General features: G+C 65.8%; 54 protein-coding genes and 2 pseudogenes (2 of these 56 only partly in view). 35 read left to right on the top strand and 21 right to left on the bottom strand.

The window, feature by feature from the left end; translation table 11 throughout:
* Together ACZ5BO_RS15115 and msrA are read left to right on the top strand one after the other, a co-directional pair.
* Positions 1–65, top strand: the final stretch of a protein-coding gene (locus ACZ5BO_RS15115) for an ABC transporter substrate-binding protein (RefSeq protein WP_464700744.1). Its footprint begins 991 nt before the window's first position; the window shows 65 of its 1,056 coding nt (coding positions 992–1,056); its start codon lies beyond the left edge, outside the window; it ends in the stop codon at positions 63–65.
* Complete coding sequence (gene msrA, locus ACZ5BO_RS15120; protein ID WP_464700746.1) at positions 62–511, top strand: peptide-methionine (S)-S-oxide reductase MsrA; 450 nt, start codon at positions 62–64, stop codon at positions 509–511. Before ACZ5BO_RS15115 ends, msrA begins: the two co-directional genes overlap by 4 nt.
* A gap of 22 nt (positions 512–533) precedes the next feature.
* Here the strand turns inward: msrA and ACZ5BO_RS15125 are convergent, their stop codons facing one another.
* From ACZ5BO_RS15125 to ACZ5BO_RS15140, 4 genes are all read right to left on the bottom strand, one after another.
* Positions 534–806 (bottom strand): hypothetical protein, encoded by a 273-nt coding sequence (locus tag ACZ5BO_RS15125; RefSeq protein WP_161758162.1) that lies wholly within the window; start codon positions 804–806, stop codon positions 534–536.
* 1,143 nt (positions 807–1,949) lie between these two features.
* Positions 1,950–3,368, bottom strand: a complete 1,419-nt coding sequence (locus ACZ5BO_RS15130) for an efflux transporter outer membrane subunit (protein WP_464700749.1) — start codon at positions 3,366–3,368, stop codon at positions 1,950–1,952.
* Positions 3,352–4,518, bottom strand: coding sequence for an efflux RND transporter periplasmic adaptor subunit (locus ACZ5BO_RS15135; protein WP_025128120.1), 1,167 nt, complete (start codon positions 4,516–4,518; stop codon positions 3,352–3,354). Before ACZ5BO_RS15135 ends, ACZ5BO_RS15130 begins: the two co-directional genes overlap by 17 nt.
* On the bottom strand, positions 4,508–7,729 hold the full coding sequence (locus ACZ5BO_RS15140) for an efflux RND transporter permease subunit (protein WP_464700752.1): 3,222 nt from the start codon (positions 7,727–7,729) through the stop codon (positions 4,508–4,510). The genes ACZ5BO_RS15135 and ACZ5BO_RS15140 overlap by 11 nt, the downstream gene beginning before the upstream one ends.
* Before the next feature lie 229 nt (positions 7,730–7,958).
* Here ACZ5BO_RS15140 and ACZ5BO_RS15145 point away from each other — a divergent pair, with 229 nt between their 5' ends.
* From ACZ5BO_RS15145 to ACZ5BO_RS15155, 3 genes are all read left to right on the top strand, one after another.
* Positions 7,959–8,363: a PA0061/PA0062 family lipoprotein gene (locus ACZ5BO_RS15145; RefSeq protein ID WP_025128122.1), complete on the top strand. Its 405-nt coding sequence runs from the start codon at positions 7,959–7,961 to the stop codon at positions 8,361–8,363.
* Positions 8,364–8,393: 30 nt separating this feature from the next.
* Positions 8,394–8,804, top strand: coding sequence for a PA0061/PA0062 family lipoprotein (locus tag ACZ5BO_RS15150; protein WP_025128123.1), 411 nt, complete (start codon positions 8,394–8,396; stop codon positions 8,802–8,804).
* A gap of 123 nt (positions 8,805–8,927) precedes the next feature.
* On the top strand, positions 8,928–9,944 hold the full coding sequence (locus ACZ5BO_RS15155) for a PDDEXK nuclease domain-containing protein (RefSeq protein WP_464700755.1): 1,017 nt from the start codon (positions 8,928–8,930) through the stop codon (positions 9,942–9,944).
* Between the two features lie 93 nt (positions 9,945–10,037).
* Here ACZ5BO_RS15155 and ACZ5BO_RS15160 read toward each other — a convergent pair whose 3' ends face one another.
* The 6 genes from ACZ5BO_RS15160 to ACZ5BO_RS15185 form a co-directional block, all read right to left on the bottom strand.
* On the bottom strand, positions 10,038–10,376 hold the full coding sequence (locus tag ACZ5BO_RS15160; protein WP_464700757.1) for a YkvA family protein: 339 nt from the start codon (positions 10,374–10,376) through the stop codon (positions 10,038–10,040).
* A gap of 225 nt (positions 10,377–10,601) precedes the next feature.
* On the bottom strand, positions 10,602–11,021 hold the full coding sequence (locus ACZ5BO_RS15165; RefSeq protein ID WP_025128126.1) for a DUF6691 family protein: 420 nt from the start codon (positions 11,019–11,021) through the stop codon (positions 10,602–10,604).
* Positions 11,018–11,458, bottom strand: coding sequence for a YeeE/YedE family protein (locus ACZ5BO_RS15170; protein ID WP_025128127.1), 441 nt, complete (start codon positions 11,456–11,458; stop codon positions 11,018–11,020). Before ACZ5BO_RS15170 ends, ACZ5BO_RS15165 begins: the two co-directional genes overlap by 4 nt.
* 543 nt (positions 11,459–12,001) lie before the next feature.
* Positions 12,002–12,829 carry a sulfite exporter TauE/SafE family protein gene (locus ACZ5BO_RS15175; protein WP_025128128.1) on the bottom strand — a complete coding sequence of 276 codons (828 nt, stop codon included), beginning with the start codon at positions 12,827–12,829 and terminating at the stop codon, positions 12,002–12,004.
* Positions 12,826–14,103 (bottom strand): NAD(P)/FAD-dependent oxidoreductase, encoded by a 1,278-nt coding sequence (locus ACZ5BO_RS15180; RefSeq protein ID WP_464700760.1) that lies wholly within the window; start codon positions 14,101–14,103, stop codon positions 12,826–12,828. The genes ACZ5BO_RS15175 and ACZ5BO_RS15180 overlap by 4 nt, the downstream gene beginning before the upstream one ends.
* 26 nt (positions 14,104–14,129) lie before the next feature.
* Positions 14,130–15,014 (bottom strand): MBL fold metallo-hydrolase, encoded by an 885-nt coding sequence (locus ACZ5BO_RS15185; protein WP_025128130.1) that lies wholly within the window; start codon positions 15,012–15,014, stop codon positions 14,130–14,132.
* 251 nt (positions 15,015–15,265) lie between these two features.
* Between ACZ5BO_RS15185 and ACZ5BO_RS15190 the strand changes: the two genes are divergently transcribed.
* The gene (locus tag ACZ5BO_RS15190; RefSeq protein WP_025128131.1) at positions 15,266–16,579 is read left to right on the top strand and encodes a sigma-54 interaction domain-containing protein; all 1,314 of its coding nucleotides are present in this window, start codon (positions 15,266–15,268) and stop codon (positions 16,577–16,579) included.
* Between the two features lie 13 nt (positions 16,580–16,592).
* Here ACZ5BO_RS15190 and ACZ5BO_RS15195 read toward each other — a convergent pair whose 3' ends face one another.
* From ACZ5BO_RS15195 to ACZ5BO_RS15210, 4 genes and pseudogenes are all read right to left on the bottom strand, one after another.
* Positions 16,593–16,937 carry a tyrosine-protein phosphatase gene (locus ACZ5BO_RS15195; RefSeq protein WP_464701278.1) on the bottom strand — a complete coding sequence of 115 codons (345 nt, stop codon included), beginning with the start codon at positions 16,935–16,937 and terminating at the stop codon, positions 16,593–16,595.
* Positions 16,865–17,041 (bottom strand): annotated as a pseudogene (locus ACZ5BO_RS15200) (tyrosine-protein phosphatase); the annotation flags it as partial. The gene ACZ5BO_RS15195 and the pseudogene ACZ5BO_RS15200, both read right to left, overlap by 73 nt.
* Positions 16,962–17,282 (bottom strand): hypothetical protein, encoded by a 321-nt coding sequence (locus ACZ5BO_RS15205; RefSeq protein WP_464700763.1) that lies wholly within the window; start codon positions 17,280–17,282, stop codon positions 16,962–16,964. The gene ACZ5BO_RS15205 and the pseudogene ACZ5BO_RS15200, both read right to left, overlap by 80 nt.
* 218 nt (positions 17,283–17,500) lie before the next feature.
* On the bottom strand, positions 17,501–18,040 hold the full coding sequence (locus tag ACZ5BO_RS15210; RefSeq protein ID WP_464700765.1) for an N-acetyltransferase family protein: 540 nt from the start codon (positions 18,038–18,040) through the stop codon (positions 17,501–17,503).
* Positions 18,041–18,236: 196 nt separating this feature from the next.
* Here ACZ5BO_RS15210 and ACZ5BO_RS15215 point away from each other — a divergent pair.
* From ACZ5BO_RS15215 to ACZ5BO_RS15230, 4 genes and pseudogenes are all read left to right on the top strand, one after another.
* Positions 18,237–19,726, top strand: a pseudogene (locus ACZ5BO_RS15215) (PAS domain S-box protein).
* Between the two features lie 135 nt (positions 19,727–19,861).
* Entirely contained in the window at positions 19,862–20,113 is a 252-nt protein-coding gene (locus ACZ5BO_RS15220) for a CsbD family protein (protein ID WP_025128134.1), read from the top strand.
* Between the two features lies 1 nt (position 20,114).
* A complete protein-coding gene (locus ACZ5BO_RS15225; protein ID WP_043274504.1) occupies positions 20,115–20,375 on the top strand; it encodes a DUF1652 domain-containing protein in 261 nt (86 codons plus the stop codon).
* Between the two features lie 189 nt (positions 20,376–20,564).
* Positions 20,565–21,203 carry a trimeric intracellular cation channel family protein gene (locus tag ACZ5BO_RS15230; protein WP_464700768.1) on the top strand — a complete coding sequence of 213 codons (639 nt, stop codon included), beginning with the start codon at positions 20,565–20,567 and terminating at the stop codon, positions 21,201–21,203.
* 75 nt (positions 21,204–21,278) lie between these two features.
* On the opposite strand, the gene ACZ5BO_RS15235 is transcribed toward ACZ5BO_RS15230, so the two are convergent.
* Both ACZ5BO_RS15235 and ACZ5BO_RS15240 read right to left on the bottom strand, forming a co-directional pair.
* Complete coding sequence (locus tag ACZ5BO_RS15235; RefSeq protein WP_025128137.1) at positions 21,279–22,673, bottom strand: sensor histidine kinase; 1,395 nt, start codon at positions 22,671–22,673, stop codon at positions 21,279–21,281.
* The gene (locus ACZ5BO_RS15240) at positions 22,651–23,334 is read right to left on the bottom strand and encodes a response regulator transcription factor (protein WP_025128138.1); all 684 of its coding nucleotides are present in this window, start codon (positions 23,332–23,334) and stop codon (positions 22,651–22,653) included. The genes ACZ5BO_RS15235 and ACZ5BO_RS15240 overlap by 23 nt, the downstream gene beginning before the upstream one ends.
* A gap of 255 nt (positions 23,335–23,589) precedes the next feature.
* On the opposite strand from ACZ5BO_RS15240, the gene ACZ5BO_RS15245 reads away from it, so the two are divergent.
* The 6 genes from ACZ5BO_RS15245 to hcnC all read left to right on the top strand — a co-directional run bounded on the left by ACZ5BO_RS15245 (position 23,590) and on the right by hcnC (position 28,828).
* Positions 23,590–23,931, top strand: a complete 342-nt coding sequence (locus ACZ5BO_RS15245; RefSeq protein WP_464700771.1) for a YdcA family protein — start codon at positions 23,590–23,592, stop codon at positions 23,929–23,931.
* A 39-nt stretch (positions 23,932–23,970) separates the two neighbouring features.
* The gene (locus tag ACZ5BO_RS15250; RefSeq protein WP_025128140.1) at positions 23,971–24,357 is read left to right on the top strand and encodes a hypothetical protein; all 387 of its coding nucleotides are present in this window, start codon (positions 23,971–23,973) and stop codon (positions 24,355–24,357) included.
* A 190-nt stretch (positions 24,358–24,547) separates the two neighbouring features.
* On the top strand, positions 24,548–25,489 hold the full coding sequence (locus ACZ5BO_RS15255) for a membrane protein (protein ID WP_025128141.1): 942 nt from the start codon (positions 24,548–24,550) through the stop codon (positions 25,487–25,489).
* A gap of 369 nt (positions 25,490–25,858) precedes the next feature.
* Complete coding sequence (gene hcnA, locus ACZ5BO_RS15260; protein WP_025128142.1) at positions 25,859–26,176, top strand: cyanide-forming glycine dehydrogenase subunit HcnA; 318 nt, start codon at positions 25,859–25,861, stop codon at positions 26,174–26,176.
* Positions 26,173–27,582, top strand: a complete 1,410-nt coding sequence (hcnB, locus tag ACZ5BO_RS15265) for a cyanide-forming glycine dehydrogenase subunit HcnB (RefSeq protein WP_025128143.1) — start codon at positions 26,173–26,175, stop codon at positions 27,580–27,582. The genes hcnA and hcnB overlap by 4 nt, the downstream gene beginning before the upstream one ends.
* A complete protein-coding gene (gene hcnC / locus ACZ5BO_RS15270) occupies positions 27,575–28,828 on the top strand; it encodes a cyanide-forming glycine dehydrogenase subunit HcnC (protein WP_025128144.1) in 1,254 nt (417 codons plus the stop codon). Before hcnB ends, hcnC begins: the two co-directional genes overlap by 8 nt.
* Positions 28,829–29,554: 726 nt before the next feature.
* Here hcnC and ACZ5BO_RS15275 read toward each other — a convergent pair.
* Both ACZ5BO_RS15275 and ACZ5BO_RS15280 read right to left on the bottom strand, forming a co-directional pair.
* Positions 29,555–30,166: a glutathione S-transferase gene (locus ACZ5BO_RS15275; RefSeq protein ID WP_464700775.1), complete on the bottom strand. Its 612-nt coding sequence runs from the start codon at positions 30,164–30,166 to the stop codon at positions 29,555–29,557.
* A 128-nt stretch (positions 30,167–30,294) separates the two neighbouring features.
* Positions 30,295–31,518 carry a multidrug effflux MFS transporter gene (locus ACZ5BO_RS15280; RefSeq protein WP_464700777.1) on the bottom strand — a complete coding sequence of 408 codons (1,224 nt, stop codon included), beginning with the start codon at positions 31,516–31,518 and terminating at the stop codon, positions 30,295–30,297.
* A 92-nt stretch (positions 31,519–31,610) separates the two neighbouring features.
* On the opposite strand from ACZ5BO_RS15280, the gene pdxR reads away from it, so the two are divergent.
* From pdxR to ACZ5BO_RS15295, 3 genes are all read left to right on the top strand, one after another.
* A complete protein-coding gene (gene pdxR, locus ACZ5BO_RS15285; RefSeq protein ID WP_464700779.1) occupies positions 31,611–33,080 on the top strand; it encodes a MocR-like pyridoxine biosynthesis transcription factor PdxR in 1,470 nt (489 codons plus the stop codon).
* A gap of 75 nt (positions 33,081–33,155) precedes the next feature.
* A complete protein-coding gene (locus ACZ5BO_RS15290) occupies positions 33,156–34,076 on the top strand; it encodes a DHH family phosphoesterase (RefSeq protein WP_464700781.1) in 921 nt (306 codons plus the stop codon).
* A 14-nt stretch (positions 34,077–34,090) separates the two neighbouring features.
* Positions 34,091–34,360 carry a DUF7660 family protein gene (locus ACZ5BO_RS15295; RefSeq protein ID WP_464700783.1) on the top strand — a complete coding sequence of 90 codons (270 nt, stop codon included), beginning with the start codon at positions 34,091–34,093 and terminating at the stop codon, positions 34,358–34,360.
* Between the two features lie 169 nt (positions 34,361–34,529).
* Here ACZ5BO_RS15295 and ACZ5BO_RS15300 read toward each other — a convergent pair whose 3' ends face one another.
* A complete protein-coding gene (locus ACZ5BO_RS15300; RefSeq protein ID WP_025128150.1) occupies positions 34,530–35,450 on the bottom strand; it encodes a MurR/RpiR family transcriptional regulator in 921 nt (306 codons plus the stop codon).
* A 314-nt stretch (positions 35,451–35,764) separates the two neighbouring features.
* On the opposite strand from ACZ5BO_RS15300, the gene ACZ5BO_RS15305 reads away from it, so the two are divergent.
* The 13 genes from ACZ5BO_RS15305 to ACZ5BO_RS15365 all read left to right on the top strand — a co-directional run bounded on the left by ACZ5BO_RS15305 (position 35,765) and on the right by ACZ5BO_RS15365 (position 51,935).
* Positions 35,765–37,708, top strand: a complete 1,944-nt coding sequence (locus ACZ5BO_RS15305) for a bifunctional 5-dehydro-2-deoxygluconokinase/5-dehydro-2-deoxyphosphogluconate aldolase (protein ID WP_464700785.1) — start codon at positions 35,765–35,767, stop codon at positions 37,706–37,708.
* A gap of 293 nt (positions 37,709–38,001) precedes the next feature.
* Positions 38,002–38,907: a myo-inosose-2 dehydratase gene (gene iolE / locus ACZ5BO_RS15310; protein ID WP_464700787.1), complete on the top strand. Its 906-nt coding sequence runs from the start codon at positions 38,002–38,004 to the stop codon at positions 38,905–38,907.
* Positions 38,904–39,713: a 5-deoxy-glucuronate isomerase gene (gene iolB / locus ACZ5BO_RS15315; RefSeq protein ID WP_464700789.1), complete on the top strand. Its 810-nt coding sequence runs from the start codon at positions 38,904–38,906 to the stop codon at positions 39,711–39,713. The genes iolE and iolB overlap by 4 nt, the downstream gene beginning before the upstream one ends.
* A gap of 40 nt (positions 39,714–39,753) precedes the next feature.
* Positions 39,754–40,599 (top strand): TIM barrel protein, encoded by an 846-nt coding sequence (locus tag ACZ5BO_RS15320; protein ID WP_464700791.1) that lies wholly within the window; start codon positions 39,754–39,756, stop codon positions 40,597–40,599.
* A gap of 67 nt (positions 40,600–40,666) precedes the next feature.
* Complete coding sequence (iolD, locus tag ACZ5BO_RS15325) at positions 40,667–42,604, top strand: 3D-(3,5/4)-trihydroxycyclohexane-1,2-dione acylhydrolase (decyclizing) (protein ID WP_464700793.1); 1,938 nt, start codon at positions 40,667–40,669, stop codon at positions 42,602–42,604.
* A gap of 34 nt (positions 42,605–42,638) precedes the next feature.
* Complete coding sequence (gene iolG / locus ACZ5BO_RS15330; protein WP_464700795.1) at positions 42,639–43,649, top strand: bifunctional inositol 2-dehydrogenase/D-chiro-inositol 1-dehydrogenase; 1,011 nt, start codon at positions 42,639–42,641, stop codon at positions 43,647–43,649.
* A 103-nt stretch (positions 43,650–43,752) separates the two neighbouring features.
* Positions 43,753–44,805 carry a Gfo/Idh/MocA family protein gene (locus ACZ5BO_RS15335; protein WP_025128157.1) on the top strand — a complete coding sequence of 351 codons (1,053 nt, stop codon included), beginning with the start codon at positions 43,753–43,755 and terminating at the stop codon, positions 44,803–44,805.
* A 376-nt stretch (positions 44,806–45,181) separates the two neighbouring features.
* Positions 45,182–46,108 (top strand): sugar ABC transporter substrate-binding protein, encoded by a 927-nt coding sequence (locus tag ACZ5BO_RS15340; protein WP_025128159.1) that lies wholly within the window; start codon positions 45,182–45,184, stop codon positions 46,106–46,108.
* A 70-nt stretch (positions 46,109–46,178) separates the two neighbouring features.
* A complete protein-coding gene (locus ACZ5BO_RS15345; protein WP_464700797.1) occupies positions 46,179–47,732 on the top strand; it encodes a sugar ABC transporter ATP-binding protein in 1,554 nt (517 codons plus the stop codon).
* Between the two features lie 70 nt (positions 47,733–47,802).
* Positions 47,803–48,825, top strand: a complete 1,023-nt coding sequence (locus ACZ5BO_RS15350; RefSeq protein ID WP_464700799.1) for an ABC transporter permease — start codon at positions 47,803–47,805, stop codon at positions 48,823–48,825.
* Between the two features lie 364 nt (positions 48,826–49,189).
* The gene (locus ACZ5BO_RS15355) at positions 49,190–49,594 is read left to right on the top strand and encodes a TraR/DksA family transcriptional regulator (protein WP_011060892.1); all 405 of its coding nucleotides are present in this window, start codon (positions 49,190–49,192) and stop codon (positions 49,592–49,594) included.
* A 764-nt stretch (positions 49,595–50,358) separates the two neighbouring features.
* The gene (locus ACZ5BO_RS15360) at positions 50,359–51,597 is read left to right on the top strand and encodes a methyl-accepting chemotaxis protein (RefSeq protein WP_464701280.1); all 1,239 of its coding nucleotides are present in this window, start codon (positions 50,359–50,361) and stop codon (positions 51,595–51,597) included.
* A 119-nt stretch (positions 51,598–51,716) separates the two neighbouring features.
* The gene (locus ACZ5BO_RS15365) at positions 51,717–51,935 is read left to right on the top strand and encodes a hypothetical protein (RefSeq protein ID WP_029978304.1); all 219 of its coding nucleotides are present in this window, start codon (positions 51,717–51,719) and stop codon (positions 51,933–51,935) included.
* Here the strand turns inward: ACZ5BO_RS15365 and ACZ5BO_RS15370 are convergent.
* Positions 51,932–52,171, bottom strand: a complete 240-nt coding sequence (locus tag ACZ5BO_RS15370; RefSeq protein ID WP_025128163.1) for a DUF2789 domain-containing protein — start codon at positions 52,169–52,171, stop codon at positions 51,932–51,934. The two genes, ACZ5BO_RS15365 and ACZ5BO_RS15370, sit on opposite strands and share 4 nt — an antisense overlap.
* Before the next feature lie 239 nt (positions 52,172–52,410).
* Positions 52,411–52,641, bottom strand: a complete 231-nt coding sequence (locus tag ACZ5BO_RS15375; RefSeq protein WP_025128164.1) for a hypothetical protein — start codon at positions 52,639–52,641, stop codon at positions 52,411–52,413.
* 670 nt (positions 52,642–53,311) lie between these two features.
* Here ACZ5BO_RS15375 and ACZ5BO_RS15380 point away from each other — a divergent pair.
* The 3 genes from ACZ5BO_RS15380 to ACZ5BO_RS15390 all read left to right on the top strand — a co-directional run.
* The gene (locus tag ACZ5BO_RS15380) at positions 53,312–53,782 is read left to right on the top strand and encodes a hypothetical protein (RefSeq protein ID WP_025128165.1); all 471 of its coding nucleotides are present in this window, start codon (positions 53,312–53,314) and stop codon (positions 53,780–53,782) included.
* Positions 53,782–53,985 (top strand): hypothetical protein, encoded by a 204-nt coding sequence (locus ACZ5BO_RS15385; RefSeq protein WP_464700803.1) that lies wholly within the window; start codon positions 53,782–53,784, stop codon positions 53,983–53,985. The genes ACZ5BO_RS15380 and ACZ5BO_RS15385 overlap by 1 nt, the downstream gene beginning before the upstream one ends.
* Before the next feature lie 133 nt (positions 53,986–54,118).
* Positions 54,119–54,825, top strand: the 5' portion of a protein-coding gene (locus ACZ5BO_RS15390) for an ABC transporter substrate-binding protein (protein ID WP_025128167.1). It continues 310 nt past the right edge of the window; the window shows 707 of its 1,017 coding nt (coding positions 1–707); it begins with the start codon at positions 54,119–54,121; its stop codon lies beyond the right edge, outside the window.

The raw sequence follows: 54,825 nt of genomic DNA on the forward strand, positions 1-54,825 counted from the left end.
AGCATCCGCAGATCGTTGATGGCTGGCTGGGTGCCAGCGGTGAAAAAGTGGGAGCGATTCAATGAGTGGGATTGAACAGGCGACCTTCGGCGCCGGCTGCTTCTGGGGCGCGGAAGCCGCGTTCCGGGCCCTGCCTGGAGTAGTGGACAGCCGCGTCGGCTACGCCGTGGAAGCGGCGGACGAAGCCTTGCAGATAGAAGTGGTGCAGGTGGATTTTGACCCGCAGGTGTTGGCTTATACCCGCCTGATCGAGCACTTCTGGGGCCTGCACGATCCCACCTCGGTGGATCGCCAGGGCGAGCATGGCGGGGTGAAATATCGCTCGGCGATCTTCCACACCAACGCCGTGCAGGCCGAACAGGCGAGGGCGGCCAAGACCGCCCTGCAAGACTCCGGACGCCTCAACAAACCCGTAGCCACGGTGGTCGTGCCACTGGGGCGCTTTGAACTGGCGGATGAAGAACACCAGCGTTACCTGGAGAAGAACGGCCTGAGCAGCTGTCATATCTGATCGTTTGCAGATACGCAGGCTTCTACGCCACCCGCCACTGAATCACTTCCAGCACCGCGCAGCCTTCTCGTGTCAGCAGGTGCACGCCACGGGTGATGCGGGTCAGATCGCAATCGCTGATGTCTTTCAGCTCCAGGCTGGACAGGCTGTCCATCAGGTCGCGGACCACGGTGAAACGGTGGGCGGCGCTGCTGGCCAGGTCGCTCAAGGGGGCTTGGGTGTCGAGGTAGAACACCGGGTGTTCGGTGTCGTGGGTGTCGATGGGGGTGAAGCGGGGGAGGTGATGGTCAGTCATCGGTGCAGCTCCTATAAATTGAGCTGCCACCTTCCGCGGCCAAGCGAATTAGGGTGGCAGCTGTACGCGGGTTGGCCGACCGGCTATAGGAAACCGGCACACCCGAAGGTGTCCCACGCACAGCCGCCATGAGACAAAATCACAGGCACAAAAAAAGCGCCTGCAATGATGTTTTGGACGCTGATGCGTTCCTATATTCGACCGGCCAAGGTCGCTCGCGGATTTTGCCGCGAGGGCGAACTATAGGGGGGATGCCAGAGCGGTGCAACCGGGCATTGAAGGCGATGTTTGAGTGGTTGTGTCGACTGTTGGTGGCTGGTTTTGATGGGGTACATATCCATTGTTGCGGTCACGGCCACTTAGGGTTTCGCCCTTACGGCGAGTCACTTTGGAAAAGCCCCAAAGTAACCAAAGGGCTCCTGCCCCCGCATCCGGCCCCTCGCTGGGGCTCGGGGTTCCCTCACTCCGGCGCCGCTCCGGGGGCACGCCGCCACAGGCCATCCATGGCCTGATGGCGGCTAGCTCGGCATCCTTGCCGAGCTGCCCCCTGCGCAACGCCTGCGTTCGGCCTTCTGGAGGGGGCAGGCAGATCAAGATCAAAAGCCAAAGCCAAGCACCCCGTAGGAGCCGGCTTGCCGGCGAAGAGGCCCTTGGATGGGGCGGTGATCTTGCGGACGCCTTCGCTGGCAAGCCAGCTCCTACGGGAGGAGGGGGATCACCCCCACATTCTCTTCAGGCCGGCCGCAAGGCCGCCGTCAGATTTTGCTTTTGCTTTTGATCTTCCTGCCCCCTTAGACACGATGGCCGAACGCAGGCATTGAGCCGTGGGTAACCCGGCAGGACGCCGGGTTAGCCGCCCCAGGCCATGGATGGCCTGTGGCGGCGGCCCACGGATCAATGCCGGAGTGAGGGCATGCCGAGCCTAGGCGAGGCACCGAGTGGAGGGGCAGGAGCCCTTTGGTTACTTTGGGGCTTTTCCAAAGTGACTCGCTGTAAGAGCGAAACCGCCAGCCGCCGTTACCGCAGCAATGGATATGTACACCAAGAAGACCGCAACCTCAGGTTTTACGACCGCTGCGCGCCGGGACGCCGGCCGGCCGAACGGGAGCAAGCTCCCTCGCCACAAGGTTTGCGCTTCAGGTTTCAAGCCCCACCTTTCCACCCCCCACCCAACGCCACCACCAACCCCACACTCGCCTGCAACTCCCTTGTCTGCACCGCCTGCAACCCCCGCTGCGCCTGCAAGGCAGCGGTCTGCGCTGTCACTACATCCAGGTAGCTGACGGCCCCCGCTTGATAGCTGTTCATGGCCAGTAACTGCGTGTGCCGGGCAGCATTGACGGCGGCCTGCTGATCCAGCGCTTCCTGGCGCAGATCCCGCAGTTGCCCCAGGTTGTCCTCCACCTCGCGCACCGCCCGCAGCACTTGCCCACGGTAATGCGCGGCGGCCTCTTCAAACTCGGCATGGGCCTGGCGTTCATTGGCGCTCAGCCGTCCGCCATCAAAGATCGGCAGGTTCATCAGGGGGCCCAAGGCCCAGTAGCGATTGCCCGCCGCCAGCAGATTACCCACGCCCTGGGTCTGCCCACCGAGCATCCCGGTCAGGCTGAAATCCGGATACCAGGCGGCGCGGGCGATGCCGATGCCGGCATTGGCGGCGTACACCCGGCGTTCCGCCGCGGCAATGTCCGGCCGGCGTTGCAGCAGGGTGCTGGGCAGTTGTTGGGGAATGCTCGGCAGGCTTAGCAGCTGTTCCGAGGGCGCAAGGCTGAACTGGCTGGCCGGTTCGCCCACCAGTTCGCCAATGGCGTGTTCGCTGAGGTTGCGCTGGGCCCGCACTTCGTCCAGTTCCGCCTCGGCGCTGGCCAGTTGGCTCTGGGCCCGGGTCAGGTCCAGTTCCGAGGCGATCTGCCCTTGATAACGGTCGCGGGTCAGTTGCAGGGCCTGGGCGTAATCCTCCAGGGAGTGGCTCAAGATCCGGCTCTGGGCATCCAGGCCATTGAGTTGCACATACAGGCTCGCCAACTGTTTTTGCAGGCTCAGGCGCGCGGCTGCCAGGTCATCCCCGGAGGCTTGGGCCTGGGCATCGCCGGCCGCCGCTTGATTGCGGATCCGGCCCCAGAGGTCGAGGTCGAAACTCAGGGCAAAACCGGCGCTGTTGCTGTTGTACACCGAGGGTTGGCTGCTGCCGCGCAGGGGGCGGCTGTCCGACTGGCGTTGGCGCAACGGCTGGGCGCTGGCGCTGATCTGCGGGAACAACCCTGCGTGCAGTTGGCTGGCGTAGGCCTGGGCGCCGTCGTAGTGGGCCAGGGCTGCCGCCAGGTCCGGGTTGGCCCGGAGCAGGCGCTGTTGCAGGTCGTCCAGACGCGGGTCCTGGTACAGCAGCCACCAGTGCTCGGCGAGCCCCTGGGGCGTGGCGGCCGGGTGCCAGGGGCCATCGCTGTTCTGTTCGCGGTATTGCGCCGGCAGCTCGATGGCCGGCACCTGGTAGTGGGGCGCCAGGGAGCAGCCGTGCAGGGCCAGCAACAGCAGGGCGGCGAGGGGTTCAAGCCTTGGGCGCATGCTCACCTCCTGCGTCCGCCAGTTGCACCAGGTCACCTTCGCGCAGGGCGTCCGGCGGGTTGTCGATGACCTGATCCGTGGCTTGCAGGCCCTGGTCGATCACCAGCCGTTCGCCCAGGTCGAGGCCGATATGGATGCTGCGCAGGTGCACGTGCCGGGAACCGTCGATCAGCGCCACCTGGGTGCCCTGGGCGCGGAAGATCAAGGCACTGGCGGGGATGCTCACGCCGTGGGTGTCGGCGGGAATCGCCAGGCTCGCCTCGGCATAGTCGCCGGGCATCAGGGCGCCGTCCGGGTTGGCGGCGACGAACTGCGCCAGCAGGGTGCCGGAGCGCGGGTCGATGGCGGTGGAGTCGCCCACCAGTTGCGCGCGAAAGTGCTGGCCCGGGTGCTCGGGCACGGTCAACTGCGCTTCCAGGCCGGGGCGGATCACGCTGGCGTAGTTCTGTGGGATCGGTACGTAGAGCCGCAGTTTGTGGGTGTCTGCCAGGTCGAACAGTTCCGGGTCGCTGTCGTTGTCGGCCTTGATCAACTGGCCGATGTCGGTGTGGCGGGCGGTGATGGTGCCGGCGAACGGCGCGCGAATGGTCTTGTAGTCTTCCAGCGCCGTGAGCCGTGCGTAGTCGGCGGCGGCTGCGTCAGCATTGGCCTTGGCCGCGGCGGCGTTGGAGCTTTTTTCATCGGCTTCCTGACGCGATACCGAATGGCTGGCCAACAGGTGCTGCCAGCGCTCGGCGGTGGTCTGGGCCAGCCGCGCGTTGGCTTGCTCCTGGATCATCCGCGCCCGGGTCTGGGCCATTTGCTGATCCAGGTCGGGGCTGTCGATATGGGCCAGCACTTGCCCGGCGGTCACCTTGGCGCCTATGTCCTGGGTCCAGTCCTTGAGGTAGCCGCTGACCCGGGCGTGGATCGGCGCCTTGCTCCAGGCTTCCAGGTGCGCCGGCAGGCGCAGGGTGTCGCCCAGTAGGTTGTGCTGCGGCTGGAACACCAGCACCTGCGGCACGGCGGCGGTTTCGGTCCAGGCGACCACGGCCCGTTCATGCCGGGTACGTGCGGCCAGGCCGCTGGCCACCAGCAGGGCGGCCAGGCTCAGGCCGCCTATGCCCAGCAGCATCAGGCGTTTGCGCGAGGGGGTGTGATCAGGCGACATGGGTGTTTTCTCCAGCAACAGCGGATTGGGGACGGCGGCCGTGGACCAGGCTGAAGACCACGGGGACAAAAATCAGGGTGGCGACGGTGGCGAGGAGCAGCCCGCCGATCACCGCGCGGCCCAGGGGCGCGTTCTGTTCTTCGGACAGGGCCAGGGGCAGCATGCCGATGATCATCGCCAGGGCGGTCATGCACACCGGGCGAAAGCGTGTGTAGCCGGCTTCCAGGGCGGCCTTGAGGGCGTCGCCGTGCTCCGCCAGGCGCTCGCGGCAAAAACTCACCACCAGGATCGAGTTGGCGGTGGCCACCCCCATGCACAGGATGGCCCCGGTCAGCGCCGGCGCCGACAGCGAGGTGCCACTCAAGAACAGCATCCACACGATCCCGGCCAGGGCCGCCGGTAGCGCGGTGATGATCACGAACGGATCGACCCAAGACTGGAAGTTGACCACGATCAGCAGGTAGATCAGCACCACCGCCCCCAGCAAGCCCAGGCTCAGGCCGCTGAAGGCCTGGTGCAGGGCGTCGATCTGCCCGTGCAGGCTGACCGTGGCGCCCTTGGGCCGCAGGGCTGCGGCGTCGTCCAGGACCTTTTGCATGTCGTGGGCCACGGCGCCCAGATCGCGCCCCTGGACGTTGGCGTACAGGTCCAGTGTGGGCTGGATGTTGTAGTGGCTGACCACCGCCGGGCTTTCAACCCGGGAGATGTCTGCCAGGCCGCCGAGGATCTGCGACTGGCCGTTGCTGCCGGTGACCGGCAGCGCTTCCAGGGCCGGCAGGCTGTCCAGGCGGTACTGCGGGGTGGCGGCGACGATGGAGTAGGACACGCCGTTCTTCGGGTTGAGCCAGAAGGTCGGCGCCACCTGGGAGCTGCCGGCCAGGGAGGCCACCATGCTGTTGGTCACGTCGCGCTCGGTGATCCCCAGGCCATTGGCCCGCAGGCGATCGACCTTGACCTGCAAGGACGGGTAGCCGGTGGACTGCTGGATGCGCAGGTCGGCGATGCCCGGCACATGCTGCAGGCGCCGTTGCAGTTCCAGGGCGAAGGCGCGGTTGGCTTCGGCGTTGGGCCCGGAGATTTTCACGTCCAGCGGGGCCGGAGCGCCGAAGTTGAGGATCTGGCTGCTGATGTCCGCCGGCAAAAAGGCGAACTGGCTGCCCGGGAAGCTTTCCGGCAAGGCTTGGCGCAGTTGCTTCACGTAGTCGGCGCTGGGGGCGTGGCCGGGTTTCAGGGTGATCTGGATATCGCCATCCTGGGGACCGATGGTGCCGCTGTTGCTGTAGGCCATGTCGATGCCGCTCAAGGGAATGCCGATGTTGTCGATGATGCTGTCCAGCTGCTCCGGCGGGATCACCTCGCGGATGCGGCCTTCGATGCGGTCGAAGGCCGCCGCGCTTTCCTCGATCCGCGTGCCCAGGGGCAGGCGCACGTGCAGGGCCAGGGCGCCGGCGTCGGTGGCGGGGAAGAAGTCCTGGCCCAGGCTTGGCAGCAGGGCGAAGGACGCCAGTACGCAGGTAAGGAAGCCGAGGATGAAGCTCTTGCGCCGGCCCAGGGCCAGCTGCAGCAGGCCGTGATAGGTGTCGCGAATGTTGGAAAAGCGCGCCTCGAAACCCTGCTGGAAGGCCAGCAGCCCGCGGACCAGAGCGCTGTGTGGCTGGGCGTGCGGTTCACCTTCGTGATGGTTGATGAAGGCGTCTTCCGGGTGATGCCCGGGGCCCGTTTGCGGCGCATGGGGCTTGAGCAGGTACATGGCCAGTGTGGGCACCAGGGTCCGCGAGAGGATGAACGAGCTGGCCATGGCGAAGATCACCGCCAGGGCCATGGGCCGGAACAGATAGCCGGCAATGCCCTGCAGCAGGAACATCGGCACGAAGACGATGCAGATGCACAGCAGCGAGACGAAGGCCGGGCCGACGATCTGTTTGGCGCCGTCGAGGATCGCGTCCTGCACCGCCTTGCCCTGTTCCAGGTGCCAGTTGATGTTCTCGATGGTCACCGTGGCGTCGTCCACCAGGATCCCCACCGCCAGGGCCAGGCCGCCCAGGGTCATGACGTTGAGGGTCTGGCCGCTGACCGCCAGCAGGGCAATCGCGGAAAGCACCGCCAGGGGAATCGAGGCGGCGATGATCAGGGTCGAGCGCCAACTGCCGAGGAACAGCAGGATCATCGCGCTGGTCAGCAGGGCGGCGATGATGCCTTCCTGGGCCACGCTGCCCACCGACTGCTTGACGAACACCGAGGCGTCCCCCAGCAGCGAAGTCTTCAGCGCCGGCGGCAGGGTTTCGTTGATTCGCGGCAGCATCTGGCGGATGCCATTGACTATGGACAGGGTGGAGATATTGCCGTTCTTCAGCGCCGGCATCAGCACCGCCCGGCGTCCGTCGACCCGCACGATATTGGTCTGCGGCGGCGAGCCGTCGCGCACGTGAGCCACCTGGCCGATGGTGATCAGCGCGCCGTCCACGGTCTTGATCGGCAGGTCGTTGAGCTCCTCGATGGCGGTCGGGCTGTTGTTCAGCAGCACCGTGTATTCATCGCCGCCGAGCTTGGCGGTGCCCACCGGGATGATCTGGTTCTGCGCCGCCAGGGCATTGCCCACGTCCTGGGCCGACAGGCCCTTGGCGGCCAGGGCTTGCGGGTCCAGGTCAAGGGTGATCTGGCGCTGCTTGCCGCCCATGGGCGTGGGCATGGCCAGGCCGGGCAGGGCGCTCAGGGGCAGGCGGATGTTGTTCTGCACCAGGTCGCGGATCTTCGCCTCCGACAGGGTCGGGCTGGAGAAGGCCATCTGCAGGATCGGCACCGTCGAGGCGCTGTAGTTGAGGATCAGCGGCGGGGTGATGCCCGGCGGCATCTGCTTGAGCACGGTTTGTGAAACGGCTGTCACTTGGGCGTTGGCGGTGCGGATATCGACCCCGGGCTGGAAGAAGATCTTGACGATGCCCATGCCCGGCAGCGACTGCGATTCGATGTGCTCGATGTCGTTGACCGTGGTGCTCAGGGAGCGCTCGTAGGTGTAGATCACCCGCCCGGCCATGGCGTCCGGCGACAGGCCGTTGTACTGCCAGACCACCGCCACCACCGGAATGCCGATATCGGGGAACACATCGGTGGGGGTACGCAGGGCCGCCAGGGGCCCGATGATGCAGATGAAAATCGCCAGCACGATGAACGTGTAGGGCTTGAGCAGTGCGGTCTTGACCAGCCCGAGCATGCCGAAAACCTCCGAGGGAGTGGGATTGCAAACCTCGGCAGCCTGCAGCGACCCACCTAACACGCGGCTTTCAGCCAGGTGAAGGAAGTTTTAGCTAAGGCCTGTATTTCCTTTCATGTGGATTCATTTGTTCTCGCACCGGGGCCTCGACAAGCTGGATCGGCATCGACACAGGCGATTGTCTCGGGCCTGCGTCGCACTCCTTTCTGTCACTTGCGAGGTTTCTTCCATGTCCCTCAAACCCTCGTTGCTGCTGCCGGGCCTGGGCCTGGTGTGCCTGCTTTCGGCCTGTGCCGGGCCTTTGCCCAAGGCCGATCCGCAGCAGGCCTGGATCGATCTTTCCCCGGAGTCGCCCAACGACTTGTTGGCCGACAGCGTCGATGGCAAGCGCCTGAACGATGGCCGCTACTTCCAGGTCAGCCCCGGCCAGCACCGCTTGCAGATGGCCTTGCTGCAAGGGGCCAACGGCAACTCGGCGCAGCCTGAATGCCTGGGCCGCCTGGACTATGCCGGGTTCCAGGCCGGCGGCCATTACCAACTGCTGGAATCGAGCCAGGGCCAGGAGGTGAGCGCCGCGCTACTGGACGCCCAGGGTCGGCAAGTGGCCCAGAGCCGGCCGTTCAGCTGCCTGTAAACGTTTTTTCAACTGCCGAGGTACTGCTTCATGACACTCAAACCATTGCTGCTGATCCCCGCCCTGGGCCTGACATGCCTGCTTTCTGCCTGCGCTGGGCCCATGCCTCAGCCCGACCCCAGCCAGGCCTGGATCGGCCTACAGGAAGAGGCGCCCAACGACCTGATGGCCGAGCGGGTGGACGGGCAGAAGATCGACGATGGCCGTTATTTCCAGGTCAAGCCCGGTGCCCACCGCCTGGACGTGACCCTGTTTGAAGAGAATGTCGGCGATTCCAACCAGCAAGACTGCAATGGCCATGTCAGCTACAGCGGCTTCAAGGCCGGCGAGCATTACAAACTGGTGGAGTCATCCCTGGGCACTGAGGTGTCGGCGCGCTTGTATGACGCCAAGGGCAAGCAGGTGGCCAGTACCCATGACTTTGCGTGCATGCCGGGCTGAGTGGTGCTTTTGCGCCACTCGCATCAGGACCTTTCGCTCAATGGAAAGAGACAGGGCTGACTACAGGTTGATGGCGGGCCACGGGATGATAGGGGCCTGTTTCCTGTCAATCGGGCATTGCTCATGAATCAACAGGCACAAGTGGCAAGTGCATCCACCGATGCGGCATTTGGTGAAGTGGCGCAGATGATCACCGCCGCGCGGCAACGGGCGCTGCGCGCGGTGAATACCGAGCTGGTGGAACTGTACTGGCAGGTCGGGGCCTATATCAGCCGCAAGATCGAGGCGGCGGAATGGGGGGATGGCGTGGTCCGGCAATTGGCGGATTACCTGGCGCGGCAACAGCCGGGGCTGCGGGGGTTTACCCGGGCCAACCTGTTCCGCATGCGCCAGTTTTACGAGGCCTATCGTGATCACGAGAAAGTCGCACCACTGGTGCGACAATTGCCCTGGAGCCACCATCTGGTGGTGATGGGGCAGAGCAAAGGGCCAAGGGAACGTGAGTTCTACCTGGATCTGGCGGTCCGCGAGCAGTGGTCACGGCGCGAGCTGGAACGGCAGATCAAGTCGGCCCTGTTCGAACGCACCCTGACCCGTCCGGCAAGCGCCTCGGCAACCTTGAGGCAGGCCCGCCCCGAGGCCCTGAAGGTCTTCAAGGATGCCTACATGGTGGAGTTTCTCGACCTGGCCCAGGGGCATGACGAAGCCGATCTGCATCAGGGCCTGGTGCGCCAGCTCAAGAATTTCCTGATCGAAATGGGGCGCGACTTCTGCTTTGTCGCTTCAGGCTATCCGTTGCAGGTCGGCGGGCGGGATTTTGTCCTGGATCTGCTGCTGTTCCATCGTGGCTTGAATTGCCTGGTGGCGGTTGAACTCAAGGTCGGGCGCTTCGAGCCGGAGTACCTGGGCAAGCTGGATTTCTACCTGGAGGCCCTGGATCGCCAAGTGCGCAAACCCCATGAAAACCCGGCCCTGGGCGTGTTGCTCTGTGCCAGCAAGGAGGACGAGGTGGTGGAATATGCCCTCAACCGTTCACTGTCGCCGGCCTTGATCGCCGAGTACCGGACCCAACTGCCAGACAAGAAACTGCTGCAAGCCAAGCTGCAGGAGTTTTATGCCCTGGACACGCAAGCGCGGTGAGTCCGGCGGCCATCTGGTGCCGGCGCTCCTAAGTATTCTCGTGAGTCGGATGAACACCAGGGCCGCCCCCCAGCCGTTGCGCTTGCCCCTTGTTCAGTCTGGTTCACTGCCGAACCAGTCCGCCAGGCGCGCGCTGGCTTGCTCCTTGACCTCGGCGTTGATGTGGGCGGCCACGGCCACCACTGAACCGGCCAGCAGCCCAAGGTCATCCGCGTATCCGACTCCCGGGATCAGGTCGGGGATGATGTCCAACGGCAGCACGAAGTAACCCAGGGCAGCGTAGATGGTGGTCTTGGCCCAGATCGGGGTTTGCGGTCGTTGCGCGGCGTAGTAGAGCCAGAGGGTTTTCTGGATCAAGGTCCGGCCGATTCGCGAGGTATAGCGGCCGATCTTGCGCCAGAGGCACTGTTCAAGGGATTGGGTGGTCGACATGGCGTACTCCTGGGGGACACAGGTCCGGGCCATAGTCGCCGCCTGCGCGGTTGACCGGCAGAGGCCAATCTTTCCCTGGCCACTTGCGTCGTAGGAGCCGGCTTGCCGGCGAAGAGGCCGGGCCTGGCGCCGTGAAGCCTCTATCAGGTCAGCGGCGCTGGCGAGGACGCTGTCGCTGGCAAGCCAGCTTGCCAGGGGTGCGCTGCAGGCGGGGCGCTGTGCAGTTCAGGGTTGCCGGCGGGCTTCCAGGCGCTGGAACAGCAGCATGCCCACGAGCATGGCCAGGACAAACACCCAGGCTTGCCAGTGCCCGCCGGGCAGCAGCACCAGGGCCGGCCCGGGACAGATGCCGGCAATGCCCCAGCCGATGCCGAACAGCAGGCTACCGCCGATCAGGCGCCGGTCCATGCTGGTTTTGGCGGGGATCTGCATGGGTGCGCCCAGCAACGAGCGGGATTGGCCCATGGCCCAATGAAAGGGCCACCAGGCGATGCCGATGGCGCCGAGCATCACCAGGGCCAGGGACGGGTCCCACTGGCCTGCCAGGTCGAGAAAACCCAGGACCTTGGCCGGGTTGGCCATGCCCGCCAACAGCAGGCCGATACCGAACAGCAGGCCGGCGATAAATGCGCAGAGTTTTCTCATGCCGTCAGCCCCAGCAGATGCCGCAGCACCCAGACCGTGGCGAAGCCGGTGGCCATGAAGCACAGGGTGGCGATGAGCGAACGGGGTGACAGCCGGGAAATGCCGCAGACCCCGTGGCCGCTGGTGCAACCGGCGCCATAGCGGGTGCCGATGCCCACTAGCAGGCCGGCGCTGACCAGGCCAAGCAGGCCACTCTGGAACTCGACGCTTGGCAGGGCGGTGAACAGGCCCCAGAGCAGGGGCGCGAGCAGCAGGCCGATAATGAACAGGGACTTTTCCCCCCAGCCGTCCGTGCCGGGTTGTAGCAGACTGCCGAGCAAGCCGCTGATCCCGGCAATGCGTCCATTGGCCACGATCAGCAAGCTGGCCGCAAGCCCGATCAATCCGCCTCCGGCCAGGGCCGACCAGGGGGTGAAATGCAGATAATCCAGAAGCATATCCTGTTCCTTGTAGGAGCCGGCTTGCCGGCGAAGAGGCCGGTCGTGGCACCGCCATTTTTCCCTTGCAACGCCGGCGTCGGCGAGGGCGCCTTCGCTGGCAAGCCAGCTCCTACGGGTGGCGGTGCGTAGGTTGATGTAGGAGCCGGCTTGCCGGCGAAGGTGCCGGTCGTGGCACCACCATTTTTCCCTTGCAACGCCAGCGTCGGTGAGGGCGCCTTCGCTGGCAAGCCAGCTCCTACGGGTGGCGGTGCGTAGGTTGATGTAGGAGCCGGCTTGCCGGCGAAGGGGCCGGTCGTGGCACCACCATTTTTCCCTTGCAACGCCAGCGTCGGTGAGGGCGCCTTCGCTGGCAAGCCAGTTCCTACGGGTAGCGGTGCGTAGGTTGATGTAGGAGCCGGCTTGCCGGCGAAGGGGCCGGTTGTGGCGCCGCCATTTTTCCCTTGCAACGTTAGCGTCGGTGAGGGCGCCTTCGCTGGCAAGCCAGCTCCTACGGGTGATGGTGCGTAGGTTGATGTAGGAGCCGGCTTGCCGGCGAAGGCGTCAGTGGGCAATCAGCCCCAGGGCGCCACCGGCCAGCAGCAGCCCGGCCAATATGCCGGTGACGGCGAACAGTTGCTGCAGCCGTGGCCCGGCCAGGCGGCTGGCCACCTGGCGCCCCAGTACCAGGCCCAGCACCGCGCCCAGGGCAAAGGGCGCGCCCACGGCCCAGTGCATCACGCCGCTGACGCTGGCGGTGACCACGCTGCCCAGGGACACCAGGGCAATCACCGCCAGCGAGGTGGCGACGATGCTCTTGCTGTCCAGGTTGGTGTAGCGGCTCAGGGCCGGGATGATCACGAAACCGCCGCCCACCCCCAGCAGCCCGGAAAGCAGCCCCGAGAGCATCCCGGTCAAGGTCAGCGCCCGGGCGCAGGGCAGGGTCCAGCGCAGGCGGCCCTGGGCCGGGTTGAGCACGCAGGGCAGGAACGCCGGGCGCGGTGCGGCCTGGCCCTGTTTCAGTTCCAGGCTGGCTTTGCGCAGGATGCGCCCGCAGGCGTACAGCAGCACCAGGGAAAACAGCAGTGCCAGGGGCATGTTCGGCAGGCGGTGGGCCAGCCACAGGCCCAGCGGCGCCATGAGGATGCCGATCCCGGCGACGAACCCCGCCGCGCGGTAGCGCACAATGCCCTGGCGCAGCCCCAGTACCGCGCCGACGCTGGCGGCCAGGCCCACCGCCAGCAGGCCGATAGGGGCGGCCTCGACCATGCTCAGGCCGAGACCGAAGACCAGCAGCGGCACCGCGAGGATGCCGCCACCGGCCCCGGTCAGGGCCAGGATCGCGCCGATGATCGCCCCCAGCCCGGCGCCCAGCAGACTGTGTTCGCTCATGCTTTCGGGGTGTCCGTGGCCGGGTGCGGTTGGGCCAGCCATTCATGGCCCTTGAGCATGCCGCGCCAGTACAGCGGCGGCAGGATCCGCTCCTTCAACCACCAGGCGCGGCGGGTCGGTTGACGGCCGTCCAGCAGCCAGCGCGGGAAGCTCGGCGCCAGCTTGCCGCCGTAGGTGAACTCGGCAAGGACGATCTTGCCCCGCTCCACGGTCAGCGGGCAGGAGCCATAGCCGTCGTATTGCGCCAACTGGGTCAGGCGCTTGAGGGCCACCAGCACATTGTTGGCCACCACCGGCGCCTGCTTGCGCGCCGCCGCGGCGGTCTTGGCGTTGCTGGTGTTGGTGGCGTCCCCCAGGCCGTGGATGTTCACGTAGCGCGTGTGGCGCAGGCTGCCGGGGTCCACGTCGACCCAGCCGGCGGCATCCGCCAGGGGGCTTTCACGGATGAAGTCCGGAGCGCACTGGGGCGGTACCACGTGCAGCATGTCGAACGGCCGTTCCAGGGTTTCCTGAGTGCCGTCGGCCAGGGTACGAACGAAAGTCGCGCGCCGGGCCGGGCCGTCCACCGCTACCAGGTTGTGGCTGAAGGCAAGGTCGACTGCGTATTTCTTGATGTACTCCATCAGCGCCGGCACGTAGTCGGCGACGCCGAACAGCACGCCGCCGGCATTCAGGAAGCTTGGCTTGATCGCTCCCAGGCGGCCGTGGCGCAGCCAGTGGTCGCAGGACAGGTACAGGGCCTTCTGCGGCGCTCCGGCGCACTTGATCGGCATCGGTGGCTGGCTGAACAGTGCCTCGCCCTGTTGCAGTTGCTGCACCAGTTGCCAGGTGTAGGGCGCCAGGTCGAAGCGGTAGTTGGAGGTCACGCCGTTGATGCCCAGGGTGGCTGGCAGGCCGTCGATGGCCGCCCAGTCGAGCTTGAGCCCGGGACAGACGATCAACTGGTCGTAGGCCAGCACCCGGCCATCGGCCAGGACCAGGGCGTTGTTGTCCGGCTCGAAGCGGCTGACGGCGTTCTGGATCCACTTGACGCCCTTGGGCATCAGCGTGGCCATGTCGCGCACGGTGGATTGGGCGCTGAACACTCCGGCACCCACCAGGGTCCAGCCGGGTTGGTAGTAATGGGTCTTGGCCGGGTCGATGATCGCCACGTCGAGGTGGGGATCGCGGGACAGCAGGCTCGCGGCAACCGCGATGCCGGCGGCACCGCCGCCGACGATCAGCACCTGGTGGCTGCCGTCGACGGCGCGCAGGGCGGGGTTGATGGGACGCATGGCAAGGTCTCCGTGTGGAGTCATAGTTATAGGGTGTTGAGGGGAATCTTCAGGTAGCTGACGCCGTTGTCCTCGGGTTCGGGAAACTGCCCGCTGCGCATGTTGACCTGCACCGAAGGCAGGATCAGCACCGGCATGTCCAGGGTCGCGTCGCGGGCTTCGCGCATCTTCACGAAGCTGTCCTCGTCGACGCCCTGGTGGATATGGATGTTGTTGGCCCGTTGTTCGGCGACCGTGGTCATGTACTGCAGCTCGCGGCCGTTGGGCAGGTAGTCGTGGCACATGAACAGCCGGGTGCTGGGGGGCAGGGCGAGGATCTTGCCGATCGAGCGGTACAGGGTCCGCGCGTCGGCCCCGGGGAAGTCGCAGCGGGCGGTGCCGTAGTCGGGCATGAACAGGGTGTCGCCGACAAAGGCCAGGGTTTCGTCGCCGACCTGTACCAGGTAGGTCATGCAGGCCGGGGTATGCCCCGGGGTGTGCATGGCCCGCGCGGTGAGGCCGCCGATGGCGAATTCGGCGCCGTCTTCGAGCAGCACGTCGAACTGGCTGCCGTCCCGGGCAAAGGCCGGGGCTTCGTTGAACAGCGCGCCAAAGACCTTCTGCACCCGGGTGATCTGATTGCCGATGGCCACCTGGGCCCCGAGCTGCGCCTTGAGGTAGGCGGCGGCCGACAGGTGGTCGGCGTGCACATGGGTTTCCAGGATCCAGTCGACCCGGGCATCCAGTTCTTTCACCCGGGCGATCAGGCGGTCGGCGGACTCGGTGTGGGTGCGGCCGGATTTCGGGTCGTAGTCCAGCACGCTGTCGATCAATGCGCAGTGGCGGCTGGCCAGGTCCATCACCAGGTAGCTGATGGTCCAGGTATGGCTGTCGAAAAACGCTTCTACACGCAGCGTGTCGCTGATGATCATGGGGCACTCCAGGCAATGAAGGTGAGGGCAGTCTGCGCTGACGCTCGTTCCTTGAAGTGTCAATAAGCGTGCCAACCCGAAACGGCGTCGTTTGGCGTCTGTTCATTGGTTTAGACGGTTTTTCAGCCCCCTGGGGATGGGGTCTCGCCAGGACTGTCACCCGGGCCTGGCAGTTAGTTGGCAGTTGCTGGCAGAAAATGGCAGTGATGGCGCCCATGCTTTAAGCTGCCGCCTCTGCCCCGGAGTTGCCCATGTCCCTGATTGCCACCGACCTAGTCCCGCCACCGATGTCTGCCCTGGTGTCCTACCTCGAACACGACCCGCAGCCCACCATCGTGCTGGACACCGACTACAACATCATCGCCGCCAACACCGCCTACCAGCGCCAGTTCGGCGTGGCCGGCAAGCCCCACGTGGGCGCCAAGTGCTACCGGGTGTCCCACCAGTTCGCCGTGCCCTGCGACCAGGCCGGCGAGCACTGCCCGATGCGCAAGGCCCATGACAGCCGGGTGCCGGAGCGCATGTTGCACATCCACCACACGCCCCGGGGGCCGGAGCACGTGGACGTGGAGCTGCGGCCGATCATTGGCGAGCACGGCACGGTGGTGGCCTATGTCGAGCGCCTGAGTTCGGTGGCCGTGGCCTCGGTGCAGCCCCAGCAGAAGGGCCTGGTGGGGCGCTCGCCGGCGTTCAACGAAGCCTTGAGCGCCCTGCAGCGGGCAGCGCCGGCGCCGATCCCGGTATTGCTCCAGGGTGAATCCGGCACCGGCAAGGAGTTGTTCGCCCGCGCCCTGCACGACGGCAGCCCCCGGGCCAGCGGGCCGCTGGTGGTGGTGGATTGCACCGGGCTCACCGAAAGCCTGCTGGAAAGCGAACTGTTCGGTTATGAAAAGGGCGCCTTCACCGGCGCTTTGCAGCGCAAGATCGGCCTCGCCGAAGCGGCCCATGGCGGCACCCTGTTTCTCGACGAGATCGGCGAAGTACCCCTGGCCATGCAGGTCAAGCTGCTGCGCCTGATCGAGTCCGGCAGCTTTCGCCCGGTGGGCAGCCTGCGCACCGTGCACTCGGATTTCCGCCTGGTGGCGGCCACCCACAAGCCGCTCAAGGAAATGGTTGCCGCCGGCACCTTCCGCCAGGACCTGTATTACCGCATCAGCGCCTTCCCGATCCGCCTGCCGGCCTTGCGCGAACGCAGCGACGACTTGCCACTGTTGATCGACAGCTTGCTGCGCCGCCTCGATCCCGGGGTCGTGCCGCGAGTCGATCCCCAGGCCCTGGCCCAACTGAGCCTGTACACCTACCCGGGCAACATCCGCGAGCTGCGCAACATCCTCGAACGGGCGCGGCTGTTCAGCGACGACGGGATGATCCGCCTGGCGGACCTGCCGCCGGAGCTGCGTAGCACGCCGCCGCCAGCGCCGCCCGGCCGCCGCCGCGGTGGCAAGGACCTGGAGCAACTGGCCCATGCCCTGGAGGTGTTCGAGGGGCCCCGCAGTGAGCTGGCCAAGGCCCTGGGCCTGAGCGAGCGGACCCTGTACCGGCGGCTCAAGGCCCTGGGTCTCTGAGTGCCGGTGCTGATCAGGGGGCGGCGGTTTCGAGGAGCCTGCTTTGCAGCCGCGAGCGAAACGCGGCATCGACCCCCAGCCCCTCGCGCAGGTAGTTCTCCACCGAGCCGTAGTCTTCGCGCATGGCCATGAACGCCGCTTGCAGGTAGCGCGCCTCGACGCCGAGCAAGGGCTGCAGAAGGGCAGGATCGGTACGGCCTTTTGACGCCAGCCTGACGTGTTCGGCGATCCGGCGGTTTTTTTCCCGAGGTAGCGGTTGGACGCCAGATAGTCCTCCATCACCGTTGCTTCCGGCACCCCCAAGGCCAGCAACAGCATGGCCGAAGCGAAGCCGGTGCGATCCTTGCCCGCAGTGCAGTGGTAGAGAACCGGGGGGCCCTGGTCATTGAGCAGGCCATGCAGCCAGGCTCGAAAGAGTGGGCTCTGCTCGCGGACGAATTGGATGTTGGCCCTGACCAGCACATCCTCCAGGTGCAGCTCGGCGGTGTCGCCACTGTTGATGCGCCGAGGCAACATCGCGGATGTCGATGTTGCCGGCACTGATCGGCATCTCGATCCGCCGCTCCAGCAGATCTGGCGGCAGACGCTCGGGGGCGTCGGCGATTTCGCAGACCAGGGCGGCCAGCGGGGAACTGAACAGGAGCAGGGAACCGGCAATTGCGAGCAAGGCGGAGCGCGCGTAAGGCGTTGTTGTTTTTTTCATTGCTGCTTCTGAATGTCTGTTTTTGCGTCGAGCTACCTTAGAGTTGTGGAGCGGGGGAGAGGGGCTATCGGAAATGCAGCGGGGGCCGGGCATCGTCTATTCGGACTAGTCGCTGTGTTGCCGGCACTGCAGGTTCAGGCCGCTGGGGGCTGAACGCGCAGGGTTCTGGAGGGAGGGGCCGACGGAGCAGGCGCTGCCCCTGGGTGGGATCTCGAGCGTCAGGCCGGGCGTTCGCCGGTGCGCGGCAGGTCGCAGGCCATCACCCACATGCCGATCTGCTCCATGTCGGTGCTGAACGGCACTTCGCCGATCTGCCGCAGGCCGGCACTTTCATAAAAGCGCCGGGCACCGGTGTTGCTCTTGAGCACGTCCAGCCACAGGCACGACTCACCGGCGGCACTGGCCCGTTGCAGCACATGTTCCAGCAGGCGCCGGCCATACCCCTTGCCGGCCTGGGACTTAAGCAGGTAGATCTTCTGCAATTCGGCGCCGAGCCGGTCGCTACCCGGGGTCGGGCGGCCCCAGTTGAGCTTGGCGAAACCGATGGGCTGTTGCTGTTCGTCCAGGGCCAGCAGCCACAGGTGCAGGTGCCTGGCGGCCAGGGAGGCTTCGAGGGTCTGCGGGGCGAAGTCCTGGGCCAGAAACTGCTGCATGCCGTCGGCGGTCCAGATCGAGGAGAAGTGCTCGCGGTAGGTGGCACGCCCGATGGCCTGCAATGTATCGATGTCGCGGCCTTCGGCCTCACGAATGGTGATCATGCTTCGCTCCTTGAGGAGGGGCAGGTTCTGGCGTATCCGCCCGGGCCTGGCAGCTTAACCTCTGGGAAGAGGGGGCTCCAGTTCTCGCGATGCATGCTTCAGGGCACGATGGCGGTGTGCCGCGGTCGTAGTTTCAATCCCTTCTATCCGGTGCCCTGGCCGTTCGCGGCGGCGCCGGGTTTCCTCCGGAGATGCCATGAGCCAGGCCGTACTCGCCACTGAAACCAATCGCCGTCAATTGCAGCAGATCATCTCCGGGCTGTCCGACGGGGTGATCCTCATCGACCCCGACAAGACCCTGCTCTGGGCCAACGAGGCGGCACTGGCCATGCACGGGGTCAGCGAGGTCGGCGAGCTGGGCAGCAATGCTCGGCAATATGCGCGGCGCTATGCCCTGCGCTACCGCAACAACCATCCACTGACCCTGGACAGCTACCCCATCAGCCGGGTGGCCGCCGGCGAGACCTTCAGCGATGTGGTGGTGGAGGTGCAGGCCGAGATCGACGGTGAGCCCCGGCACTGGGTCCACCGGGTGCGCAGCATGATCCTCACCGATCGCAGCGGCGCCCCGGAGTCCCTGGTGCTGATTCTCAGCGATGCCACCGACTGGGCCAGCGCCGAGCAGCGCTTCGAGAAGACCTTCAACGCCAACCCGGCGCCGGCGGTGATCTGCCGCCTCAGCGACCTGCGCTACATCAAGGTCAACCAGGGGTTCCTGGAGATGACCGGCTACGCCCGGGACCAGGTGATCGGCCGTTCGGTGTACGAGCTGGATGTGCTGGAGGATGCCGAGCACAAGGACCTGGCCGTCGAACGCCTGGGGCAGGGCGCGACCATCCCGCAGATGCAGGCCGAACTGCGCCTGCCCGAGGGCGGCAGCAAGCTGGTGATCGTCGCCGGCCAGCCCCTGGACATCAACGATGAGGACTGCATGCTGTTTTCCTTCATGGACCTGGAGCCGCGGCGCAAGGCCGAGATTGCCCTGCGCCAGAGCGAGGAGCGTTTCGCCAAGTCGTTCCGTCTGACCCCGGTGCCGACCCTGGTGTGCAGTGCCGAGCAGCAGATCGTCGACGTCAACGAGGCCTTTCTCAACACCAGCGGCTACTGCAGCGAGGAGCTGCTGGGCAAGACCGTGGCGGCCACCGGGTTCATCTGCGAGGGGGTGGCGGCGCAACTCTTCGGCCAGTTGGAGAAGGCCGGCCGGATCGACGGCCTGGACCTCAAACTGTGCAAGAAGGGCGCGGAGCAGATCGACTGCGTGGCCTACGCCGACACCCTGAACATCCAGGACAGCCCCTGCTACCTGCTGGTGCTGATGGACATCAGCGAGCGCAAGCGTTCCGAACTGGAGCTGGTGGCGGCCATCGAAGAGGTGATGCGCGACGCGTCCTGGTTCAGCCAGACCCTGATCGAAAAACTCGCCAATGTGAAACGCCCCAAGGCCGCCGAGGCCCCGGGGTGTCGTCCGCCGACCTGAGCGCCCGTGAGCGCCAGGTGCTCGGGTTGATCTACCAGGGGCTGGCGGACAAGGAAATTGCCGCGCAGTTGAAGCTGGCGCCCAACACCGTGCGCAATCATGTCGCTACCCTGTATTCCAAGCTCGACGTGCACAGCCGTGGCGAGGCCATCGTCTGGGCCCGTGAGCGGGGCTTGTTTGTCGGCACTGGCGAGCGCTCGGCCGGTTGAACTGGTGCAAATGCACCAGTGCCGACAGTGCAAATGCGCCTGTTGCCGAGGCGTGGTTTTTTTTACGCTGTGATTCTGCGCAAGGCTCTGCAACGGGCTTGTGCGGTTGATAAACCACAGCAAAGGGAAGCCGGAATGGGTAATCAACAGATCAAGGGCAGCGTGGACAAGGCGGCGGGCAAGGCCCAGTCCGTGCTGGGCGAATGGCTCGACGATGACTCGATGCAGGCCCGGGGCAGGGCCCGCGAGGCCGCGGGCCAGTTGCAAGAGCACTATGCCCAGGCCCTGGACCAGGGCGCACGCTGGGTGCGGGAAAAACCCCTGCTGAGCCTGGCCGTGCTGGCCGCTGCCGGCCTGCTTGCGGGCCTGCTGCTGCGGCGTCGTTGAGATGCCGGCGGTGATCACCCAAGCGCAGTTGCGCAGCTACATCGAACAACGCCTGGCGCCGCTGGCCTGCAGCTTCAGCCAGGCTGGTGATGGGACCCTGACCCTGCGGGTGTTCGAGCCGCAAAGCGGTCGGGTCGACCTGGTGGTGACCGGCCTTGGGGTCAAGGCGCTGCAAAGCGAGGCCGATGTGCTGCGGATGATCGACGAGCTGCTCTACGAGCTGGACAGCAACTCCCTCGGGCAGGTCGACCTGGCGCCTTGATCGACCCGGGGCATGGCGCGCCGGTGAATGGCGGCGCCAGCCGCGCTGGACTATAAGCAAAGGGTTGCAGGCCGGGGTCCCGGCCGCTGCCGCCAGCCTTTGCAGGTGTCCGCGCATGCCTTCGTTCCGCTGTTTGCCCTTGCCCTTGCACAACCTTTCGATGATCCCGCCCACACCTGGGGCAGAAGGATGAACGCCCGGGCCCAGGGCGTGCCCCGGCGGTTGGAAAACATCGTCCTGGTGGCGGACCTGGCGGGCACCGCGGTGTTCGCCGTGGAGGGCGCCATCAGTGCCATGCGCGTCCAGCTCGACCTGCTGGGGGTGATGGTGATCGCCTTGATCGTCGCCCTGGGCGGCGGTGTGACCCGTGACCTGCTGATCGGCGCGACCCCGCCCAAGGCGGTGGCCGACTGGCGCTACCCGGCACTGGCACTGCTGATGGGCGGGCTGGCGTTTGTCGCCCGGGACTGGGTGCTGGGGCTGTCCGGGCCATGGCTGATCCTGCTGGATGCAGCGGGGCTCGGGCTGTTTGCCGTGGCAGGGACGCAAAAGGCGCAGAACTTCGGCATCTCGCCGTTTGTGTCGATGCTCATGGGCACCGTGACCGGGGTCGGCGGCGGGGTGCTGCGGGACATTGTCCTGGCGCGCATTCCCCTGGTGCTGCAGGTCGACCTGTACGCCAGCTCGGCGTTTTTCGGCGCAGCCACCCTGGTCATCGCCCGGCGCCTGGGCTTGCCGCCGCTGTGGTGTGCCTGGCTGGCGGGCCTGGGCTGCTTTGCCTTGCGCATGCTCTCGGTGCGTTACGGTTGGCAGTTGCCCAGGGCCTGATCCACCCGGGGCCGGCCTGGGCAGCCATCGAGCGGCAGGCAGCGCTGGCCAGGTCTCGGGTTCGCCAGCCGCTTCTCAGCTTTCGGCGATTAGGCTCGGCCGGCAGTCCAGGCTCAGGCGCGCGCCACCGCGTTCGCTGGTGCCCACCTCAAGCTTGAAGCCGTGCAGGCTGACGATGGCCGCGACGATCGACAGGCCCAGGCCGAAACCGCCCTGGGCGTTGTTTTCATCCACCCGGTAGAAGCGCCGGAACACCGCTGCCCGTTCCGCCGCAGGAATGCCCGGGCCGGAGTCGAGCACTTCCAGGCGCGGGCTGCCGCCGTCGTCGAGGCCGCGCAAGATCACCTCGCCCCCCGGCGGGGTGAACTTGATCGAATTGCTCAGCAGGTTGGCCAGGGCCTCGAACAGCAAAGCCCGGTCACCGGTGAGGCGCGGCAGGCTCGAAGGCACGTCCAGCACCAGGTTGAGGCGGCCTTCTTCGGCCAGGGGCAGGTAGAAGTCGTGCAACTCCTGCAGCAGGGGCAACGGGTCGAGCTCGAGGAAACCCGAGCGCCGCTGCTGGTCTTCCAGTTCGGAGATGCGCAGCAAACCGCGAAAGCGCGCCATCAGGGTGTCGGCTTCCGCCAGCAGCTGGTCCATCTGCAAGGCCTGGGGCGTGCCTTCCTCGGCCTGTTGCTGCAGGCGATAGAGCTGGGCCCGCAGGCGGGTCAGCGGGGTGCGCAGGTCATGGGCGATGTTGTCGCACACACCCTTGACCTCGTGCATCAGCCGCTCGATGCGTTCGAGCATGGCGTTGACGATGGCCGCCAGCATGTCCAGTTCGTCGCGCCGGTCCGACAGCGGCAGGCGCCGGGTCAGGTCGCCGGCGACTATGGCCTCGGCGCTGGCTTGGATCTGGCGGATGCGCCGCAGCGGCCGGCGGCGCAGCAGGTGCCAGCCGGCAGCCCCGGGAATGATGGTCAGGGAAATGCCCCAGAGCAGGGCGTGGAGGATGATCCGGGTCACCGCGAACAGCGAGCCGTTGTCGCGCACCAGCACCAGCCAGCGGCCGTCCCGGGTGTGGGTGGCCACCGCATCGCAGCTGTCGCGGGGCAGGTTCGGGTCGTCGGAATCGATGCAGTTCTTCAGCTCGTGGATCTTGCCGTCCAGGGGCAGGTCGTCGGGGATCTGGCGGATCGGCCCGCTCAGCGGCCGGCGCTGTTCATCGAACAGGCCGTAGGCGTCGATGGCGCGCATGTCGAAGGTCATGCTGGTGGTCAGGGCCTCCACCAACTGGTCGCCCTCAAAGCGCGCGAACAGGTGCTGGCGCTGCATCAGCGAGTGCTTGGCCAGGCTGTCCAGGTAGGTGGAAACCTCGTAGTACAACACCCCCATGAGGATGCAGCTCCAGGCCACGAACAGCGTGCTGTAGAGCGCCAGCAGGCGGCTGCTGGAGGAGCGCCAGCCTTTAGAGGGGTTCAGCAATGACATAACCCGAGCCTCGCACGGTGCGGATCAACGGGGTCATGCCGGGCGGGTCGATCTTCTTGCGCAGGCGGCCGATGTGCACGTCGATCAGGTTGGTTCCCGGGTCAAAGTGATAGCCCCAGACCTCCTCGAAAATCATCATCCGCGAGAGGATCTGCCCAGTGTTGCGCATCAGGAATTCCAGCAGCTTGTATTCGGTGGGCAGCAGCACCAGCGGTTGTTCGGCGCGGGTCGCCTCGCGGCTGATGAGGTTCAGCTCCAGGTCGGCCACCCGCAGGCTGGTGTCGAAATCCTTGACCGTGCTCTTGCGCCGCAGCAGCACCTCGACCCGGGCCGCCATCTCGTCGGAGGCGAAGGGCTTGGTCAGGTAGTCGTCGCCGCCGGCGCGCAGGCCGCGCACTCGCTCGTCGACGTCGGACAGGGCGCTGATCATTAGGATCGGCGTCGATACGCCAATGGTGCGCAAGGTGGTGACGATGGCCAGGCCGTCCAGCTCCGGCAGCATGCGGTCCAGGGTGATCAGGTCGTAGTCGCCACTGACGGCACGTACCAGGCCTTCGCGGCCGTTGTCCACCCAGTCCACGTCGAGGCCGTGGCTGGTCAGTTCGGCGACGATCTCCCGCGCCGTCACGGCGTCGTCTTCGATGGTCAGAATGCGGGTCATGGGTTTGTACCTGTTCAGCGGTTCATCACACAGGAAGGCATATTGCCAAGAAACCTGCGCCAGGTTCCTAAAAAAACTTTCACTTGCGCTCCCGTGCCCCGGGAAACCGCTGGTAATTGCAGCACCGGCAGGGGCACTGTTCGATCGAGCCGCGGGTCCCGCGAACGGCCTCCCTGGCAAAGCGTTCGAGCCTGAGTGCGCCAGAGGGGGGAAGCTTGATATTATCCGGCCGGTTTCTTGCCAGGAGGCGCAACCATGAATGCCCGCATCCGGGTCGGCTGGAAGCCATTGACCCTGCTGTGCCTGATGCTGCTGGGCAGCACGCTGGTGCTGGCGGCCAATCAGCCCTGTTCCGGTCGCAAGGGCGGCGTCGCCCGCTGCGACGGCGAGCTGTTCCTGTGCAACGACGGCTCCATCAGCGCCTCGAACAAGAACTGTGCGCTGATGTTCGGCCAACCTTCTTCCACGCCTCGGGCCCAGCCGATACTGCGCGATGCCCAGGGCTGCAGTTGTGGCAGTGGCAGTTTCTGCACCGGCCCCCGGGGCGGGGTGTACTGCCTGACCCCCGCTGGCAGCAAGAGCTACAAGCGGCGTTGAAACCTCCGGTGGACCTTCTCTGTATCAAGGTGTTGTGCAATGAAATACGCATCACGTTTCAAAGGCCTGCTGTGGCTGCTGTTGGCCAGCCTGTTGCTGAACCTCGCCGTGGATCTGGCGCTGCGCCTGCCGGGCTACCTGGAGGCCTATGCCGCCGATCCGCGCTATGCGCGCTGGATGCTGGGGTATCGCGGCCTGGACGTCCTGGTGATCGCCCTGATGGCGGTGGTCGTGCCGGGCATCCTGCGCCTGCTGGATTTTCGCCGTTCGGCCTGGCTGGCATTGCCGCTGTTTGCCTTGTGGGGGCAGGGCATCGCGCAACTGGCGCTGCTGGCCAACTGGCTGCTGGCACTGTGGGTCCTGGTGCTGGTGCTGCACTGGTGCGCCACCCGGGGCCGGGAGCTCTACCTGGGCTGGCGGGCCTGAGCGCCGGGCGGGCCGTGCAGAACGCCCGCCCGAAAACCCCCGGGTCGGTAAATTGCACGATCGCGGATTATTTCTTTATCGCAACTCATTGAAATTCAAGGGTTTGTAAAGTTCGTGCAACTGGCACGGTGACTGCAATTCTCCCCTCGAGAGTTGTAACACCATTTTTCATGCCTGGAGCAGAACAACAATGAACAGACCCTCTGAACACCTGGTCGCCACCGCGGATGCCTCGAGCCATTACTCGGGGGTGTCCTGGGCGGCGATCTTCGCCGGTGCCGCGGCGGCGGCGGCCTTGTCGCTGATCCTTTTACTGCTGGGCTTGGGCCTGGGCTTTTCCGCGGTTTCGCCCTGGGCCGGCAGCGGCGTCAGTGCCAAGGGGCTGGGCATCTCCAGCATCGTCTGGTTGGCCCTGACGCAGATCATTGCCGCCGGCCTGGGCGGTTACATCGCCGGGCGCCTGCGGGTGAAGTGGGCCAACCTGCATGGCGATGAAGTGTATTTCCGTGATACCGCCCATGGCTTCCTGGCATGGGCCGTGGCCACCCTGGTCACCGCGACCCTGGTGCTGGGCTCGGTCAGCAGCGTCATCAGCGGCGGCGTGCATGCCGGCGCCCAGGTGGCGTCCGGAGCGGTTGGCGCAGCGACCCAGATGGCCGGCCACGCGGCCAGCCAGGGCGGCGAGGGCGACTACGGTTACTTCGTCGACAGCCTGTTTCGCGACGATCGCCCGGCAGCGGTCAGCGATGACGCGGCCCGCGGGACGGTGTCGCGGATCTTCGTGCGGACCCTGAGCAACGACGGCCAACTGGCCCCCGAGGATCGCAGCTACCTGGCACAACTGGTGGCCCAGCGCACCAACCTCAGCCAGGCCGATGCCGAGCGCCGGGTCGATGAAGTCTTCGCCAAGGCCCGCCAGGCCGTGGAAGAGGCCAAGCAAGCGGCCAAGGAAGCTGCCGACAGCGCCGCTAAAGTGGCGGCCTGGTCGTCGCTGTGGATGTTTATCGCGCTGTTGTGCGGGGCCTTCTTCGCCAGCCTCGCGGCCACCTTCGGCGGTCGCCGTCGGGACGCCGTGGTGTGGCTCGCCAGCGATGCCCAGCCGCGTACCGTCGCCCCCACCCCCGTCAACTGATCCAGGAGAATTCCCATGCGCTCATTACTCTTGTGGTTCCTCGGTGTGCCGATCCCGGTGATTATCCTGATCGCCATCTTCATGCACTAAGCCCGCTTTCCCGCTTCATCCCCTTGCCGTTGCCGGCCTTTGCCGGCAACGGTTTTTTTTGTGTCCAGGGTCTCACTTCGGTGCGCCACAGGCTGCGACCGTGCCTGGCGCAGCCCTTTGCTTGGCCCAGATCAATATTCTTGTCTGACAAAACCACTAGATTGGCCCGCGCTCGGTTCTGACAGCGTTATCGGAACCGCGGTGTTGCCACGTCCTCGCCCCGGGACCCTGGGCGGCGGGATGCCGGCAACCCCACTCACTTTTCACGGATGAACCGCCATGCGTCAGATAGACCGCAACTTTGATATCCAGCCGCTGCAGCATGCGGACATGACCATCAGCCTCAATGGCCAGCCGGTCACCGCTGCCCTGGGCGAGACCGTCCTCAGCGTGATCCAGGCCACCGGCCTGCGCCAGGTGGCGCGCAATGACCATGGGCAGCTGGTCGGAGCCTATTGCGGCATGGGCGTATGCCATTGCTGCCTGGTGCAGATCGATGGCCGACACAAGCGCCGGGCCTGCCAGACCCTGGTGAAGCCGGGGATGCAGGTGCAGACCCTGAGCAACCGCATCAACGAGACGGAGCCCAGCCTATGAGCCTGAATCCGGTGATCGTCGGCGGTGGGCCGGCGGGCATGGCTGCGGCCATCGAACTGGCCGAGCACGGCGTGCACAGCACCTTGATCGAAGAGGCCTCGCGCCTGGGCGGGGTGGTGTTCCGCGGGCCGCTGCGCGATGGCGTGCAGCTCGATTACCTGGGGCCGCGCTATTGCGAGATGCTGGCCAAGCTGCACGGCGACTTTGGTGACCACGAACAGCTGATCGACGTGCGCCTCAACAGCCGGGTGGTCGGTGCCGAGGGCCATGAAAGCCTGGTACTGCTGGACGCCGACGAGCAGGTGCAGCAGGTGGCCTATTCACAGTTGCTGCTGGCCGCCGGCTGCCATGAGCGCAGTGTGCCGTTCCCCGGCTGGACCCTGCCCGGGGTCAAGCTGCTGGGGGGCCTGCAACTGCAGATCAAGAGCGGGGTGGTCAAGCCCCAGAGCCCGGTGGTGATCGCCGGCACCGGGCCGTTGCTGCCGCTGGTGGCGTGCCAGCTGCATGCCTCGGGCGTGCGGGTGGCCGGGGTGTACGAAGCCTGTGCCCTGGGCAAGATCGCCAAGCAGAGCCTGGCGTTGCTGAACAAACCTCAACTGTTTCTCGATGGCCTGAGCATGCTCGCCTACCTCAAGCTGCACGGCATCGCCCTGCGCTACGGCTGGGGCGTGGTCGAGGCCCAGGGCCAGGACGCCTTGAACGTGGTCACCCTGGCGCCTTATTCCAGCGACTGGCAGCCGGACATGTCCAAGGCCCAGCGCGTGGCCGCCCAGACCCTGGCGGTGGGCTACGGCTTCATTCCGCGTACCCAGTTGAGCCAGCAGATGGGCCTGGAGCACAGCTTCAGCGACGACGGCTACCTGCGGGCCGACGCCAATGCCTGGCAGCAGAGCAGCGAACCGCACATTCACCTGGCCGGCGACATGGGCGGCATTCGCGGCGGTGAGGCGGCCATGCTCAGTGGGCGCATCGCTGCGCTGTCGATCCTCATGCAGCGCAATGTCCTGAGCGGCGAAGCAGCCCTGCAACGGCGCGAGGGTTATGAGCGCAAGCTGGCCTCGATCCTGCGCTTTCGCGGTGCGGTGGACCGCTATACCGCGCGTGGCGTTGGACAGATAGAACTGCCCAAGGGCGACACGGTGATCTGCCGTTGCGAGCACACCACCCGCAACGACATCGAACGGGCCCTGGCCCAGGGCGTGCAGGACATGGCCAGCCTGAAGATGCGCACCCGGGTGAGCATGGGCGACTGCCAGGGGCGGATGTGCGTGGGCTACTGCAGCGATCGCCTGCGCCAGGCCACCGGACGCAAGGACGTGGGCTGGATACGCCCGCGCTTCCCCCTCGATCCGATTCCGTTCTCGGCATTCCCGCCATCTGACCAGGAGGTCTCGCAACATGACTAAGCATTACGACGTGGTCATCGCCGGGGGCGGTGTGATCGGGGCGTCCTGCGCCTATCAGTTGTCCAAGCGCCAGGGCCTCAAGGTGGCGCTGATCGACGCCAAGCGTCCGGGCAACGCCAGCCGCGCCTCGGCCGGCGGCCTGTGGGCCATCGGTGAATCGGTGGGCCTGGGCTGCGGGGTGATCTTCTTTCGCATGATGTCGGCCAACCGCAAGCGCGAGGCCCAGGGCTCGGCGGTGGTGGTGGACTCCAGCACCCCGCATATCCTGCCGCAGTCGTTCTTCGACTTTGCCCTGCAGTCCAACGAGCTGTACCCGCGCCTGCACCGCGAGCTGATGGGCCTGCACGGCATGGACTTCAAGTTCGAGCAGACCGGGCTCAAGTTCGTTATCTATGACGAAGAAGACCGCCTCTACGCCGAGCACATCGTCGGCTGCATCCCGCACCTGGCGGACCAGGTGCGCTGGCTCGACCAGGCGGCCCTGCGGGCCTCTGAGCCGACCATCAGCCACGAAGCCCAGGGCGCCCTGGAGTTCCTCTGCGACCATCAGGTCAACCCGTTCCGCCTGACCGACGCCTACACCGAAGGCGCCCGGCAGAATGGCGTGGATGTGTATTTCAACACCAACGTCACCGGCGTCCTGCGCCAGGGCAACCGGGTCACTGGGGTACAGACCGCCGAGGCCGGGGTGTTCCATTGCTCGACCCTGATCAATGCCGCCGGCGCCTGGGCTGCCGAACTCAGCCTGCAGGCCACCGGGGTGGAGATTCCGGTGAAGCCGGTCAAGGGCCAGATCCTGCTCACCGAGCGCATGCCCAAGCTGCTTAATGGCTGCCTGACCACCAGCGACTGCTACATGGCGCAGAAGGACAACGGCGAGATCCTGATCGGCAGCACCACCGAGGACAAGGGCTTCGACGTCAGCACCACCTACCCGGAAATCAATGGCCTGGTGCAGGGGGCGGTGCGTTGCATCCCCGAGCTGGCCAACGTCAACCTCAAGCGTTGCTGGGCCGGATTGCGCCCGGGTTCGCCGGACGAGTTGCCGATCCTCGGGGCCATGGACGGGATCGAGGGCTACCTCAATGCCTGCGGGCATTTCCGCACGGGCATCCTGACCTCGGCGATTACCGGTGTACTGCTGGACAAACTGGTGAACGACGAACCTCTGCCGCTGGACATCACACCATTCCTGGCCCGGCGTTTCGCCACCGCCCCGGCGAAAAAACAGCCGCTCCCCGCCTGACCTCCAGTCCTCTTCGCCGGCAAGCCGGCTCCTACAGGGAACGGCACGGTCTACCTGCCTGCTGTAGGAGCTGGCTTGCCAGCGAAGGCGGCTTCAAGAACGCTGCCATACTTGCGGTCCTCTTCGCCGGCAAGCCGGCTCCTACAGGGAACGGCATGGCCTACCTGCCTGCTGTAGGAGCTGGCTTGCCAGCGAAGGCGGCTCAAGAGCGCTGCAATACTCGCGACCCTCTTCGCCGGCAAGCCGGCTCCTACGGGGAACGGCACGGTCTACCTGCCTGCTGTAGGAGCTGGCTTGCCAGCGAAGGCGGCTTCAACAACGCTGCAATACTCGCGATCCTATTCGCCGGCAAGCCGGCTCCTACAGGGAACTGCACGATCTACCTGTCTGCTGTAGGAGCTGGCTTGCCAGCGAAGGCGGCTTCAAGAGCGCTGCAATACTCGCGATCCTCTTCGCCGGCAAGCCGGCTCCTACGGGGAACGGCACGGTCGACCTGCCTGCTGTAGGAGCTGGCTTGCCAGCGAAGGCGGCTTCAAGAGCGCTGCAATACTCGCGGCCCTCTTCGCCGGCAAGCCGGCTCCTACAGGGGACCGCACGGTCTATCTGCCTGCTGTAGGAGCTGGCTTGCCAGCGAAGGCGGCTTCAACAACGCTGCAATACTTGCGGTCCTCTTCGCCGGCAAGCCGGCCCCTGCGCGGATGTGCAGGGTCGCTGTAGGCGCTGGGCTCAGGCGGCAGGGGTGGCAAGGAACACTGGCAGTTGCTCGGCGTATTCGGCAAAGCCGCGCACCGCCGGGAATTGCTCGGGACCGAACTGGTCCGCCACCATCATCTGACTGAAGCTCCAGGCCACCGCCAGGCTGATCCCGGCCTGGCTCAGGGAGCCGTCACGGGGCAGCGGTTGATGCTGCAACTCTCGCTCCAGCTCGGCATAGGCGGCCTGCAACTGGCCGCCGATCCGCTCCAGCCAGGGGCCGTGCTGTTTCTCCAGCGGGCGCAGTTTTCTTTCGTAGACGATCTGCACCGACTTCTCGCAGGCCGCCAGGGCCAGGCCGATCAGGCGCAACTCATGCAAACGCTGGGGCGCCGCCTGGGGCATCAGGCTGTTTTGACCGCCGGCCAGGGTTTCCAGGTAATCGATGATCAGGCTCGAATCCATCAGCACCTCGCCACCCTCGCAGACCAGGGTCGGTGCCTTGACCACCGGGTTGATCGCCTGGAACTGTTCGAAGGTGCTGAACACCGAGACCGAGTGATGCTCGAAGGGCAGCTTCAGGCATTTGAGGCTGATGGCCACGCGGCGCACGTAGGGTGAATCGAGCATTCCAATAAGCTGCATCGAGTATCTCCTGGTCTTGAGTGGTACTACGCAAGGGAGCGGCGCGGCTAATTTAGCGGCATTGCGCGGGCCTTGAACAGGGCTTTGCTGCAGCCGTTGGCGCAGGCCGTGCCGCGGCTATCTTGGGGTTAGCGCAGCCGTGGCCGCAGGCACCACCAGACCAGGCCCAGGGCCAGGCTGAACAGGCCGGTCAGGGCCTGCAGCGAACCGCCCGGACTGTCCACCAACAGGCTGGCCAGCAGCCCGCAGCCCGCGGTCATGGCCATCTGGATAAAGAAAAACAGCCCCGAAGCCGTGCCCGCCACCGCCGCATAGGGCTGCAGGATCGCCAGCTGGCAGGCGGGAATCGCCAGGCCCACCGAGAACATCAGCGCCAGCATCGGCAGCACGATCGCCCACAGGCTGTCGGGCCACAGGCTGCGAGTCAGCAGTAACAGGCCGGCGCCGGCCAGGTTCAACAGGCAGGCCGCGCTGATCAGGCGGTCGGCACCGTGGCGTGGCGCCAAGCGCTGGAACCATCGCGAGCCCAGCAGGTAGCCGGCCACGGTGGCGGCGAACACCAGGGCATAGACCCCGGGAGACAACCCCAGCTGGCGCTGCAACAGCGCCGGCGACTGCAGGATAAACGGGAAATAGGTGCAGTACAGGCAGCCGATGGCCAGGGAATAGCGCATGAAATAGGCCTCGCTCAGCAGGCGCAGGTACAGGCGCAGCAGGTTTTCGCCGGCCGCCGGCTGCGGGGCTGGCGGCCGGGTTTCGGCCAGTCGCTTGTACATCAGCAGCCAGGCTGCCGCGGCCACCAGGCTCAGGCACAGGAACAGCCCGCGCCAGCCCAGCAGATGGTTGATCAGGCTGCCCAGGGGCGGCGCCAGCATCGGCGACAGGGCAATGCCCATGGACAACAGCCCGAGCAACCGTGCCTGCTCCTCGGGCGCGCAGCGGTCACGCACCATGACCCGTCCCACCAGGGTGCCGCAGCAACCGCCCAGGGCCTGCACCAGGCGTGCGGCCATCAGTGCTTCGACGCAGGTGGCGAGCATGCACGCCAGGCTGGCCAGCAGAAACAGCGCGGTGCCCGCCAGCAGCACCGGACGCCGCCCGTAGCGGTCGCACAGGGGGCCGCCCAGCAGCATCGACAGGGCATAGCCGAGCATGTACAGGCTCAGGGTCAGCTGCAGCTGGGCATCGCTGGCCTTCAGTTGGTCAGCCATGGCCGGCAGTGCCGGCAGGTACAGGTCGATGCTGATCCGTGGCAGGCAGACCACCACCAGCAGCAACAGGGTCCAGAGCCAGGGGGCGAGGGGGCGTTCGCTGGTGATGGAGTGGGGCGGGGCGTTGGCGATTGGCGGCATGACAGGCTCGGGGCAGGTGGCTAAGGCGCTGAAATTAAGCGCCTCGTGGTTTAATGCCGAGCACCATTTAGGCCGCTTTTGACTGGACCACTATGAGCCGTGGCAAACACCCCGTGCCCCTCGACCTGCCGCTGCCCCAGCACTGCCCTGAAGCCCCGGGCAAACAGGACAGCGCCTACAGCGCTCTGCGCCAGGCGATCCTGGAAAAGCGCCTGCCGGCCGGCTGTCGCTTGCCCTCGACCCGCACCCTGGCCCAGCGCTGGGGCCTGTCCCGGGGCACCCTGGAAGTGGTCTTCGACCGCCTGCGCAGCGAAGGTTATGTGAGCCGGGCCAGCGGTTCCGGGACCCGGGTCTGCGCGGTGGTGCCGGACCTGTACCTGAGCGCCCCGGCCCGAGTGGCACCGCTCGCCGCCGATGACCATGAGCCACCGTACCCACCCCTCAGCGTGCGGGCCGGCCAGCCCTTTGTCGCCCGCCTGGCCGACCCGGCGCTGTTTCCCCTGCAACGCTGGACCCGTTCCCTGACCCGGGCCCTGGGCAATGCCTCGGCGCAGTCGCTGTGGGATGCCGACCCCGGCGGCTTGGCGGCGCTGCGCCAGCAGATCGCCCAGTACCTGGGGCAGCACCGGGGCATCGCCTGCGAGGCGCAGCAGGTGATGATCACCACCGGCATCCGCCACGGCCTCGACCTGTTGGCCCGCAGCCTGCTGCAGGCCGGCGACAAGGTGTGCCTGGAAGACCCCGGCTACCTGTCGGCCAAGAGCCTGTTCGCCCTGGCCGGAGCGCGGCTGATGCCGATTGCGCTGGAGGAGGACGGGATCGATGTGCAGCAGCTGCAACGCCATCGCGATGCCCGTATGGTCTACGTCACCCCGGCTCACCAGGCGCCCCTGGGCATGACCATGCCGGTGTCCCGGCGCCTGGCCCTGCTGGAATGGGCCCGGCACAGCGAGGCCTGGGTGGTGGAGGACGACTACGACAGCGAGTTCAACTACCAGAGCGCGCCCCTGGCGGCCCTCAAGTCCCTGGACCGGGATGACCGGGTGATCTACTGCGGCAGTTTCAACAAGACCCTGTTCGCCGGCCTGCGGGTGGGCTTCATGCTGGTGCCTGAACGTCTGCGCCCGCAGTTGCTGGCGACCTTGCAGAACACCGGGCGCTCGGTGGGGGTGATCGAGCAGTTGGCCCTGGCCGACTACATCGCCAGTGGCGCCTTCCTGCGCAACCTGCGGGCGGCGCGCCAGGCCTATCAGGAACGCCGCGACCTGCTGCTGGCGATCCTTGCCCGGGAGGCGCCGGGCTGCTACCGCGTCAGCGGCCAGCAGGCCGGGCTGCACCTGCTGCTGGAGCTGCCGCCGGGCAGCGATGAGGCGGGCTTTCGCCAACGCGCCGCCGAGCAGGGCCTGCTGTTGCAGGGGCTGGCCGAGCACTGCCAGCAGGCGCGCCGGCCGGCGGCGGTGATCGTCGGCTACGCGGCCCTGAGCCTGGCGCAGATCCGCTTCAGCGGCTCGCGCCTGGCGGCGCTGCTGGTGGCCGAGGCGGGGCGTGTACATGGCCGCTGACTGTCATCTGTCTGTCATGTCGCTCGGGCAACCTCGGTGCCCCGGCCTCTGGCCTTTGTGCACTACAGGGACGTCATGATCATTGTCACCTCCGGCGCGGCCTATCTGGATATCGACGCCTACGCCGGTTGCATCGCCTATGCCGAGTGGCTCAACCTCAGCGGTCGCCCGGCCCGGGCCTTGAGCAGCGCACCGCTCAACGAGAGCATCCCGGTGCTGTTCCGCCAGCGCCTCAAGGGCCTGGACCGCCATGTCCCGCAAGGGGCTGACCGGTTCGTGCTGGTGGACATTTCCAATCACCTGCATCTGGACCCGCTGGTGGACCTGAACCGCGTGGTGGAGGTCATCGACCATCACCCGGGTTTCGAGGCCTTCTGGGACGAACGCCTGGGCCGGCACGCGGATATCCGCCAGATCGGCGCCGCCTGCACCCAGGTCTACGAGCGCTGGCGCGACTCCGGGCTGCTGCCCAGGATCAGCCGTGACAGCGCGCAACTGCTGGCGGCGGGGATTCTCGACAACACCCTGAACTTCACCGACCGGGGCTGCACAGCGGCGGACCGCCAGGCCTACGCCGCCCTGGCGGCACTGGCCGACCTGGGGCCCGGCTGGGCGCAAGACTATTTCCAGCAATGCCAGCAGCAGATCGAAGCGCAACTGCCCCAGGCCCTGCTCAAGGACCTCAAGCTGCTCGAACCTTCCAGCAACCTGCCGCGGCGCTTCGCCCAGCTGACCCTGTGGCACGCCGAGGGCCTGCTGGCGCGCCAGCGCAGCCTGATCGAACAGGTGCTGGGGCAGTGGGGCGATGACTGGCTGCTGAACCTGATCGGCCTCAGCGAGGGCACCAGCTATTTGCTGACCGGCAGCCCGGACAGTGCCCGCCAGCTCGAACGGCTGCTAGAGTGCAGCACCCTGGACGGCGTGCATTGCCCGGGCCGGCCGATCCTGCGCAAGGAACTGCTGCGCAAGGGCCTGGCGCTGCAGGGCGCGTCCTGACCCCGGAGAGCCCCATGGACCTTGAACAACGGTTGCAGCAAGTGCATGACGAACAGAGCTTCCTCGACTTCGTCCAGGCGCTGATTGCCGACCGCCGCCAGGCGCAGCGCACTGTCCAGGCCGGCGAGGCCGACAGTTGGCAGAACCACTCCATCGAAGACTTTCTCGACGGCGCCCACGCCTGGGCCGAGGCCACTGGCATCGGTGCCACCCAGAGGCTGGTGGAGGCCTCGCCCTGGCAGCGTTTCGCGGTGTTCCTGTACTGCGGCAAGATCTACGAGTAGGGCCACCGCAAGCGCCCCGTCGGTTGCTGGCAGGCGGCTAGGCTGAGCTTCTGCAGCGCCGGACGCGGCGCGGGAGGTGGGCCATGGGTCAGGACCAAAACGCACTGGTGCTATCCGGGGGCGGCAGCCCGGGTGCCCTGCTGGCCCACAGCCATGGACCGGTGTCGGGCTAGTCGTCGAAGCCGCCCTGTTCGTGTATCTCGTCCATCTTCAGTTCCAGGCGGTAGGCCACGGCGATGAACAGCGCCTGGCACAGGCACAGGGTGGCGCTCAGTGAACGAAAGGCGAAGGAGCTGCCTTCATTGACCAGCAGCGCCGCGTTGGCCCGCTTGGCCAGGGGCGAGAGCGTGCTGTCGGTGATGATCAGGGTCTTGGCCTGGTTGTGCTGGGCGATGCGCAGGCAGTGCTGGGTTTCCTTGGCATAGGGGGTGAAGCTGATGGCGATCACCAGGTCGTTGGGGCGGATGCTGCGCATCTGTTCCCGGTAGCTGCCGCCCAGGCCCGACACCAAGTGAATGCGCTTGTTGGTGTGCTGCAGGTTGTACACCAGGTAGTCGGCCACGGCGAAGGAACGGCGCACCCCCACCACGTAGATGTTGTCGGCGTTGACCACCAGCTCCACGGCCTTGTCGAAGGTCGCGTCGTCCAGCTCCAGGCCCAGGCGCTCGATACCGGAAAGGGTGGCGCTGATGCATTCCCGGGCCAGGTCGCCGCCGCTGGCCTTCTGCGACTTGTTGGCGATCATGCTGCGGATGCGCTGCTGGTAGTTCTGTACCGGCGTCGCCTTGTGGGTGTAGGCCTCGCGAAACAGCGCCTGCATTTCACTGAAGCCGCTGAAGCCGAAACGCTGGGAGAATCGCACGATGGCCGAGGGGTGCACTTCGCATTCCCGGGCAATGTCGCTGATCCGGTCGACCATGATCCGGTCGCTCTGCTGGCTCATGTAGCTGGCGATGCGCTTGAGCTGGCGGGGCAGGCCTTCGTATTCCCGGGTAATCAACTGCAGCAGGCGCTCGGCATTGATCGGGGGGCTGGCGAGGTCGCTCTGTGGCGTGCTCTCGGACAAGGCCGGCTGATCGGTGCTGGACATAAGGAATCCTTCTGACGGGTGCTGAGGCGGCGACCGCGGGCGTCGCCCCCTGGCAATGGGGTGGCTGGGCGCAGTCTACAGGGTCGCTGCCGGGAAAATCTTCGAAGAGCGCGGCTCCGGCGCCTTGCTGAAACGATGCACGCCGCACCCCTGGGCGCTGCAAAAAAGTTTAATGGAAAAAATATTCCAAGTAAAAAATTTATGGAATAAATATTGATTGAGGCCGACAGACGTTCTAGTCTGCATCCACCTAGAGGGCCTGCGGCGCCGACAAGGGCGGTGGGCAGCGGCTGATAAAAATAACAGGAGCCAGCATGGGCCAGACTCGTTTTGCCAGTGGGCGTCAATTGGATCTGATCTGCCTTGGACGCCTGGGCGTTGACCTTTATGCCCAGCAGGTGGGGGCCAGGCTGGAGGATGTCGGCAGCTTCGCCAAGTACCTCGGCGGCTCGTCCGCCAACATCGCCTTCGGCACCGCGCGGCTGGGCCTGAAGTCGGCAATGCTGAGCCGGGTCGGCGACGATCACATGGGGCGCTTCCTGCTGGAATCGCTGCAGCGCGAGGGCTGCGATGTCAGTGCGGTCAAGGTCGACCCCGAGCGTCTCACCGCCCTGGTGCTGCTGGGCCTCAAGGATCGCGAAACCTTTCCCCTGGTGTTCTACCGCGAGAACTGCGCCGACATGGCCCTGGCCGCCGAGGACATCGACGAAGCCTTTATCGCTTCGAGCAAGGCGCTGCTGATCACCGGCACCCATTTCTCCGCCGACGGCGTGTATCGGGCCAGCGTCCAGGCCCTGGAGCATGCCGAGCGCCATGCTGTGCTGCGGGTCCTGGACATCGACTATCGCCCGGTGCTCTGGGGCCTGGCGGGCAAGGCCGATGGGCAGACCCGGTTTGTCGCCGACCAGCAGGTCAGCCAGCATGTGCAGGGCATCCTGCCGCGCTTTGAGCTGATCGTCGGCACTGAAGAGGAATTTCTCATCGCCGGCGGCCATCAGCAGTTGCTGCCGGCCTTGCGCCGGGTCCGCGAGCTGACGGCCGCGACCCTGGTGCTCAAGCTTGGCCCCCAGGGTTGCATGGTGATCCGTGGCGCGATTCCACAGCGCCTGGAAGACGCCAGGCTCTACCCCGGGGTGCAAGTGGAAGTGCTCAATGTGCTGGGGGCCGGCGATGCCTTCATGTCCGGTTTTCTCAGTGGCTGGCTGCAAGGGGCCGACGATGAGCGCTGCTGCCAGCTGGCCAATGCCTGTGGCGGCCTGGTGGTGTCGCGCCATGCCTGTGCCCCGGCCATGCCGACCCCGGCGGAGCTGCAATACCTGTTCGCCAGCCCGCTGCCCATTACCCGCCCGGACCAGGACCCGGTGCTGCAGCGCCTGCATCAGGTCAGCGTGCCGCGCAAGGCCTGGCGGCCACTGTTCATCTTCGCCTTCGACCACCGCGGACAGTTGGTGGAACTGGCCCAGCAGAGCGGCCGCGAACTCAAGGCCATCGGCCAGCTCAAGCAACTGTTCATCGAGGCCGTGCAACGGGTTGAAGGCGACCTGCGCCGCCAGGGCATCGAGGCCGACGTTGGCCTGCTGGCCGACCAGCGCTTTGCCCAGGATGCGCTGAACGCCGCCACCGGCCGTGGCTGGTGGGTCGCGCGCCCGGTGGAGGTGCAAGGCTCGCGCCCCCTGGCGTTCGAACACGGGCGCTCGATCGGCAGCAACCTGCTCACCTGGCCCCAGGAGCAGATCATCAAGTGCCTGGTGCAGTACCACCCCGACGACGAGCCCCTGCTGCGCCTGGAACAGGAAGCGCAGATCAAGGGCCTGTACCAGGCGTCACAGGCCAGCGGCCATGAGCTGCTGCTGGAAATCATCCCGCCCAGGGACCTGCCCGGTGCCCACCCGGAGGAGCTGTACCGGGCCATCAAGCGTCTGTACAACCTGGGCATCTACCCGGCCTGGTGGAAGATCGAGGGCCAGAGCGCCGAGCAGTGGCAACGCCTGGACCAGTTGATCCAGGAGCGCGACCCCTATTGCCGGGGCGTGGTGCTGCTGGGGCTCAATGCGCCACCTGCGACCCTGGCCGAAAGCTTTCGCCAGGCGGCCCAGAGTCGCACTTGCCGGGGGTTTGCCGTGGGCCGCACGATCTTCCAGGAACCCAGCCGGGCCTGGCTTGCCGGGGAGATCGACGACCAGGCGCTGATCGCCCGGGTGCAGGGCACCTTTGAGCAATTGATCGCTGCCTGGCGCAGTGCGCGGCAGGCGCCGTGATCGCCCGCAGCGACCCAACCCCAGGGCACAGGGCAAGCACCGGGGGCCATAGAAGGGCGTCTGCCCGGATCCAAACAAAGCAAGGCACAGCTGGAACCGTGGCCAGGGAGCCTGCTCCCGCTGGAGTGCACAGCACTCCTCGACAGGCCCCGCGCAGTAGCTGAAAGGGGCCGGTCGGCATTTTGTGCCGCCGCCATGTGATCTGGCGCGAGCCAGCTCCCTTGCCACCAGGGCCTCGCGCGGGTGGCGGGGGATCTTCAAGCGTTATCTGAACAACAATAAAAGGTGCAGCCATGCCCGCGATTCGAATTGGCATCAACCCGATCTCCTGGAGCAACGACGACCTGCCGTTCCTGGGCGGGGAAACACCCCTGGAGACGGCGCTGGCCGAGGGCCAGGCCATCGGCTACGAAGGCTTTGAGCTCAACGGCAAGTTCCCCCGGGACGCCCAGGGCGTGGCCGATGTGCTGCGGCCCTACGGCCTGGCCCTGGTGTCGGGCTGGTATTCCAGCCGCCTGGCCAGGCGTTCGGTGGCGCAGGAGATCGATGCCATCGCCGCCCATGTGCAACTGCTGGCACACAACGGCGCCACGGTGCTGGTCTACGGCGAGGTCGCCGATTCGATCCAGGGCCAGCCCATTGCCCTGGTGGAGCGCCCGCGCTTTCATTCCGAACAGGCCTGGCAGGACTACGCCGACAAGCTCACCGAGCTTGCGCGTTTCACCCTGTCCCAGGGGGTGCGCCTGGCCTATCACCACCACATGGGCGCCTATGTCGAATCCGCCGCCGACATCGACCAGCTGATGCGGCGCACCGGCCCCGAGGTCGGTCTGCTGTTCGATTCGGGCCACTGCTACATGGGCGGCGGTGACCCCCTGGCAGTACTGCGCCGGCACATCGACCGGGTCTGCCATGTGCACTTCAAGGACGTGCGCAAGGCGGTGGTGCAACTGGCACGCAATAACCTCTGGAGCTTTCCCGATTGCATCATCAACGGCACCTTCACCGTGCCCGGCGACGGCGATATCGACTTCGCGGCCTTGCTGGAAGTGCTGCTGGACGCCGGTTATCAAGGCTGGCTGGTGGTGGAGGCCGAGCAGGATCCGGCAGTCGCTCCCAGCCAGGCCTATGCCCAGAAGGGCTACGACACGCTGCGCGCCTTGCTCGACCGCGCCCGGCCAGGGAGGGCTGGCCAATGAGCCTGTTGCAGAAGGCGGCCGCCACCGGCCGGACCCTGGTCCAGCTCACGGACGGCGCATTGCACTACGTGGGGTTCGCCGCCTACCGCCTGAGCCTTGGCGAGCGCTTGGCGCTGAGTGCCGGTGACCGCGAGTTGTGCCTGGTGTTGCTCAGCGGGCGGGTGGATATCCACGGCGAGACGCCGGGGCAGGGCCGGTTTCAGTGGGACAATCTCGGCGAGCGCCATTCGGTGTTCGAGGAGCTGTCGCCGTTCGCCGCCTACTTGCCGCCGGATACTCAGGTGCAGGTCAGCGCCCTGAGCGAGGTGCAGATCGCCGTCTGCGCTGCCCCCGGCTCCCGCGAGGCCGGCCTGGGGCCACGGTTGATCCGCCCGGAACAGTGCAAGCGCAGCGTGCGCGGCCGGGGCGCCAACACCCGCTATGTCTGCGACATCCTGCCGGACAGCGAGCCGGCCCATTCGCTGCTGGTGGTGGAGGTGCGCACGCCGTCGGGGCACTCCTCCAGCTACCCGCCGCACAAGCACGACACCGATGACTGGCCGCGCCAGAGCTTTCTCGAGGAAACCTACTACCACCAGGTCCACCCGCCCCAGGGCTTCGTGTTCCAGCGGGTCTACACCGACGATCGCAGCATCGACCAGGCCATGGCGGTGGAGCACCACGACCTGGTGGTGGTGCCCAAGGGCTACCACCCGGTCAGCGTGCCTTATGGCTACGAGTCCTATTACCTGAATGTCATGGCCGGGCCGAAGCGGGTCTGGCAGTTCCATAACGATCCGCAGCACAGCTGGCTGCTGGACCTCTGAAACCCTTGCTTGGCCAATGCCCCGTGGGAGAGTCAGGACCATGCATCACCCCTTGCGTTTTGCCTTGAACCGAATGGTTGCACCGCAGTTGTCACTGCCCGAGTTCCTTGACCTGGCCGTTGCCCTGGAGATCGACGCGATCGAGCTGCGCAACGACCTTGAGGGCCTGGAGATCGAGGACGGCACCGCGCCCGAACAGGTGCGCCAATGGTGCGCCGAGCGCGGCATCAGGGTGCTGTCGATCAACGCGCTGTACCCCTTCGACCTGTGGAACCCCGAGCGCCAGCGGCAATTGCTGCAACTGGTGGCCTACGCCGTGGCTTGCGGCGCCGAGGGGCTGGTGCTGTGCCCGCTCAACGAGGCCGCTGACTCGCGCACCGACGCCCAGCGCGCGGCCGGCCTGGGTCAGGCCCTGGGGCAGATCGCTCCGGTCCTGCGGCGCCATGGCCTGCGCGGCCTGGTCGAACCCCTGGGTTTTGAGCAGAGCGCCCTGCGCTCCAAACGTGTGGCGCTGGAGGCCATGCAGGCCTGCGGCGGGCTGGATGTGCTGCGCTTGGTGCACGATACCTTCCACCACACGCTGGCGGGGCAGCCCGAGCTGTTTGCCGAACTCACCGGGCTGGTGCACATCTCCGGCGTCGAGACGCGGGGCAGCAGCCTGGCCGACCTGCAGGACAGCCACCGGGTGCTGGTGGGCGAGGCAGACGTTCTCGGCAATCCCGAGCAGATCGCCGCGCTGCTCAAGGGCGGCTATGCCGGCTACCTGTCGTTCGAGCCTTTTGCTGCCAGCGTCCATGAGCTGCCGGACATCCGCCAGGCGCTCCAGGCCAGCATCGATCACCTGAAGGCCGCCATTCCAGGCGCCGGGCGGCTCGCAGGGGCATGAGGATCAGAGCCCGCGCCGGCGGTGACGGGGTGCGGGCCTAGCGTGGTTTTTCTTGCAGGGAACAGACATGAGCACGATTCGATTGACCATGGCCCAGGCCCTGGTGAAATTTCTCGACAACCAGTACCTCGAGGTGGATGGGGTTCAGGAGCGCTTCGTCGCCGGGGTCTTCTGCATCTTCGGCCATGGCAACGTACTGGGGCTGGGCCAGGCCCTGCAGCAGGATCCCGGCGGGCTGCAGGTGCATCAGGGGCGCAACGAGCAGGGCATGGCCCACGCCGCCATCGGCTTCGCCAAGCAGCGGCTGCGGCGCCAGGTCTATGCCTGCAGCGCTTCGGTGGGCCCCGGCGCGGCCAATATGCTGACTGCCGCGGCCACCGCCACGGCCAACCGCATTCCCTTGCTGCTGTTGCCCGGGGACGTGTTCGCCAGCCGCCAGCCGGACCCGGTGCTGCAGCAGATCGAGCAGTTCCATGACCTGGGCATCAGCACCAACGATGCCTTCAAGGCGGTGAGCAAGTACTGGGACCGGATCAACCGCCCGGAGCAGTTGATGAGCGCCGCGCTGCAGGCCATGCGGGTACTCGCCGATCCGGCGGAAACCGGCGCGGTGACCCTGGCGCTGCCCCAGGACGTGCAGGCCGAAGCCTATGACTACCCCTTGAGCTTCTTTGCCCGGCGGGTGCATCGCATCGAGCGCCGGCCGCCCACCGAGGCCATGCTGGCTGACGCCGTGGCGCTGCTGCGGGGCAAGCGCAAGCCGCTGCTGATCTGTGGCGGCGGGGTCAAGTACGCCGGGGCCAACCAGGCGCTGCAGGCCTTTGCCGAGCGCTTTGCGATCCCTGTGGCCGAGACCCAGGCCGGCAAGAGCGCGCTGCTCTCCAGCCATCCGTTGAATGTCGGCGGCATCGGCGAAACCGGGTGCCTGGCGGCCAACCTGCTGGCCCGGGAAGCGGACCTGATCATCGGCGTCGGCACCCGCTACAGCGATTTCACCACCTCGTCGAAGTGGTTGTTCCAGCACCCCGAGGTGCGCTTTCTCAACCTCAACGTCAACCCTGGCGATGCCTTGAAGCTCGACGGCGTGCAACTGCTGGCGGATGCCCGGTGCGGCCTCCAGGCCCTGGCCGAGGGCCTGGCGGGCAGCGGTTATGGTGCCGCCTGGGGCGGGCAGGTCGAGGCGGCCAAGGCCCAGCTGGAAGCGGAGGTGGAACGGCTCCATGGCGTGCAGTACCAGGCTGCCGGGTTTGTCCCGGAAGTCGAAGATTCGCTGGACCCTGCCGTGCTGCGCGAGTTCATCGAACTGACCGGATCCTGCCTGACCCAGAGCCAGGTGCTCGGGGTGCTCAACCAGACCCTGGGCGATCAGGCGGTGATCGTTGCCGCCGCCGGCAGCCTGCCCGGCGACCTGCAGCGCAGCTGGCACAGCAAGGGGGTCAACACCTATCACGTGGAGTACGGCTACTCGTGCATGGGCTACGAGATCAGTGCGGCCCTGGGGGTCAAGCTCGCCGAGCCCGAACGCGAGGTCTATGCCCTGGTGGGCGATGGTTCCTACCTGATGCTGCACTCGGAACTGGTCACCTCGATCCAGGAGCGGCGCAAGATCAATGTGGTGCTGCTGGACAACATGGCCTTCGGTTGCATCAACAACCTGCAGCTGGGCCAGGGCCAGGACAGCTTCGCCACGGAATTCCGCTACCGCAACCCGGACAGCGGCCAGCTCGATGGCGGCCTGATCCCGGTGGACTACGCCATGAGCGCCGCGGCCTATGGCTGCAAGACCTATAAGGTCAGCAGCCTCGCGCAATTGCATGAAGCCCTGGCCGATGCCCGGCGCCAGACGGTGTCGACCCTGATCGACATCAAGGTACTGCCCAAGACCATGATCCACGGCTACCTGTCCTGGTGGCACGTGGCGGTGGCCGAGGTTTCCACCAGTGAGCGGGTTGCCGCGGCGGCCCAGCGGATCAACCAGCAATTGGCCAAGGCGCGGCAGTACTGACCGCGCGGGCATCCACCATCACAGGAGTAGGTCCATGTCTTTGCAGCTAGGCGTCATCGGTACCGGGGCCATCGGCCAGGATCACATCCGTCGTTGCAGCCAGACCCTGCGCGGCAGTCGGGTGGTGGCGGTGACCGACATCAACTTGCAACAGGCGGCCAGGGTCGTGGGCGAGCTCGGGCTCGACGCCGAGGTCTACCCGGATGGCCAGGCCCTGATCAGGGCGCCGGAGGTGCAGGCGCTGCTGGTCACATCCTGGGGGCCGAGCCACGAGGAGTTCGTGCTGGCAGCGATTGCCGCCGGCAAGCCGGTGTTCTGCGAAAAGCCCCTGGCGGTGACTGCCGAGGGCTGCCGGCGCATCGTCGAGGCCGAGATCGCCCACGGCCGGCGCCTGGTGCAGGTGGGGTTCATGCGGCCTTACGACGCCGGCTACCAGGCGCTCAAGGCGGTGCTCGACAGCGGGCGGATCGGTGAGCCGCTGATGCTGCACTGCGCCCACCGCAACCCGCGGGTGGGGGAAAACTACCAGACCGGCATGGCCATCACCGACACCCTGATCCATGAACTGGACGTGCTGCGCTGGCTGCTGGGCGACGACTATGTGTCGGTGCAGGTGCTGTTCCCGCGCCAGACCCGCAAGGCCCACGCCCAGTTGCGTGACCCGCAGATCGTGTTGCTGGAGACCGCCAGGGGCACGCGGATCGACGTGGAGATATTCGTCAATTGCCAGTACGGCTACGACATCCAGTGTGAAGTGGTGGGCGAGAGCGGCATTGCCCGCCTGCCGGAGCCGTCCCAGGTGCAGTTGCGCAGCGAGGCCAAGCTGTCCAACGCGATCCTGATGGACTGGAAAGACCGCTTCATTGCCGCCTATGACGTCGAGCTGCAGGCCTTTATCGACAGCGTGCAGGCCGGGCAGGTGGGGGGGCCGTCGGCCTGGGACGGCTTTGCCGCGGCGGTGGCCGCCGATGCCTGCATCCAGGCTCAGGAGAGCGGGGCGATTGTCCCGGTGCACCTGCCCCAACGCCCGGCTTTCTACGGTTGAGGTGCCGTCCCTCGGCCGAGGGCTGCGGTTTGCGGGCCTGCCTTCCCGGCATTGCGAGGAAGGCCAGGCACCATGGGCGCAGCCGTCACTGCAAGGAGAGGTCATGCGGATAGGACTGGTGGGATACGGCCATGGCGGCCGGTTTTTTCATGCACCGCTGCTGGCCAGCCTGGCCGGCGCCACGCTGGTGGGGGTGGTGACCCGCGACCCCGGGCGCCGACGTTTGCTGGCCGAGGATCACCCCGCGGTAATGGCGTTCGACAGCCTTGGGCAACTGGTGCAGGCGGGGGTTGATGTGCTGGTGATTTCCACACCGTTGGAGGGCCGCCCGGCGCTGGTGCTGGAGGCCATCGAGCGCGGTGTGGCGGTGGTCAGCGACAAGCCCTTTGCCAGCGATGCGCACCAGGCGCGACGGATGATCGACGCCGCCGCCCGGCGCCAGGTGCCCTTGGCGGTGTACATGAACCGGCGCTGGGACGCGGATTTTCTGACCCTGCGCACGCTGCTTGCGCGCGGCACCCTGGGGCGCATCAGCCGTTTCGAATCACGCATCGAGCGCTATGTGCCGCAGCAGGCCGCCAGCCCCAGTGGCGGCGGTTTCCTGCGGGACCTCGGCAGCCACCTGGTGGACCAGGCCTTGCTGCTGTTCGGCCCGGTGGCGCGGGTTTATGCCGAGCTGCAGTACTGCGGCCCGGAACCGTCCCTGGACGATGGCTTCTTTGTCTCCCTGAGCCACGTCAATGGCGTGGTTTCACACCTGGCGGGCAGTGGCCTGCAAAACAGCCCGGGTCCGCGTTTTCGCCTCACCGGCAGTGCCGGCTGCTACACCGTGGACGGCCTCGACGGCCAGGAGCAGGCGCTGCTGGCCGGTTTGTCGCCGGCCAGCGAAGGCGAGCACTGGGGCGTGGAGGAGCATCGGCGCTGGGGCTGGTTCGAGCAGGGCAGCGAACGCCAGCGGGTGCCATCCGAGCGCGGCGCCTGGCCGTGCTTCTATCGGCAACTGCTGGAGGCGCTGCAGGGGCGCGGCGAGGTGCCGGTGACGGCCGCCGAAGCCCTGGCCACCACCCGGGTGCTGGACGCCGCGAGGCGCAGTGCGCTGCACCGCCAGGTGGTGGAAATGGCCGGGTTTGGCGAGGCTGAAAAGGAAATAGAATAAAATTCTAAAATGAGTTGATATGGAAATTATTTTCCAATAAAGTCGTTTCCAGGTTGCCGACTATCAAGGTTTCCAGGCCCTTCAAGCCGCGCTTGAAGACTTGAGAACCAACCAACAAGAACAAACAGGTGCCGTCGATGAAAACCTTTCGCTGTGTTGTGCAACGGCTGTCCCGCGCACATGCCCTCTCATTTCGCGAGCTGCCTCGCGTTCTCTGGTCCTCCTGCTGGTTGTCCATGCTCGGTTGCTTGTGCGTCGAGCACCGGGGAACCCTGCTGTGCTGCATGCCCGGTGCTCCCATCCTGTACTCGCCGGCCTGAGGCGCGGCGGCGGCTCATCCATGAAAACCAACAAGAATGATGGAGAAAGACCCTTGATGACTATCCAGACCCGAGTGGTTTCCCTGGCCCTGGCGCTGATGCTGTTCAGCGGCGCGGCGCTGGCCCAGGTGAGAATCGGCGTGAGCATGTCGCAGTTCGACGACACCTGGCTGACCTACCTGCGCGAGTCCATGGACCAGAAGGCCAAGGCCATGCCCGACGCAGTCCAGCTGCAATTCGAGGACGCCCGCAGCGACGTGGTCAAGCAACTGAGCCAGGTGGAAAGCTTCATCAGCCAGAAGGTCGACGCCATCGTGGTCAACCCGGTGGACACCGCCGCCACCCGCAAGATCACCGAGGCGGCGGTCAAGGCCGGGATTCCCCTGGTCTACGTCAACCGCCGCCCCGATGACCTGAACCTGCCCAAGGGCGTGGTCACCGTGGCCTCCGACGACCTGGAGGCGGGCAAGATGCAGATGCAGTACCTGGCCGAGAAAATGGGCGGCAAGGGCAGCATCGTGATTCTCCTTGGCGACCTGGCGAACAACTCCACGGCCAATCGCACCAAGGGCGTCAAGGAGGTGCTGGCCCAGTACCCGGGAATCAAGATCGACCAGGAGCAGACCGGGGTCTGGCTGCGGGACAAGGGCATGACCCTGGTCAACGACTGGCTGACCCAGGGCCGCCAGTTCAATGCGGTGGTGGCCAACAACGATGAGATGGCCATTGGCGCAGCCATGGCCCTGAACCAGGCGGGAGTGGCCAAGGGCAGTGTGCTGATCGCCGGGGTCGACGGCACGCCTGACGGGTTGCGGGCGGTGCAGCGCGGCGAACTGGCGGTGTCGGTGTTCCAGGATGCCAAGGGCCAGGCCGAGGGCTCGGTGGAGACCGCGGTGAAGATGGTCAAGCAGCAACCGGTGGAGGCGGCGGTGTGGATTCCCTATCGCCTGATCACCCCGGAAAACGTCGCCCAGTTCAAATAGCCGGCCTGTCCTTCAACCTTCATCACGCTGGCCGGGCGGCCTCGATGCCCGGCTGCCGGAGTCGCCGATCATGAACGCTGCTTCGAGTCTTGCCCATCCGGGGCCGCTGTCCGCGGCGCCGGTGACCGGGCCATATCTGTTGGAAGTGATCAACGTCAGCAAGGGCTTTCCCGGGGTGGTGGCCCTGTCCGAGGTGCAACTGCGGGTGCGCCCCGGCACGGTGCTGGCGCTGATGGGGGAGAACGGTGCCGGCAAGTCGACGCTGATGAAGATCATCGCCGGCATCTACTCGCCCGACTCCGGCGAGCTGCGGCTCAAGGGCCGCCCGGTGGTTTTCGGCTCGCCGCTGGCGGCCTTGCAGGCAGGCATCGCGATGATTCACCAGGAGCTCAACCTGATGCCTCACATGAGCATCGCCGAGAACATCTGGATCGGCCGTGAACCGCTCAACAGCCTGCGCATGATCGACCACCGGGGCATGCACCAGCGCACCAGTGCCTTGCTTGCGCGCCTGCGCATCGACCTGGACCCGCAAGAGCTGGTGGGCAGCCTGAGCATCGCTGAACGGCAGATGGTGGAGATCGCCAAGGCGGTGTCCTACGACTCCGACGTGCTGATCATGGACGAGCCGACCTCGGCCATCACCGACAAGGAGGTGACGCACCTGTTCTCGATCATTGCCGACCTCAAGGCCCAGGGTAAGGGCATCATCTACATCACCCACAAGATGAACGAAGTGTTTGCCATCGCCGATGAAGTGGCGGTGCTGCGCGACGGCGCCTACATCGGCCTGCAACGGGCCGACAGCCTGGACGGCGACAGCCTGATCTCGATGATGGTGGGGCGTGAGCTGAGCCAGCTGTTTCCGGTGCGTGAGCAACCCATCGGCGAATGCCTGCTGAAAGTCCGCGACCTGCGCCTGGACGGGGTGTTCGACGGCGTGTCGTTCGACCTGCACGCCGGGGAAATCCTCGGCATCGCCGGGCTCATGGGCTCGGGCCGGACCAACGTCGCGGAGACCCTGTTCGGCATCACCCCCAGCGATGGCGGGCAGGTGCACCTCGACGGCCAGGTGCTGCATATCCGCGAACCCCACATGGCCATCAGCCAGGGCTTTGCCCTGCTGACCGAGGACCGTCGGCTCAGCGGCCTGTTTCCCTGCCTGTCGGTCCTGGAAAACATGGAGGTGGCGGTGCTGCCCCATTACGCCGGTGGTGGCTTCGTCCGGCACAAGGCCTTGCGCGCCCTGTGCGAAGACATGTGCCGCAAGCTGCGGGTCAAGACCCCGTCCCTGGAGCAGTGCATCGACACCCTGTCCGGCGGCAATCAACAGAAGGCGCTGCTGGCGCGCTGGCTGATGACCCAGCCACGGATCCTGATCCTCGACGAGCCGACCCGGGGCATCGACGTCGGGGCCAAGGCCGAGATCTACCGCTTGATCGCCAGCCTCGCCGAGGAAGGCATGGCGGTGATCATGATTTCTTCGGAACTGTCCGAGGTCCTGGGCATGAGCGACCGGGTCATGGTCATGCACGAGGGCCAACTGATGGGCACCCTGGACCGTTGCGAGGCGACCCAGGAGCGGGTCATGCAACTGGCCTCGGGCCTGGACCGGGTGCACTAGACATTCAACCGATGGGCGCCGCAGCGGGGTGATTCGCGCCGGTGGCGGCCTTGATCAAGGTGGACGGGTTATGAACGCAATTTTGCAAAACAAACCGGCAGTGGCGACGCACAAGCGCCGTCGGCGGCTGCCCAGTGAACTGAGCATCCTCCTGGTATTGATCGGCATCGCTCTGGTGTTCGAGCTGTTCGGCTGGATCGTTCGCGACCAGAGCTTCCTGCTCAACTCCCAGCGCCTGGTGCTGATGATCCTCCAGGTGTCGGTGATCGGCCTGTTGGCCATCGGCGTGACCCAGGTGATCATCACCACCGGCATCGACCTGTCGTCCGGCTCGGTGCTGGCCTTGTCGGCGATGATCGCCGCGAGCCTGGCCCAGACCTCGGACTTCAGCCGCGCGGTGTTCCCTTCACTGACCGACCTGCCGGTGTGGATCCCGGTGCTGGCCGGGCTCGGCGTCGGCCTGCTGGCGGGGGCCATCAACGGCAGCGTGATTGCCCTGACCGGCATTCCACCCTTTATTGCCACCCTGGGGATGATGGTTTCGGCCCGGGGCCTGGCGCGCTACTACACCCAGGGCCAGCCGGTGAGCATGCTGTCCGACTCCTACACGGCGATCGGGCATGGGGCGATGCCGGTGGTGATCTTCCTGGTGGTGGCGGTGATCTTCCACATCGCCCTGCGCTATACCCGGTACGGCAAGTACACCTACGCCATTGGCGGCAACATGCAGGCGGCGCGCACCTCGGGGATCAACGTCAAGCGCCACCTGGTGATCGTCTACAGCATCGCCGGGCTGCTGGCGGGGCTGGCCGGGGTGGTGGCCTCGGCGCGGGCGGCCACGGGGCAGGCCGGGATGGGCATGTCCTACGAACTGGATGCCATCGCCGCTGCGGTGATCGGAGGCACCAGCCTGGCCGGCGGGGTGGGGCGCATCACTGGCACGGTGATCGGTGCGCTGATCCTCGGGGTCATGGCCAGCGGCTTCACCTTCGTCGGCGTCGATGCCTATATCCAGGACATCATCAAGGGCTTGATCATTGTCGCGGCGGTGGTCATCGACCAGTACCGCAACAAGCGCAAGCTCAAACGCTGAAACCTTTCATTGGCGCTTGCAAAACGCCTGGGAAATACGCTCTATTGCACCGCTGCACAGGCAGCAATCCGCTGCGCGGCACTGCCGTTTGTCTTCTAACAGACCTGCGCATATGGAATTTTTTGTTATAAACGCACTCCGATAGACGCCACCAAAGCCCGCAATTGCGGGCTTTGCCAGCTTTGTCGGACAGATTGACTGTCATTTCAGTTGCTGCGCCCTCAAACCGGCCTTAGACTGCCGCCCCTCGTAAATTGAGTGCCGGGTGGCGCTTGGAAGGTATGGCGCCTTTCTGATGACCTGACGGGTCAACCGGAAACAGTTTGAATTCGCCTTAATGCACGTATTTTTTATAGAGAAATCAATGACCAAGGAAAAGTTGCTGGCCATGCCGGCGGATGACTACATGAATGCCGAGCAGCACGCTTTTTTCAGCGATCTGTTGCAAGCCATGAAGGTGGAAACCCACGAGCGCATCGAACAGAACCGGATCGCCATTGAAAGCCTGGACACCCCGGCTGACCCGGCCGACGCTGCTTCTGTCGAAGAAGAGCGCACCTGGTTGGTCAACGCCATTGATCGCGACCAGCGCATGCTGCCGCAACTGGAGCAGGCCCTGGGCCGGATCAGCGACGACAGCTTTGGCTGGTGCGACGACAGCGGCGAGCCGATCGGCCTCAAGCGCCTGCTGATCAGCCCGACCACCAAGTACTGCATCGAAGCCCAAGAGCGCCACGAGCAGATCGACAAGCATCAGCGTCAGGCCTGATAACAGCAGCTTCAGGTTGCAAGCTTCAAGCGGCAAGAGGGGCATCGGGCCAATGAGTTTCCCAGATCGCCTTCCTCAGATCGGATCTGATCCACACGCTTGAAGCATCGCCAGTCCGGGCGCAAGGAGCGCGCCCACCGCCCCCATCTCCAACTCCCCCCGCTTGCTTGCCGCTACAAACTTGCCGCTTGCCGCTGCTTTTCATTGATCTCCTGCAACCCCCGCCTTCCCAGACCCATGAATAATGCCCGGCACACAATGCTTGCTGCTTGTGGCTCGACGCTTGCCGCTGCTTTTTTTCCTACTAATGGACCATGGATAATGGCCTTCTAGTGGCGTCTAATGCTGGCAAACAATTAGAACGAAATGGGGTGACCCCGATGTCAAGAGAAGGATCTCTAGCGGTGCCTGTCGCGCAACCGCTGGCAGCACCCGCTGCCGCCCGTTGGTGGGCGCCGTCGCTGCAGAGCGCGGCGTTGATGGGGTTGTTCAGTGCCCAGGCGCTGGGCGGCTGGTCGCTGTATGTGTGCCTGCCCCTGGCGGTGCTGGTGGTCTGGTTGCCGCGGCTGCGCACCCGCAAGGTGCCGGCGGCGCCTGTGGCCAGCGCGGACAACGAGCTTTCCAGCCTGACCCGCGACCTGTCCTACAGCACCACCCATAACGCGCTGTCGGCGGCGGGGGTGGCCTATTCGGTGACCCAGTTGGCCAGCAAGCTGCAATCGCAACTGGACGCGGCGGCGCGCATCGTCGGCAACGCTCAGGTGATGATCAAGACCGAACAGGCCACCTCGCAGCTCAGCCAGCAGGCCCTGGGGGCCGCCAGCGAGGCCCATGCCAGCAGCGCCGAAGGGCGTACGGTGCTGGGCGAGTCGATCAACCGCATGCATTCGCTGAGCCAGCGGGCCAATGGCAGCCGCGAGCTGATCGAGGCCCTGAGCCAGCGCAGCGAGGAAATCCAGCGGGTGACCCTGGTGATCCAGTCCATTGCCAGCCAGACCAATCTGCTGGCCCTGAACGCCGCGATCGAGGCAGCCCGGGCCGGGGAACACGGTCGCGGTTTTGCGGTGGTCGCCGACGAGGTGCGCGGGCTGGCCGGACGCACGGCCACCGCCACCGATGAGGTCGGGGTGATGGTGGCGGATATCCAGCAACGCACCAGTGATGTGGTGGAGCAGATCCGCCAGCTATCGGACGACCTCAATCTGGGGGTCGAGCAGGTGGAACACACCGGCCGTCACCTGGATAACATCGCCCGTCTGGCGGCGGGCGTGGAAGAGCAGGTCAGCGAGATCGCCCGCGGCGCCGAGACCAATCGCGAGCAACTGGACAGCCTGTTCCATGCCGTGGAGCAGATGCGCAGCGACCTGGCGGTCAGCGACCAGCAGACCCGTCGCCTGGCCGAGGCCGCGGTGCAGATGGAAGGGCAGGCGGAAACCATCAGCGAACGCCTGGCCGTGGTCGGGCTGGACGACTATCACCAGCGCATCTATGACCTGGCTCGCGAAGGCGCGCGGCGCATCGCCGAGCAGTTCGAGGCGGACCTGGAGCAGAACCGCATCAGCCTCGACGACCTGTTCGACCGGCACTACCAGGTGATCGCCAATACCGACCCGGCCAAGTACCAGACCCGCTTCGACCGCTACACCGATCAGGTGCTGCCGCCGATCCAGGAATCGCTGTTGCCACGCCATGACGGCCTGGTGTTCGCCATTGCCTGCACCCAGGAAGGGTACGTGCCGACCCACAACACGGTGTTCTCCCAGCCACTGACCGGTGACCCGCAGGTCGACAATCTGCACAACCGCAGCAAGCGCAAGTTCTCCGACCGCACCGGCATCCGTTGTGGCAGCCACCAGCAACCGCTGTTGCTGCAGACCTACACCCGGGATACCGGTGAACTGATGCACGACCTGTCGGTGCCGATCATGGTCCGTGGCCGGCACTGGGGTGGCCTGCGCCTGGGCTATAAACCCGAGCAGGCGCCACCGCGCAGCACCGCCTGAAGACGCGATTGTTACCAGGCAGGTAACGCTGCTGTGCACAAACCGCCTGTTTCAGGAGCGCCGAAGTGATTAGTATGCCGATATCGTTAGGCAGCTAACTAATTCGCCGAGGAGGCTCCATGCACAGCAAAGTCGATGTGGCAGTGATGATAGGCAGTGGCGTACCGAGTGCGCTGCGGGCCCTGGGGCGCAAGGCGTGCTGGGTGGTGCTGGTCAATGGCGAGCAGCGCGGCACCGCCTTTGCCAGCCGCAGCGAAGCCGAGGAGTGCCGGCAGGCCTGGCAGGAACAATTGGCGCAGTGCCAACCTGGCCAGCAGCCCCTCAAGCATTCTGCCTAGCCTGCCTGGTGCAGGCGCAGGTTGAGTTCATCGACCACCGGTGCCCAATCGGCATCTGCCTGCAGTTGCTGTTTGAGGAAGGCCGCTTGGGGCGCGCTCCAGAACGGGGCATCCACCAGCTTGCGGTCTTCGCCCAGGGGCGAATGCCGGGCAATGAAGGCCTCAATCGCGGCCGGGCTCGAATCCAGGCCCAGTTGGTCGAACAGGCCTTCGAGGGTATGGGTCGGTGCTTGCATGCTGATCTCCTGGCTTGATGGGGCAACCCAATCGTTGCCTCTGAGCATCTGAGGCACTGGCGACGTGCAAGTTCGATCGCAGTGGGCGGGGCACGGCAGGGGAAAGAGGGGGAGGCGCGGTGCGGGGGCAGGGCGTGCAGGCGAGTCACTGGCTGCAAGCTTATCGTCATGATGCGCTTGAGCGGATCTCGCCTGGGTCGCGGTCGCGCCGCCGGGTCCTTGGCGAGCGCGTCAGGCAATCAGGCGTTCAGGGCGCCCTGGTCGATGGCCAGCTTGAGGGCCTTGGCGGATTCCCGGGCCGCCGTCATGGCTTCTTCAGCGGTCTTGAACCAGCGATCGCGTTCCACCTGGTGGAAGGTGATCTGGGTCAGTGGGGGTTTGGCGCGCATGGCAATCACGGCTTGGAACTCGCCTTCGACTTCTCTGCACTCGCCACGAATGAAAAACTCGCCAATATCTAGTTCGGTCACTTCTAGCCTTCCCTTGGAGATGAGTGAGTGCTGAACCTGTGCCAGGGGCCCAGGCCCAACCAATGGCAGAGTATGGCAGTTGTTGCGTGGCGGCGGGCTGAGTTATGTCATCTGGACTCCAGGCGGAGATTATTCTGATGATCTACGTGGAAACTTCTTGTGATGGACTTCAACAATACAGGCCACAGTTGCAGAGTATGTGTGGGGGTAATAAGGGACGTTCGAGCGGCGACTCCGGGCAACGTTACCTGTTGCAGTGCAAGAGTGACCTTTGTATCAATGCTCGAGTGTGCCGAGGTCGATCGCTTTAAATAGTCGAAATGCACTAAGTTGCTCTAGAATTGCCTCTGCAACCCGAAGCGGCTGTCGATTGTTGGACGCATGACCCGGGGGCCTCCAGGCCTGGAGCCTGTTTCTGCCCTCGTCCCGGATGTCGCGCCGCCACGCTTTGCAGGGTTCCAGAGCCTACTCCTCAAGCCTTCGACATCTGCCTGGTGCATCGGCGAAATGCCCCTTGCTCAGTGCCGGTACCAGCGCCGTGGCCGGGAGTGCCAGGTTCATTTGTGTGTTTTTTAGGTCAGTGATTGAGGTGACCACGCCGTCATGGCGGTTTTTTTGTGCTGTCCGTTTTTCCTCGGGCGGCACCATTTTGAGTATCGGGGAGTGTTCCTTGGCAGTAAGTAATCTTGAAATGCATGCGTTGTTCGTTTTGGGCGATTTGCGCGCAAAGCTGGTCAAACAGTTCCAATCCCGTTTTGTCTACATCACCGAACAATCCGCCGAAGGCTTCTACATCGCCGAGATCGATACCGAGACGGCACTGGTGGTGGACGACAAGCCGCGCCTGGAGCTCAAGGTCGGCGATCATTTTCGCGCAGCGGTGTTGCCCAGCCGGGAAGGCGGCAAGCTGGAGATCCGCTTTCGCGAGATCAAGCTGACGGTCTACGGCCTGGGGGACTATGCCTTTGTCAGCAGCCCGCAGGGGCAGGGGATCGTGTTCCGGGAAGGGCATTCGGTGGTGATGGTTTTCGCCGCCAATGAGCAACTGCAGGAAGGCTTGAGCAAGACCCTGAAGGCGGTGGCCAGCAAGGCCGCGAAATTCCGCAAGGGCGAACTGGTGAGCTTCAAGGCCAGCGAGTGATGAGCCAGAGTCGCGCCGAATTTCACCAGATGCACCAGCAGGCGGCCTGCGACGAGGCCCAGCGCCTGTTCGCCAGCAAGGCCCAATTGCAGGGGGCCTGGCTGAACTGGGTGGCCGCCCAGTTGTACAACCTGCGCCCGGCGGCCTACGCCAGCATGGTGCGCCGCGAGTTGCAGCGGCTGCAGGAGCCGGCGGATCCCTGAAGGCCGGCCTGGGATGATCCAGGATTGCAAATGCGGAACCTCTACTACAGTCAGTTGACTTAAAGCTTCAGGGGCCTTGCGTGAGTCACGGCAAGACCCGTTGCCCCGTCCCGACTGCAAGAGGTGTATCCCGATGAAAGGATTTCGAGCGCTGCTGGCCGGCAGCCTGTTGACCCTGGCCGCCTTGAGTACGCCTCAGGCGGCAGGAGCGGCGCCGCAGCCGATTCACTTCGCCGACTTGAACTGGGAAAGCGGCAGCCTGATCAGCGAGATCCTGCGGGTGATCGTCGAGCGTGGCTACGGCTTGCCCACCGACACCTTGCCCGGCACCACCATCACCCTGGAAACCGCCCTGGCCAACAACGACATCCAAGTGATCGGTGAAGAGTGGGCCGGCCGCAGCCCTGTCTGGGTCAAGGCCGAGGCCGAAGGCAAGGTGGTGGCCCTGGGGGACACGGTCAAGGGCGCCACCGAAGGCTGGTGGGTGCCGGAATACGTGATCAAGGGCGATCCGGCCAGGGGCATCAAGGCCCTGGCGCCGGAGCTGCGCAGCGTGACCGACCTGGCGCGCTACAAGGAGGTGTTCAAGGACCCGGAGAACCCGAGCAAGGGCCGCTTCCTCAACAGCCCGATCGGCTGGACCTCGGAAATCGTCAACCAGCAGAAGCTCAAGGCCTATGGCCTGCAGGACAGCTACGTGAATTTCCGCAGCGGTTCCGGCGCGGCCCTGGACGCCGAGATCAGCTCGTCGATCCGCCGTGGCAAACCGATCCTGTTCTATTACTGGTCGCCCACGCCCTTGCTCGGGCGCTACAAGCTGGTGCAGTTGGAGGAGCCGCC

The organism is Pseudomonas sp. FFPRI_1 (assembly GCF_055384485.1).

Bases quoted from the DNA above. Each gene is read 5' to 3' on its own strand.
- msrA (WP_464700746.1), top strand. From the start codon at position 62: ATGAGTGGGATTGAACAGGCGACCTTCGGCGCCGGCTGCTTCTGGGGC.
- ACZ5BO_RS15125 (WP_161758162.1), bottom strand. From the start codon at position 806: ATGACTGACCATCACCTCCCCCGCTTCACCCCCATCGACACCCACGAC.
- ACZ5BO_RS15130 (WP_464700749.1), bottom strand. From the start codon at position 3,368: ATGCGCCCAAGGCTTGAACCCCTCGCCGCCCTGCTGTTGCTGGCCCTG.
- ACZ5BO_RS15135 (WP_025128120.1), bottom strand. From the start codon at position 4,518: ATGTCGCCTGATCACACCCCCTCGCGCAAACGCCTGATGCTGCTGGGC.
- ACZ5BO_RS15140 (WP_464700752.1), bottom strand. From the start codon at position 7,729: ATGCTCGGGCTGGTCAAGACCGCACTGCTCAAGCCCTACACGTTCATC.
- ACZ5BO_RS15145 (WP_025128122.1), top strand. From the start codon at position 7,959: ATGTCCCTCAAACCCTCGTTGCTGCTGCCGGGCCTGGGCCTGGTGTGC.
- ACZ5BO_RS15150 (WP_025128123.1), top strand. From the start codon at position 8,394: ATGACACTCAAACCATTGCTGCTGATCCCCGCCCTGGGCCTGACATGC.
- ACZ5BO_RS15155 (WP_464700755.1), top strand. From the start codon at position 8,928: ATGAATCAACAGGCACAAGTGGCAAGTGCATCCACCGATGCGGCATTT.
- ACZ5BO_RS15160 (WP_464700757.1), bottom strand. From the start codon at position 10,376: ATGTCGACCACCCAATCCCTTGAACAGTGCCTCTGGCGCAAGATCGGC.
- ACZ5BO_RS15165 (WP_025128126.1), bottom strand. From the start codon at position 11,021: ATGAGAAAACTCTGCGCATTTATCGCCGGCCTGCTGTTCGGTATCGGC.
- ACZ5BO_RS15170 (WP_025128127.1), bottom strand. From the start codon at position 11,458: ATGCTTCTGGATTATCTGCATTTCACCCCCTGGTCGGCCCTGGCCGGA.
- ACZ5BO_RS15175 (WP_025128128.1), bottom strand. From the start codon at position 12,829: ATGAGCGAACACAGTCTGCTGGGCGCCGGGCTGGGGGCGATCATCGGC.
- ACZ5BO_RS15180 (WP_464700760.1), bottom strand. From the start codon at position 14,103: ATGCGTCCCATCAACCCCGCCCTGCGCGCCGTCGACGGCAGCCACCAG.
- ACZ5BO_RS15185 (WP_025128130.1), bottom strand. From the start codon at position 15,014: ATGATCATCAGCGACACGCTGCGTGTAGAAGCGTTTTTCGACAGCCAT.
- ACZ5BO_RS15190 (WP_025128131.1), top strand. From the start codon at position 15,266: ATGTCCCTGATTGCCACCGACCTAGTCCCGCCACCGATGTCTGCCCTG.
- ACZ5BO_RS15205 (WP_464700763.1), bottom strand. From the start codon at position 17,282: ATGAAAAAAACAACAACGCCTTACGCGCGCTCCGCCTTGCTCGCAATT.
- ACZ5BO_RS15210 (WP_464700765.1), bottom strand. From the start codon at position 18,040: ATGATCACCATTCGTGAGGCCGAAGGCCGCGACATCGATACATTGCAG.
- ACZ5BO_RS15220 (WP_025128134.1), top strand. From the start codon at position 19,862: ATGGGTAATCAACAGATCAAGGGCAGCGTGGACAAGGCGGCGGGCAAG.
- ACZ5BO_RS15225 (WP_043274504.1), top strand. From the start codon at position 20,115: ATGCCGGCGGTGATCACCCAAGCGCAGTTGCGCAGCTACATCGAACAA.
- ACZ5BO_RS15230 (WP_464700768.1), top strand. From the start codon at position 20,565: ATGAACGCCCGGGCCCAGGGCGTGCCCCGGCGGTTGGAAAACATCGTC.
- ACZ5BO_RS15235 (WP_025128137.1), bottom strand. From the start codon at position 22,673: ATGTCATTGCTGAACCCCTCTAAAGGCTGGCGCTCCTCCAGCAGCCGC.
- ACZ5BO_RS15240 (WP_025128138.1), bottom strand. From the start codon at position 23,334: ATGACCCGCATTCTGACCATCGAAGACGACGCCGTGACGGCGCGGGAG.
- ACZ5BO_RS15245 (WP_464700771.1), top strand. From the start codon at position 23,590: ATGAATGCCCGCATCCGGGTCGGCTGGAAGCCATTGACCCTGCTGTGC.
- ACZ5BO_RS15250 (WP_025128140.1), top strand. From the start codon at position 23,971: ATGAAATACGCATCACGTTTCAAAGGCCTGCTGTGGCTGCTGTTGGCC.
- ACZ5BO_RS15255 (WP_025128141.1), top strand. From the start codon at position 24,548: ATGAACAGACCCTCTGAACACCTGGTCGCCACCGCGGATGCCTCGAGC.
- hcnA (WP_025128142.1), top strand. From the start codon at position 25,859: ATGCGTCAGATAGACCGCAACTTTGATATCCAGCCGCTGCAGCATGCG.
- hcnB (WP_025128143.1), top strand. From the start codon at position 26,173: ATGAGCCTGAATCCGGTGATCGTCGGCGGTGGGCCGGCGGGCATGGCT.
- hcnC (WP_025128144.1), top strand. From the start codon at position 27,575: ATGACTAAGCATTACGACGTGGTCATCGCCGGGGGCGGTGTGATCGGG.
- ACZ5BO_RS15275 (WP_464700775.1), bottom strand. From the start codon at position 30,166: ATGCAGCTTATTGGAATGCTCGATTCACCCTACGTGCGCCGCGTGGCC.
- ACZ5BO_RS15280 (WP_464700777.1), bottom strand. From the start codon at position 31,518: ATGCCGCCAATCGCCAACGCCCCGCCCCACTCCATCACCAGCGAACGC.
- pdxR (WP_464700779.1), top strand. From the start codon at position 31,611: ATGAGCCGTGGCAAACACCCCGTGCCCCTCGACCTGCCGCTGCCCCAG.
- ACZ5BO_RS15290 (WP_464700781.1), top strand. From the start codon at position 33,156: ATGATCATTGTCACCTCCGGCGCGGCCTATCTGGATATCGACGCCTAC.
- ACZ5BO_RS15295 (WP_464700783.1), top strand. From the start codon at position 34,091: ATGGACCTTGAACAACGGTTGCAGCAAGTGCATGACGAACAGAGCTTC.
- ACZ5BO_RS15300 (WP_025128150.1), bottom strand. From the start codon at position 35,450: ATGTCCAGCACCGATCAGCCGGCCTTGTCCGAGAGCACGCCACAGAGC.
- ACZ5BO_RS15305 (WP_464700785.1), top strand. From the start codon at position 35,765: ATGGGCCAGACTCGTTTTGCCAGTGGGCGTCAATTGGATCTGATCTGC.
- iolE (WP_464700787.1), top strand. From the start codon at position 38,002: ATGCCCGCGATTCGAATTGGCATCAACCCGATCTCCTGGAGCAACGAC.
- iolB (WP_464700789.1), top strand. From the start codon at position 38,904: ATGAGCCTGTTGCAGAAGGCGGCCGCCACCGGCCGGACCCTGGTCCAG.
- ACZ5BO_RS15320 (WP_464700791.1), top strand. From the start codon at position 39,754: ATGCATCACCCCTTGCGTTTTGCCTTGAACCGAATGGTTGCACCGCAG.
- iolD (WP_464700793.1), top strand. From the start codon at position 40,667: ATGAGCACGATTCGATTGACCATGGCCCAGGCCCTGGTGAAATTTCTC.
- iolG (WP_464700795.1), top strand. From the start codon at position 42,639: ATGTCTTTGCAGCTAGGCGTCATCGGTACCGGGGCCATCGGCCAGGAT.
- ACZ5BO_RS15335 (WP_025128157.1), top strand. From the start codon at position 43,753: ATGCGGATAGGACTGGTGGGATACGGCCATGGCGGCCGGTTTTTTCAT.
- ACZ5BO_RS15340 (WP_025128159.1), top strand. From the start codon at position 45,182: ATGACTATCCAGACCCGAGTGGTTTCCCTGGCCCTGGCGCTGATGCTG.
- ACZ5BO_RS15345 (WP_464700797.1), top strand. From the start codon at position 46,179: ATGAACGCTGCTTCGAGTCTTGCCCATCCGGGGCCGCTGTCCGCGGCG.
- ACZ5BO_RS15350 (WP_464700799.1), top strand. From the start codon at position 47,803: ATGAACGCAATTTTGCAAAACAAACCGGCAGTGGCGACGCACAAGCGC.
- ACZ5BO_RS15355 (WP_011060892.1), top strand. From the start codon at position 49,190: ATGACCAAGGAAAAGTTGCTGGCCATGCCGGCGGATGACTACATGAAT.
- ACZ5BO_RS15360 (WP_464701280.1), top strand. From the start codon at position 50,359: ATGATCAAGACCGAACAGGCCACCTCGCAGCTCAGCCAGCAGGCCCTG.
- ACZ5BO_RS15365 (WP_029978304.1), top strand. From the start codon at position 51,717: ATGCACAGCAAAGTCGATGTGGCAGTGATGATAGGCAGTGGCGTACCG.
- ACZ5BO_RS15370 (WP_025128163.1), bottom strand. From the start codon at position 52,171: ATGCAAGCACCGACCCATACCCTCGAAGGCCTGTTCGACCAACTGGGC.
- ACZ5BO_RS15385 (WP_464700803.1), top strand. From the start codon at position 53,782: ATGAGCCAGAGTCGCGCCGAATTTCACCAGATGCACCAGCAGGCGGCC.